The organism is Brevibacillus centrosporus, from assembly GCF_003710815.1.
Taxonomy (GTDB): domain Bacteria; phylum Bacillota; class Bacilli; order Brevibacillales; family Brevibacillaceae; genus Brevibacillus; species Brevibacillus centrosporus.
This window is the reverse complement of the sequence record NZ_RHHP01000007.1, coordinates 115,344-172,801: the sequence shown is the minus strand read 5'-3', so window position 1 is coordinate 172,801 and position 57,458 is coordinate 115,344. Positions and strand designations below refer to the sequence as shown.

The following is a 57,458-nucleotide window of genomic DNA, read 5'->3' as shown; positions in this document are numbered from 1 at the left end:
GCCGTAAGCTGGACCTGCAGTCGGCTGGCTGACTCTACAGAATCAGCAGGTGTGTAGCCAAGCACCAGGATAGGGGCATCGATCCCTGCCTCCCGCAAAACGATGGCTTCATCCAGCATGGCAACTGCCAGTGAGTTCGCGCCGCTTTCAAGCGCCTGTCTGCCTACCTCGACAGCACCATGTCCGTAGCCGTCAGCCTTCACCACCGCCATAATCCCGGTTTCTGCGGGCAGATGGCGGCGGAACGTCTGCACGTTGGCTGAAATCGCATCCAGATTTACTTCAACCCAAGTGTCACGACAAAACGGTTTCATGCTTATCTCCTCTTGTTCGCTTTATTATAGTAAAACAAACGCTCGTTCAAGTGCTTTAGAAATTCACGGGACACCATCAGAGACTCCCGCTTTCCTCCCACTCTGTAGAGATGGCGGCCTTCGTAAATCTGTTCGACCTCGGACAGTGGATAGCTGGTTTCTTTGCCTGACATCGTGATGATCAGGTGTGTTTTTGTCAGCTTGTACACAGGCCGAAGCATCGATCGGTAAAGAAAGGGAGCCAGACCTACAACTGCAATCGCAATTGCAAAGGCGAGCACCTTGAATGCCGTGTTGTTACTAGGAAGAATCTGCGCGAGAATCAGCATTCCCAAGACAAAAGCAACTGTCTCCATCACGCGCATTTTTACGCTTTTGCGCAGAAGCATGTCCTTGTACGTAGACTCTTCCTGGAACAAAACATCCGTAGCCGGTTTTTTCATGAAAAGCATGCCACCTCATTACGATAGAAGTTAATTTGACTGTATCGTGTTTTCCTGCCGGATGTCAATTCAGGGAATGCTTATTTCGCGTGGCGAAATCAAACGCCCGAGAGCAGAGTGAATTGTTGAACGTCGAATAATCCCTGATCAGTCAGCTTGAGGGAAGGGATAACCGGCAGCGCCAAAAAGGACAGCGTCAAAAACAGCTGGAAGGTAGCCGGTGCCCCTACCGTGCGCAAAGCGTGCTCCAGTTCGTCGAGCCCTTGGCAAACGACTTCTGCCTTCTGATTGGACATCAATCCCGCAATCGGCAAAGCGAGGGCTGCCAGTACCTTTCCATCCTCAACGACGACCAAGCCCCCCTGCATGCCTTCAATCGTTTTCACGGCAAACAGCATATCGTCATCGTTCGTTCCTGCGACGATCAGGTTATGCGAATCATGTGCAACAGTGGATGCGATCGCCCCTTTTTGCAGACCGAGACCTTTGACGATCCCCAGCCCAACGTTGCCTGTGAGGTGATGGCGCTCAATGACTGCCATTTTCAACAGGTCCCGCTCTACAGAAGGAACAAACTCTCCCTGAACAGTCGGCACTTCTATTACAAGATGCTCCGTTACGATTTTGTTGGGAATGATGCCGATGACATGCGCCTTTTCGTTTCGAACGGGTATGGCAAACCTTTCTTTGGTCAGTGGCTGGATCCGAACGCTTCCGGTCAGCTCCTCTGCTTTGGCAGCTACTTCAGCCGACTGCGGAGGAAGCATGTCTTCTACTACTCTTCCTCGATCCGCTACGAGTCTGCCGTTTTTAAAAACCTGATGGATCGCGACCTGCTCCAGATCGTCCAGCAGGAGAAAATCGGCTGCAAAACCTGGCGCAATCGCTCCCTTGTCATACAGCCTGAAGCATTCCGCCGCGTTCAGTGACGCCATCTGAATCGCAGTAATCGCCGACAAACCTCGCTCGATTACCATCCGCACATGATGATCGATGCTTCCTTCCCGGAGAAGCTCATCCAAATGCTTGTCATCCGTGACGAACAGGCATCTGCGCGAGTTGCGTTCGGTGACAGCCGGCAGCAATGCCTCCAGGTCCTTGGCAGCCGTTCCCTGACGCAGCATCACGTACATACCGCGCTGCAGCCGATCTTTCGCCTCCTGGACAGTGACGCACTCGTGATCCGTTTTGATTTGTGCGGTCCGGTATACATTGATCGCCTGCACATCAAGTCCCGCTGCATGCCCATCAATCTGCTTATTTTGTGCCATCGTCGCGGTCAGCTTATCCAGCATGCCCTCGTCCGCATTCATAACGGAAGGGTAGTCCATGACCTCTGCCAATCCCAGTACACGCGGATGGGACAGAAACGGGTCAAGATCTGCCTGCGTAAGTACCGCACCCGCATTCTCAAAGGAAGTCGCCGGAACACAAGAAGGAAGCATCACATGCACATCAAAGGGAAGGCCCTCCGAAGCTGCCAGCATAAACTCGATTCCACGCGCTCCCGCCACATTGGCGATTTCATGCGGATCCGTAATAACCGTTGTGACGCCGTGCGGCAATAGCACTCGCGCAAATTCAGCAGGAACCACCATCGAGGACTCGATATGCACATGTCCGTCAATAAAGGCAGGCGAGATGTACTTGCCTGCCGCGTCGATTACCGTATGTCCTTCGTACGCTCCGATCCCAACAAAGACACCGTCCGCAATCGCTACATCCCCTTGCAGCAGCTCCCCGTTGAAAACATCAATTATGGTTCCGTCTTTTATGACGATGTCGGCTTTTTCCCTGCCAGCCGCAACAGCAATACGTTTTCGAAGATGTTCCTTGGAGACAGTCACGGATGCCACACCCTCTTCCTCGCGATATTTTTAATCCACTACCCTGACGTAGTTTTTCCCATTAAACAATATCCGCTACCGAAAAGGAAGACATCATTTCTGCGAGGTTGCCGATTACCCGAGAATCACCATACCGCTTTTCCTTGCCTCTCCCCCTGGGAGCAAGGACTCATCGAAATCCGCGAGGTAAGGAATGCGCGCGCGGGCTTTCCCGATCAGCTCTGGTTGTATGTCGTGAAGAAGAATGCATGCTTCTTCACGCGATGCCTCGCACAAAACCTGACCATCCGGCGCAACCAGCTTGCTTTTGCCGCAGCTGCCCTCTCCCACCGTATTCACACCCAGGATAAACACCGTATTGTCCAAGGCCCGGGCGGGAAGCTGGATGTCCCACCGGGTTTCTGCCCCAAAGCTCCACACAGAAGGGACGATGATCAGCTCTGCCCCCTGCAGTGCCAGCAAACGGGCAGGCTCCGGGAATTCGATATCGTAGCAGATCAACACGCCAATTTTCCCCAGCGATGTGTGGATGACCCGGTACTGTCTTTCTCCATTCGTAAAGCTGTCTTTTTCCTTTCCCCAGACAAACGACTTTCGATACGTGGCGAGCAGTTCTCCCGTTCGTTCAATCACCGCCAGCGAAATATAGAGGTGATCCCCGTCTATTTCAGCGAAGGGGACGACGATAACCGTTCCCCATTTCCTCGCCAGGTCCCGAAAGAGGCTGACTGTCTTGCCATCTCGAGTCTCTGCCAATCGCAGGAATTCCTCCTTTTTCAAATGGTAGCCGGTCTTCCATAGCTCGGGAAAAACCAGAAGCTCGGCACCTTCTCCCACCGCCTGTTCTGCCATAAAAACGGCTTGCTGCAAATTCGCATCTGTCTGGCCAGAAGCCGGTTTCATCTGAATGGCTGCCACTTTGCACATGCTTGATCCCCCTCACCGATTTATCGACGCTTCGTTTTTCGTTCGAAAAAAAGGACCGGAACTTCCCCGGCCCATTCCATAACGTACTTTCCTATTTACCTGAAGAAGACGAGCATGACTGGTCGACTTCTTTTTGGAACCAGGCAGCGAGCTTTTGGAAGTAAGCACCTGGCTTTCCCGCTCCCACCTTTCGATCATTGACTTGAACCACGGGGACCGCCTCCTGCGTGGTACTCGTGATGATCACTTCATCGGCCACCTCGATGTCCTCCATCGTCAGACGGGTTTCGAGAACCGGCACATCCTGCTTCTTCAGAATCTCAATAATCTTTTGGCGCGTTATGCCATTGAGGATCGACTGGTCCGCGATCGGTGTCTTGAAGACCCCATCCTTTACAATGAACAGATTGGTGGAGGTCCCTTCCTTGACTTCGTTGTCACGGATAAAGATCGCTTCATGTCCGCCTCTTTGATGCGCTTTTTCTTTTGCCAAAACATTGGGCAAGAGGCAGATCGACTTGATGTAGCAGTTGTGCCAACGCTCATCGGGAAACGTGAACACCACTACGCCTTCCTCCTGTTGCTTCCCTAGGTCTGGCACCCCCTCTTTCCAAACGATAAACAGATTGGCAGCAACATCTTCGGGAAACAGATGATTGCGCGGCGCTGTTCCCCGGGTGACCTGAATGTAGACGGTTCCTTCGGCGATTTTGGTCTGAGCAATTCCGGCTCGGACAATCGCCGCAATCTCCTCCACCGTCTTCGGGAGGGTGAGCATAATGCTATGGGCAGATTGCTCCAGACGAGCCAAATGTTCCTGAAGCGTAAAAGGTACTCCGCGATACAGGCGAATCATCTCGTAAACACCGTCACCGAATTGCAAGCCTCTCTCTTCGACGGGCAGCACCCGTTCATTCGGATCCATGAACCGTTCGTTAAAGAAAGCAAGATTTTGCCCCAATGGAATCTCTCCTTATCCCCTGCTTTTCTCAAAAGTCACGTCAAATACCGCTTTCGGAATGGCAAACTTCGCCGTTTTCAAGGGATTTACCATCTGGGATACACGCAAGTCACCGCTGATCCCCATCAAGCAAACGATTTCATTCGCCTCATAGCTTTCAAGCCTTTCCCGCAAAAATTCAAACATGTACTCCGTTGCAAGCTGGCAGGCCTCATCCATCGTCGCAGCGGAAGCGACCACATACACTTGCTCACGATCCTCCACAACGGGCGTAACAAAACACTGCCCCTTTACCAATTCAACCTTTACCCGGACGCGACCGCCGATCTCCACGCCGCAAACAGTAGCTTCCCCGTCCCCCATGAGCGCGTGCAAATCTCCGATCGCCAAGTTGGCGCCATCGACGGATACCGGCAAGTAGACGACTGCACCTTCCGTAATTTCCTTGGTATCCATATTTCCGCCATGCATCCCAGGGAAGTAGGTGGTGATGTCCCCACTCTTCGGGGATACGCCAATGACGCCAATCATCGGTTTGATGGCGAGTGCGTGCTTTTCGTTAAAATGGACCTTGCCGCCTTCGACCCGAAACTTTTTTACCTCTGGTTCGGCTACGTACTTGTGCAAAATACCGGCACCCGGCCGCAGATACATCGTTCCTTCCTCATCCAGGTCGATTGAAATCACAGTGATTTTCAGCGTATCGCCCGGAACAGCGCCGTGAACGGCAACCGGTCCCGTAGCCGGATTCAATCCCTGCAGGGCAAACAGCTGATTTCTGGTGGGCACTTTCAACTGCTCCCGATAGCAATCGTACGTTTCAAACACGACTTCATCCCCGGAGGCAACCGTAAGCACTGGTTGGAGATCAGGGGCAAATGAATAGATATGATGCGTTTTCGCGACGACTTTCATGTCAAGCCTCCTTCCTTATCTGTGAGAGCTGCTCTGCCTTTCGCTTTCTTGTATACAGTGATACCAACAGACCCGCAAGACCGGTAGGCGAAAACCGCATAACGAGCACGAGAATCAGACCAAAGATCATCAAGTGATAGTTGCCAAACTCCTTTACGTACTCCGAGATCAGCTCCAGGGAAACGCCGCCCAGAATCGGCCCGATGAACGTTCCCAAGCCTCCGATGACCGACATGGAGATAACGATACCCATCTCTGTGATCGTCGCCATTTCCGGACTGACCAGCAGGGTGTAATGGGCCAAAAATGCACCTGCAAGTCCCGCGATCGCAGACGAGATGGCAAACACAATGACCTTGTGACGAACGACCTTTGCTCCCATCGCAGCCGCGGCCGTCTCATCTTCGCGAATCGCGCGTATCGTCAAACCGAAGTCCGACTGCACCAGCTTCTGAATGCCGACAAAGACGACAATCACAACTAAGGCAATCGCTGTGTAGTAGTATGTGATCTTACTTCCTGCCTCCCCGAACAGTCCCGGAACACTGAGACCGACTTGTCCATTGGTGATTTCGTATTCCAAACTGATGACAATCCGATAGATTTCCGAGAACGCGATCGTTGTCAGCGCGAGGTAGCTGCCACTCATGCGGAGCGTCAAAATCCCGATGATGATCCCGACAATCCCTGCTGCGATGGCACCAATCAGAATGGAGAAAACCGGGGGAATCCCCAGCTTCAGCGAGACCAGACCAGACGTGTACGCCCCCAGAGAGGACAGCGCCAGATGTGCAAAGGACACCTGCCCCGAATAGCCGGCCAACAGATTCCAGCTCGAGGATAAAATCACATAGAAGCACGCCAGGATGACGATGTGCAGCGTATACTCGTTAGCGAACAAAGGCAGTATCAACGCAATCAACAATAAGCCCAAGACGATTTTTTTGTCTAGTTGTTCCATTGTGCCCCTCCAAACAGCCCTTTCGGCTTAAAGAGCAAAATCAGGATCAAAATGAGGAAGCTGTATACATCCCGGTAAGCCGGGGACAGAAAGAAAACACCCAAGCTCTCGACTAGTCCGACCAACAGTGAGCCATAGATCGCTCCTTTAATCGATCCCATCGATCCAAGTACGATGATCACAAAGGATTTGATCGCAGGTACCGTTCCCATGATGGGATAGACCAGAAAGACAGGACCGAGCAAAGCTCCCGCCGCTCCCGCCATGCATGCTCCTAGACCAAAGGCGATGCTGCCCAGTCGCTTGGCATTGATCCCCATGATGGCACTCGTATCCCGGTCCTGGGAGATTGCCCGAAGCGCCGTTCCCAGCCAGGTTTTATTGATAATAAACAGCATGATAAGCAGCAGCGCAATCGCGATCAGGGCAGCCAGCACTTTTCCAGAGCTCAATGTGATTACCCCCAGATCAATCGTGCCGCCGGTGAGTGCAGGCGCGCTCTTTTGAAACGGTCCAAACACGGCGAGTGCCATATTGATCAAGAAGAGAGAAAGGCCAAAGGTAATGAGGAGTGCATACTCATCCTTTCGCTCAACCTTATTTTCATAGAGCGGAGTCAACAGCGCCTTTTCGATCAGCACGCCGAGAAAAAACGTCGCGAGAATCGCCACAAAGATTCCGGCAACCGGATGAAGCCCCATCGTCTGGCTTACAAAGTAGGAAGCATATGCACCCAGCATATAGAACTCACCATGCGAAAAGTTCACGATTTTGAGAACGCCAAAAATGACAGTCAAACCAAGCGCCATGAGACCGTAGATCGAGCCGATGATCAGCCCATTTACCAGCTGTGCCAAAAGCGGTGACAGTTCGTTCATATAGAATCTCCTTTCGTCAAAACTTGAGCCAGGATTCAACGACCTGCTTCAGATTCTTCTCGATTTCGTCCGCTGCGCTTTCCGATGATACCTGCCCCCGCTCCAGCACATACACATGGTCCGAGTAACCTATGGACTCCCGGATATTTTGGTCCACCATCAAGAGAGTAATCCCCTCATCCCTCAGCTCGTGTAGGACGCGGTACACTTCTTTGGCGATTTTGGGGGAAAGCCCCGCAGACGGTTCATCCACCAGAATCAGCCTGGGTCCTGGCATCAAGGTACGTGCGATTTCCAGCATGCGCTTCTGTCCGCCGCTCATCAAGCCGGCAGATTCGCTTCTTTTTTGCTTGAGGATCGGGAATTTTTCGTACATGCACTCGATCCGCTGAGCCACTCTCGCTGAGTCCTTCTTAAAAGACCAGGCGCCCAGCTTTAGATTTTCCTCAATCGTCAGGTCCGGAAAAACACTGACCCGCTGCAGCAGAAAGCCAATCCCCAAGTTCGCCAGCTTGTGGGAAGGCAGACCGCTGATTTCCTCCCCCTGAAAGCGAATCGAACCCTTGCTTGGCGTCACGAAGCCGAAGATGGTTTTCAAGAGCGTTGATTTTCCTGCACCGTTCGGCCCGATCAAGAGCGTCAGCTTGTTTTCCTTCGCGGATAGTGACAGGTTGTTCAAGATTTGGATTTTGCCGTACCCCGCTTCCACATTGGCTACTTCCAGCATCGTACTCCTCCTTAGCCCAGATAAGCTTCGACCACTTGCGGATTGGCGTGCACGGTCTTCGGGTCGCCATCCGCGATGACTTCCCCTGCCGCCACGGCAATCAACCTCGTGCTCACTTCCATAATGGCCGGAATGTTGTGCTCGATCATCACAAAGGTCTTGCCACGCGCGTGCAGCTTCTGCAGCGTATCGAGAAAGTTTTGAATCATATTCGGGTGGAACCCGGCAGTTGGCTCGTCGAGGAAAATCAGCTCCGAATTCAGCATCACCGCACGGATAAACTCCAGCAGCCACTGCTGCCCGATAGACAAGTTTTGCGCCTGCTCCGTGGCATGATTATGCAGCTTTACTAGCTCGAGCAGCTCCTGTGCTTCCTCTTCTGCCACCTTCCTGTCCTTTTTCAGCTGAATCGCGGGAATCATCAGGTTTTCCCAAACGGTGAGACGTTTGAATAAACGGAGATTTTGGAAGGTACGGCCGATCCCCATACGTGCCTTTTCCTCCAAGGGTGCGCGGGTTATGTCCCTGTTTCGGTATTCGATGGCGCCTTCATCGGGTTGATAGACCCCCGTGATCGTGTGGAGCAGCGTAGATTTCCCAGAGCCGTTGGGACCGATGATGCCCACGATCTCTCCTTTATTGACCTGCAGGTTGACCTGATTGACGGCAACCGTGCCACCAAAGCGTTTCGTCAAGTTGGTTACTTTTAGCACCTAATCCTTCCCTCCTTCTGCAAGCGTGCCTGTTTCGCATGGAAAAAGAGGCGAGGCTTTACGCTCGCCCCTTCCCCAGCTGCCTATTTGTCCGGTGTTGCGTACTTTGCGGTAGAGACATCTTTCGGGAATAGAATCTCCGCGTCATCCGGGCTTTGGTTGACCTGCGTGTACTGCATGAACAGCAGGGCAGGCAGCCAGTTATGGTAATCCACGCCCTTTTCAGAAGGGAAGGTAATGCCTAAAAGCTTCGCCTCCTCCAGCGCCTTCGTGATCTTGGCTGGTTCCGTGGAGCCAGCACGGGTAATCGCATCAGCCAAAAGCAGGACAGTGTCATAGGCATGCAGCGCTGCATAGGTCGGTTTCCGTCCGTTTTTCTCCTCGTACGCTTTCACCATTGGCTGCGTCAAATCCGTGAATTTGGCTTTTGGATGGTATGGTGCTTGCCAGACCAGGTACTTCGCAGCTTCTCCTGTCGTTTCCCAGATCTCCGGATATGCTGCATCTGCTCCTCCCATCAGCATCGCTGTTTTGGCCGATGGGGCGATTCCCAGTTCATGCGCTTGCTTCACAACGAGATAGCAGCCAACACCTGTCATAATATTCAAAATAATATCAGGTTGAAAATCCTTGGTCAGATCGAGCAGCTGCGGGACGAAATCCTTGGTGTTGCGGTCTACCACGATGCTTTTAAACGGAATGTTTTTATCCGTGAGCTGTTTTTTCAAAAGGTCGACGTTCCCGATTCCCCAGTCGCTGTCTTCTGCCAGAATCGCTACGTTTTTATAGCCAGCAAATTCTACATACTCCACCACGCGTTTGGAAAACATCGAGTTGTTCGGTGCTACCCGGAAAATATTCTCATAGCCCTTTTCCGTAATCGCGTCTGACCAGGCTTCCGCTACGATAAACGGGATATTGTCGCGCTTCGCCACCTCGATCTCTGCCAATGCCGCAGAGCTGTGGCCTTCCCCTGCAATCGCAACAACCTGCTCTTTCTTAATCAGCTTTTCCATAGCGGACTGCCCTTTTTCGGGAGAGCCCGCGCTATCCTCATAAAACAGCTGCAGCTGCTTGCCCAGCACGCCCCCCTTTTGATTGATGTCATCAACGGCGAGCTGCATCGATTTCTGAATTTCTTCTCCCAGCACTGGACTGCCCGGCGGCGTCAAAGGCCCGATCCCGCCAATCTTGATCACATCCGCCCCGCCTCCCCCAGCACTCGAGGCGCCGCTGGATTGCGTGGTGTTTGAAGCACATCCTGCCAACGAGAGCAGAGCTAACGAGAACGCCAGTGATAGAATCCCTACTTTTCGCAAGAGATAACCCCCTTCATCTATTTTTGCCGGCGTCTTATCGCATTTGCAAAATAGATGCCAATGCAAAAAACCTCTAAGCAAAGTCTGCTCAAGAATGAGCAACTCCGCATTAGAGGAAGGGTGGTTCAGCTGACTCCTGAAAAATCCGACTCATGCACAAGCTTAGATTATTCATCGGTGTATAATTCACGGATAAAAAGTAGTAAGATTGCCTATTTTCCAACTATTTATTTTTGACTAATCGTTATGCGTTATTGAATATTGTACTTTTTCAGCTTCCTGCTTACGCTCGGCTGACTGATTCCTAGTGCTTCTGCCATTTTCGTTGTCGTCTTGTACATATCCAGAGCGCGCTGGAGCAGCTGCTTTTCTACTTCCTCGACTGCCTCTGCAATGGGAAGAAGGTTAAACACCTTGATCCCCTCTTTGCTGCTCGTCACACTATTTGCGATACTGCTTGGAATCTGCTCACTAGTGATGATATCCCCCTTCGTCGTCACGACCAGTCGCTCAATAAGGTTTTCCAGCTCGCGGACATTTCCTGGCCACTCGTACTTCTCCAAAATGTGATAGCACTTGTCGCTCAGCTGCTTGTTCAGGCAGTATTTTCGCGAGTAGTATTCGAGAAAATAGCTGGTCAAAAGGGGAATTTCCTCGGGGCGCTCCCGAAGTGGCGGGATTTCCATGGGGATCACGTGAATCCGGTAATACAAATCTTCACGAAACTCTCCGTTCTCCACCATCTTCTTCAGATTTTTATTGGTTGCCGTAATCAGTTTGATATCGATCTTTTTGGGAGTCGAACCTCCCAGGCGGGTAATCGTTTTTTCGTGCAAGGTGGTCAATAGCTTTACTTGTAGCCGGAGCGGCAGCTCGCCGATCTCATCCAGAAACAAGGTTCCGCCATCTGCCTTTTCGATCAGACCGATCTTGCCCTCTTTGCCGGCCCCCGTGAACGCTCCCTTTTCATAGCCGAACAGCTCTGACTCGAGCAGCGTTTCCGGGATCGCCCCGCAATTGATCTGAACGAAATGCTTCTCCTTTCGCGGACTGTTCTGGTGAATGTACTTGGCCATCATCCCTTTCCCGACGCCCGACTCTCCCAGAAGGATGACGGTAGAATCGACCTGGGCCAGCCGTTGCGCCATCTCTACGATATTTTCCATACTGCTGCTTCGGTAGATAAAGGATGCGTCTTCCTTCTTTTCATTCGAGTACTTATCGAGCTCCTCAAAGTAAATCGTACTGAGGTTCTTCGCCTCGTTCAACTCGCTCTGCAGCTTTTCCTGGTGGGTGATGTCCGTCGAGATGTTGACGACCCCAAGAAAGGTTCCCTCCTTGTCGAATATGGGTGTCCCTACGACAAACAGCTTTCGGTTTTGAAAGGTGGTCTGAATCGTGTGGATTTTTTTCCGCTCGCGGATGACCCTCATCGTAATCGTCGGCTTGAAATAACCGAGGTTGTAAAAGTCTTCGATGTTTCTCCCCAGCATTTCATTGCGCGATACGCCGATGAAATGCTCATACGTTTCCGTACAATAGATCGTTCTTCCCTCGGCGTCGGTCACGTGCACGATGTCGAACAAGGAATTGAGCATGGCTTCCAAATCCATGTTGGTCATGCTGCTTTCACCTCCTAAGTAGATAAAAACCAGTGAAGCATCATTGCTTTTTCTCTTGAGATAAAATCCTGCATGTATGTCCTTCCATTTTGACTATAGCAAGAACGAAAAAGCCCCACCAGTAGATTTTGGGACTGACCCCATAAGGTCAGTCCCTCTCCTACTGCTGGAGCTTTTGCTGTATCAGGCTTATTATTCTGTGACGGTTGTTTTTTCAGCGTTATCCTGCTCTTTTTCTTTTCGGGGGAAGGCTACTTTTTCAAAGGTTCCTTCCACCACTTTTTGGGCGATCGTCGCAAATTCTTCGCTGCGCTTGTCCGCTTCTTCCTGTGTAAGCTTGCCCGCTTTCACTGCTTCTGCCAGCTGCTCTTTTTGTTTGCTCACGAGCAGGTCAATGACATCCTGCTTGTCAACGCCTTGAGCCTCTGCAATTTCCGCCAAGGATTTGCCTGCAGTCAGCTCTTCTTTGAATTTGGTTTCATCCAGTTTCAGCAGGGTGAGGAGCTCCTCATTTTTGCCGAGGCCAAATCCAAACATCATTTTCCCGTGACCGCGATCTTGATGTGTGTTTTCCACCATGGCTTTTACGCGCTCTGCGGAGTTCTCCGTCATTTTATCTGCTTGCTCCTGCGTCAGCTTGCCAGCTTTCACCGCTTCTGCCAGTTTCTCTGCCTGCTGCTTCACCAGAAGCGCGATCACATCGTCTTCCTCCACGCCCTGTGCCTCAGCGACTGCTGCCAGCGTTTTTCCTGCCTTCAGCTCTTCCGTAAGCTTCGTCGCATCCAGCTTCAGCAAGGCCAGGAGCTCTTCGTTTTTCTCATAGCCGAAACCTCCACCAAATCCGAAGCCGCCGCGATGCCCCATGCTGCCTTTGAATTTCACTTCTGCAGGTTTATTCAAATCTTTCGCTTGTGTTTGTGTTTGCGTTTGTGTCGTGTCGGCTGCCATTGCGCTTCCCAGACTTCCGATACTCAGCACAGCTGCCATTGCTCCCAAGAGCATTCCCATTTTTGCTTTGCTAAACATATATTCTCCATCCTTTCAACGCTTGGTTTCTTGTTTTGTGTACATTCTTCTCTTGTACAAGACCTAGTTTACTTGGGCTTTCTTAGATTCCCGTTTGAGAAAAATGGAAAACTGAAGGGAAAGTTAATTTTGTTTTTCCATATTTCCACCTTGGGCAAAGGTACCCTCTACCATGCTTTTCACTCTTGCTTCCAGATCGGCACCGCGTTTGTCTGCTTCCTCTTGAGACAGTTTGCCGGAAGCTACCTCAGCGGCCAGCTGGTCCTTTTGCTGCTTGGTCAGCAGTGCCACTACTTCTTCTTTTGCCACTCCCTGCGCACTCGCCACATCCGCCAGCGTTTTGCCCGACTTGAGCTGCTCCTGCAGCTTGTCTGCATCCAGCTTGAGCAGGCTGGCGAGCTCCGCGTTCGAGTGAAGATTCACCACGAAGCCCATGCCCCCTCGCGCCTGTGCGGTGCGTTCGATCTGCTCCTTGATCCTCTCGCTCCCGTTCCCTTTCATGCTGTCTACCTGCTCTTGTGTCAGCTTGCCCGCCGATATGGCTTCTTTCCATTTCGCTTCCTGCTGCTTTACAAGCAGATCGATCACGCTATTTTCATCCACGCCTTGTGCTTTGGCCACCTCTGCCAGCGTCAGTCCCGCTTTGAGCTGTTCATCCAGCTTGGCCCCGTCGAGCTTCAAATGGGTCTGCAAGTCGGCATTATCCTTGTAGGTGATGCCGCCTCCGAATCCGCCGCGCTCCATTCTGCCTGCTCCTGGTCCTCCTCCGCTCCTGTCTCCCCCGTGCTTGCCTGCTGCGGCAGCCTGATCATTCTGGCCTGTTTCGGTGCCGCTCGCACTGTTCGAGCAGCCGATTGTTCCTAACGTGCACATTGCCACCACTGTTCCGAGCAGCATTCCCTTTTTCACATGACTGAGCATACGTCGTCCATCCTTCCATTGCCTCATTTCATTTGATCTTCCCGGCATTCGATACGTTACCGCGATTTTTTTAGATTTTCGTTTGAGCCAGATGGAAATTTGGAGGAAAAACAGACAGAAAGAAAAAGCAGAAGCTGATTTGCTCCTGCCTTTTCGTATTTTTGATTATTCTGCTGTCGTCTTCTCAGCCTTTGGTTGATGCTTGCTTTCTACCATTTTTTTCGCGAATGCCTCCAGCTCTTCGCTGCGCTTGTCCGCGTTCTCCTGCGTCAGCTTGCCTGCCTCTACTGCCTGTGCCAATTTATCTTTTTGCTGTTTGACGAGAAGCGCGACTACCTCATCCTCCGAAACTCCTTGCGCTTGTGCTACTTCCGCCAGTGATTTCCCAGCTTTCAGCTCTTCTGTCAGCTTCGCTTCGTCTAGCTTCAGCAGCGCGAGCAGGTCTTCGTTTTTACCGATCCCGAAGCCCAACCCTTTGCCGTGTCCACGATCCTGATGGGTGCTTTCTACCATTGCTTTTACTCGCTCGGATGCTTTTTCGTTCATTTGATCCGCTTGCTCCTGTGTCAGCTTGCCCGCTTTCACAGCCTCTGCCAGCTTTTCTTCCTGCTGTTTGACCAAGAGAGCCACAACGTCATCCACAGCTACTCCCTGTGCTTCTGCTACGGCAGCCAGCGATTTATCTGCTTTCAGCTGTTCCGAAAGCTTATCTGCATCCAGCTTCAAAAGGGACAGCAGCTCTTCGTTTTTGTCATAGGCAAATCCGAAGCCTTTAGCAAATCCCCGTGCTGGATGCGTGCTTTCGATTTGCTTTTTCACACGGTCTGCTGTGTTTTCATTCAGTTTGTCCGCTTGCTCCTGCGTGAGCTTCCCTGCTTTCACTGCTTCGGCCAGGTTCTCCTCATGCTGTTTCAGCAAGAGAGCAATCACGTTGTCTTCATCCACGCCCTGCGCTTCTGCGATCGCTGCCAGTGTTTTGCCCGCTTTGAGCTCTTCCGAAAGCTTGGCTGCATCCAATTTCAAGATGGACAGCAGCTCTTCATTTTTGTCATAGCCGCCAAACCTAAATCCACCTTTGTCCTTTTGGGTGTTCTCGAGCTGTGCTTTCACACGATCCGCGGCGTTTTCATTCATTTTATCCGCTTGCTCCTGTGTCAGCTTCCCTGCTTTCACAGCCTCTGTGAGCTTCTCTTGCTGTTGTTTGACCAGCAGTGCGATGACATCGGCTTCGTCCACGCCCTGTGCTTCCGCGATCTGCGCCAGTGTTTTGCCTGCTTTCAGCTCTTCGGAAAGCTTATCTGCATCCAAATTCAAGAGAGACAACAGCTCCGTGTTTTCCTTGAAGGAAGTCCCGAAGCCAACGCGGTGGTGCCCCATTTTGTCTCCAAATTTCACATCTGCTGGTTTATTCAAATTTTGTGTTTGCGTTTGCGTTTGTGTCGCATCGGCTGCAAAAGCACTTCCGAAGCTTCCGATGCTAAGTACAGCTGCCATCGTTCCTAAAAGCATACCCATTTTCGCTTTGCTAAACATATCGTCAATCCACCCTTTCATCGCTCGGTAAGTTTCTTGCACCTCTTTCGGTACAAGGCTAGTTTACTTGGGCTTTTTTAGATTTCCGTTTGAGAAAAGTGGAAATGTAACCGGAAAGTCATGGCGGGTATGTAGAAACGAGATCCAAAAGAAAACCTCTATCGATGCCTGTTCAAGGAGGAGCGACCGCGTTTTAGCGGATAGTTATACCGAAGTAATGCCAGAAGCGGACGCTGAGGCACTTCGTCATGCGCTCCAGAATTCATATGCGTAAACACTTATAAATTCCTATGCGTTCAGAAAAAAGTAAAGAGGACGGCAGTGACCGTCCCCTCTCCCCAGCTTATTTGCCGCCGATGCCGTACGTGGACTGGGCGACTTTCACCATCTCTTCTTCTGGCAGGTCTCCCGCCATCATAAACTCTACGCCGTCCAGCTCCCATGTGAGGTAGCGGCGATTGTCGTTCGTCTGTGCCAGGACGCCGATCGTAAAGCCCAGATCAATCGGCATGCCCTGCTCATAGGATACAGAAGCTTCTGTCGGACGCGCCTCGGTCAGCTTGTAGTTATAGGCTCCTTGGTAGCTGAGAACAACCGTACGCACTCCGTCCCTCGTCACAGGCTCGATGTCGCCTTGCTGTACGCCATCTGGAACGTAGGTCGGTACGATGACACCGAACTGACTGGACGGCACCTGTGCGACTTGCCCATTCGGCTGTGCCATAGTCGGGATCGAAGGCAGCGAACTCGTCGTCATATTGCGATCTTTGTCAAACGCATCCTTATCGAAGGATGGATTGAATACAAACTCAGAAAAGTCAATCTTCACCAACGGATTCATGCTCGAGTCCATAATCTCTGCGTGCGTAGGTTTGAAATCTTCCGTCAGCCAAATTTTTTGCTTGGTCAGGGAGCGATTGCCGCTGTAGTTTGCTTTGACCTCAAACACATACTGCTTGTCATCCATTTTCATCTGACGCTCAGCATCGTCAATGATGCTGCGGATGAGCGTTTCGTACAGGTAGAGCGGTCCGTTGTTTTCAGGCCAGCCGCTTTGGAAACGGAAGCTCTTGTTCAGATGTGGCGTGAGAACGAATACCCCTTCACTGTTCCGCAGGATAACCTGGGTGATGCCACGCTGCTTGGAGGTCAGTGCTACCCGATAATTGGTCGGTTTCTCGTACCATACCTGAACATCGTACTCCATGGGAGTCGAGCCAGTTTGCATGGTCAGCACTGCTTGAGACTTGTAGCCAGCCATTTTGTCCAGCGTACCGCTCAAGTCACTCACCACATCTTCGGGTGTTTTTTGACCAAAGCAGCCGCCGAGCAGCAGGGTGAAGACCAACAATAACACCAGTGGAAAAGCTGCCCGTTTCATTCAATGAACTCCTCCTTGTCAACATTTTCGACAAAGAAGGGCATCCCTGTCTATTTCCTGGGAAATCTGTCAGTCTTTCGCCTCTTGGAGCGCACATCTTGTCATGGACAGGCACAATCTTCTAGGTGAGGATGTGATATCGCTTGGATCGGCATCAAGACTTACCCTTCCTGTGTAAGAGCAGGTAGTCCCTCCTGATCTACGCGATATAAATGTATGTCCATCCTCGTCCCAATATGCAGACAAGTTTACAGCTTTTCCAATACAACCTGTGCAACCGCATGTGACTGGCTGTGGGTAATACTCAAATGGACTCTCACCTGTGCTGCGTCCAATCCCACCCTGCTGTATACGGCTGCGTCAAACGTCATCTCAGGCTTGCCGCCCGGGGCTGGCAATACCTCCATATCGAGAAAGCTGACTCCCTCTCCGATCCCGGTACCCAATGCTTTTGCACCTGCTTCTTTCGCTGCATACCGTCCTGCGACGAATTCCGTTTGTCTCGTCAGCGATTTGCCCGCAAGCAGCTCTTGCTCGCGAGGGGTGAGAAAACGGTTTAACGCTTTCGGCTGTCTTTTTAGCAGCTTGTCTATACGTTCGATTTCAATCATATCCAGTCCGATTCCTATAATCATTGTTCCATAACGCTCCTGTCTTCTTCTACTGCAGTCAACGTACCACTCCCCATCATTGTTGGCAAGCCACTTTGATGCCAACCCTTATTTACCTGAGTAACGAAAACAACCCCCGCATATCGCGAGGGTTGATTGCCGTGAGCTACTACTCAGTAGCTTGGCCAGCTTGTTGACCAGATTTCGCAGCGGATTGTTGGTTCTGACGGCGAACCTCAGACACGTTAGTCTCGCTTGCGAATTCAGTAGCTGTATTTTGCGCTGCTTGCGCGTTTTTCGCTTGATTCATACCAGCTTGTTTGTTTTGTTTAGGCATCGTTCCATTCACCTCCTCGACGTCACTGAATATAATTTGTACCGCTCCCCCCTCAGGTATCCGCCCCTGTTTTTTCCAGCCTACAGGAAAAAAAAGAACGAATATGTGCAAGCTAAGTGTACAGGACATCTGTGGAAGTGCCGACGCAGGCAGGAATTGTCCCGTAAAAGGCGAAAGAATGTTTTCGATTTCGATTCTACACGTTGGAAAGGAGTGTCGTCCCATGGCGAACACCGTTATCATTTACACACAAACAACCTGCGGACCATGTCAGGAGGAAAAGATGTGGCTCACCAGCCAGCAGGTTGCCTTCGAAGACAGAGACATTCGGAAAAACGATGCCTATTTTCAAGAAGCCATTAGCCTCGGTGCCAGCATGACGCCTGTTACTCTGATAAAAAAAGAGGATGGTGAGGATATCATCATTCACGGCTTCGACAAGGAAGCACTGAAAGAAGCTTTATCGTTGTAATTTCTAAAGGGGAGCGACCACACTCGGTGGTTTGCTCCTCTTTTACGTTCGCCTGTAAATTCTTCCTCAGTCCTTTGTTGATAAATAAAAAAAGCGCAGGATCGGGTAGATCCAACGCTTTCCAAAAAAGACCGATCAGCCGAAAGAAGGCTCGTTCTCGACTGATTTTTGTTTGATGACAGGCGACATGTCCGGTAGATGAGAAAGAATCTGCTGAACTGCTGGAGCGCACTCCGTATTAACTGAGTAGAAAACCCACGGTCCTTTACGGCGTTCTTTTACCAAACCATGTGTTTTTAACTTCGCTAAGTGCTGAGAAACAGAGGGTTGGGAAGTTTGCAGAATCTCCACGAGATCACGGACACACAAGGACTGAACTTGCAGGAGAGCCATGATCGTCAGTCGCGTCTTGTCACCAAGCAGCTTATAAACCTCGGACAAAAACAGTACCTGCATTAAATCCATTTCCATACTAACCCACCTTTGCCTTGCTTATCTGTTTCCCAGTATACAATATGTTTTGTTCGGTGGGGAAGATATGAACGTAAAAGTTCCGTGAAAGCTCATGAAAGATCCTGCCTTTTCATGGCTTCAATCAGCTTGTCCGCAGTGCGTGCAGCCAGCGCCATTACTGTGTTTGTCGGGTTGCTTGCCCCTGATGTTACGAAGGTCGATGCCCCCGCTATGAAAAGGTTGGAAATGTCGTGAGCTTGTCCAAATTCGTTGACGACCGAGCTCGCCGGGTCATTCCCCATCCGGCACCCCCCCATTAGATGAGCCGTATCTGAGACGACATGCTCCGGGGTTCCCCCCATCGCTTCCACAATCTGTTTCATTTGCCCAATCGCATGTTGATAGAGCAGACGGTCATTTTCCTGGTAGCTGAATGTAACCTTGGGAATCGGCATGCCATACTCGTCTTTTTCCCCGCTTAGCGTAACCGCATTGCCTGGATGAGGCAGCACTTCCCCTACCAGTGTCACACGTGCGTACATATTGTAATCCAGCATGGTTTCCCGCAGCTGTTTCCCCCATAAAAACGATCCATCCTCGCGCTCCGCCGCAATCGCCCCAGCCATCCCCACTGGCCTCGCACCGTGTGCATTCAGTGTATAGCCACGGGCAAAGCCTCTGTCGCGATCTGTTTCATAGAAATGCTGGGTCAACGCTAGAACAGGTGTCCCTTTGTACAGCCGAACCTCTTCGGGCAATCTGCCATACACATCGTGACTGGAGTGAGGCATAATCGCTTTTCCTACCCAGCCGCTGGAATTAGCCAGCCCGTTTGGAAAACGCGAGGTCGCAGAGTTCAGCAGCAGCCGCGGCGTCTCGATCACGAACCCGGCCAAAATGACGACACGTGCCATTTGGCGGTGCGTCAAACCATCGTGGTTGAAAAGAACACCACTCACCCGGTCTCCAGCCATCAAAATTTCCGTCACCATACAGTCAGACAGAACCTCTGCCCCCTCTGCAATAGCTTTGGGAATATGGTGAACCAACCCGCTGTATTTGGCATTCGGCATACAGCCTTGGTTGCAGAAGCCGCGGTTAATGCAGGGCGGTCGCCCATCAAATGGGGCAGACAGGATCGCAAGCGGCGCCACTACGCTCTCGTACCCCAGCTTTTCACAGGCTTCCCGGAATAGCTGGGAGTTGGCACTGATCGGCTCGCGCACCGGGTACGGATACGGCCCCTGAAAAGCGCCCCACGGAAAATAGGACGGGCCGGATACCGCAATTTCCCGCTCGATTTTGTCGTAGTACGGAGCGAGGTCCTGGTACGTGATTGGCCAATCCTCTCCTACCCCGTCCACCGACTTGGTCTTAAAATCACTTTCATGAAAACGGAGGAACACACCGGTAAAATGCACGGTCCCCCCTCCCACTCCACGGCCTGAATTGTTATGCCCAAGCCTGAGAGGATCCTTTCCCGTTACGAGCCGGGTCTCTTGCCAAGCCAGCCTGCGCATGGAAAGCTCATCACTGGCAAAATCGCTCTGCGGGTCCCAGAATGGCCCAGCCTCGATGACGACGACGCGCAATCCTGCTTTCGCCAGCTCATGGGCAAGTACGCCTCCTGCCGCTCCTGCACCGACAATGCACACATCGCATTCCTCTCCATATTTGCGGTTATCCAAGCTGCTCGAGCGATATCCGTCGTAATGATCGCTGTGGTGCATGACCCGGTCGTCACTTGCCATTTGCCTTCGCCTCCCATGGATCAGTCAAACCTTTCTCCACCCGGACGTACCCGCGTGGATACGCTGGACCGCCATAGCCGATATCGGACCAGACCAACGGGTGAGAATAATAAGCGGATACCGTATCGTGCAGAAGTTGTTTGAAAAAATCAGAAGGGACTACTCCCGCCCACGCTTGTGGATCCTTGGCCTGTCCTTTGGAAACAGCCTGCAAAACAGCCTGCTGCTCCTCGGGCCCAGCTCCCATGAAGCCTTTCCCATACATCGCGTGACTCTCCGCATCTACCCCTGCCAAGCCGAGTCGATACAGCTGTTTTTTCGGCGGTACCCCGACTTTTCGTTGTGACTCGCCGATGGGACTCGCTGCCGAATCATCCAGATGCTGCGTCACGAAGGTCAACACTTCCAGCCGATGCTCGTTGACCAGTACGCCGACAAGGGTTTGCAGGAGGAACGCTTCCTCTTTGGTAAAAAACTGATGGGCCACCTGCGGCGTTTTTCGGGAGCCTACGATTTTCTTGGTGTGACCGTCCCATTCCGTGTGCTGATCCCACACGTCATATGTCGGGTAGCGACTTTCCTCAGCCATTTACTGTCACCCCCAATACAGGGCAATAAGCCCCAGTGCTGCAACTGCCGTCATCAAGAGCGGCAAGATAATCGGCGGACCCACCTGGAAATTCTGACCTTGCGAAAACCCGCCAACGCGCTGCCCGACACCGACCGTATGCAAATAGGCTCCAAAGACTCCCCCTGCCATCCCTACGACCATCATGAATGCAAACAGCCACCGCAGCCATCCGGCATTTTGGAATGATAGGATAATAGCTGTCACCGCAAACAGCGGCAGCTCAATGACGGGCAGCCACATGGCCCAATGGCGGAAATTTTGACGGGAGTGAAACAGCGTGACCTGAACAGCAATCATGGCAAAAGCAAGTCCTGTAAACAAAATGAGGACACGTTCAATTGGCCAACCATGCCACATGGAAACTTCCTCCTTTACTGAGTTGCGCCTATTTTTTCCTTGGGTTGTGTTTCCTATTCTTGGGGGCGGGGGAGGAAAAAGAAGAAAAAAGCTGCGGCTAGTACGGACACTGCTTGGAAGATTCACTGGCCGGTTCCGTTCAAAAGAGGAACCGCGTCCAAAAGCAGCCTGCTCTGGACGCGTTCGCACGTTGGACGCTGACTGTTCCTCTTTTTGGCACTTCACCTCCGACAAACAAAAACCCGCTGACTCGTTTCGCCAGCGGGTTTGCTCTAGTAAAACCATTTCAATGTCAAGTACAGCCCAAGCAGGGTGATCAATAGAGTCGGCACGGTGAGGACGACTCCTGTTTTGAAATACTGCCACCACGTGATTTTGACGTCTTTTCTGCCGAGGACGTGGAGCCAGAGCAGGGTGGCCAGCGAACCGATCGGGGTGATTTTGGGGCCGAGGTCGCTGCCGATCACATTTGCGTATATCATCGCTTCACGCATCACGCCTTCTGCTCCCGTAGATCCGATCGCGAGGGCATGAAACATGACCGTCGGCAGGTTGTTCATCACAGAGGATAGGATCGCTGAAATGAAGCCCGCCCCGACCGTTACAGCTAATAGACCATGATCCATAAGCACATCCAGCAAATCCTTGACCAGATCCGTCAGCTTCGCATTGTGCAATCCCCAGACAACCACGTACATGCCAATCGAGAAGATGACGACGACCCACGGCGCTTCTTTGACGATGCGGCGCATTTGGATCACCGGACTGTTTTTGGCAGCCAGACAAAAGATGAGCGCGGCTCCCGTGATAATAAAGGACACAGGTACGTGAATCGTCTCGCTGAAAAAAAATCCGACCAGCAGCATAGCGAGAATTGGCCAGGACAATCGAAACAGCTTGAAGTCGCGAATCGCTTCTCTCGGACTTTTTAGCAGGTTCAAATCCACCTGAGCGGGAATGCTCTTGCGAAAGAAAAGAAACAGAACAGCAAGACTCGCACCTGCTGAAAACAGCGTTGGCAAAACCATCCGTGACACGTATTCGGCAAAGCCGATCCCAAAATAATCGGCGGACACGATGTTGACCAGGTTGCTCACTACGAATGGCAGCGAGCTCGTATCCGCAATAAAGCCACTGGCCATCACAAAAGCCAGCACCATCTTCGGATCGAGCTGTAGAGCTCGCACCTGCGCCAGTACGATTGGCGTCAAAATCAGTGCCGTCCCATCATTGGTAAACAGGGCGGAGACGATCGTTCCCAGTAATATCACGTAGACGAACATCAGGCGTCCGCTGCCTTTTGCCAATCTGGCCATGTGCAGAGCCGCCCACTCGAAGAACCCGATCTCATCTAAGATAAGAGAAATGATGATGATTCCAACCAGGGCGAAGGTTGCGTTCCAGACAATCGAGGTAACTTCCCCGACATCCGCAAATGACACCACTCCCGTCGCAAGAGCCAGGATCGCTCCCCCGACAGCAGGATAACCAATCGACATTCCGCGCGGCTGCCAAATGACTAAAGTCAGCGTTGCTAAAAAGATAAGAATTGAGATCCAGACCACTTACTATTTCCCCTCTGTTTCACTCTCTCGTTTCATTTCGGCCGTACCATTAGAAAACTTGGCTACATCAAGCCTTCTGGCGGGTCCTTAGTTGCCCTTATACTGAAAAAGAGCAGGCCCCAAAGAGCCCACTCTTCCTACCTTACTACAATTCACATTTATCCGAAACGTCCAGTAATGTAATCCTCTGTACGTTTGTCGCACGGATTTTGGAAAATCACAGGCGTCGCGTCAAACTCGACCAGCTCTCCATTGAGGAAAAAGGCCGTCCTGTCAGAGATGCGTGCCGCCTGCTGCATATTGTGCGTCACGATGACGATCGTGTAGATGCTCTTCAGCTCTTCCAGCAGCTCTTCGATTTTCGCCGTCGAGATGGGGTCGAGTGCCGATGTCGGTTCGTCCATCAGCAAAATTTGCGGCTGCACAGCCAAAGCGCGTGCAATGCACAGACGCTGCTGCTGCCCACCTGAAAGACCTGTCGCAGGTTTTTTCAGCACGTCTTTGACTTCATCCCACAGAGCGGAGGCCCGCAGACTGTTTTCCACGATTTCATCAAGCTTATACCGATCGGTCAGCCCATGCAGCTTGGGACCGTACGTGATGTTGTCATAAATGCTTTTCGGGAACGGGTTTGGGTGCTGAAACACCATCCCGATGTTTTTACGCAAGCGTTCTACCTCGACACCCGAGCTGTAGATGTCCTCGTCAAACACTTTTACGCTACCTGTAATCTTTGTATTGGCAACCGAATCGTTCATCCGGTTCAACGTCCTCAGAAAAGTGGATTTCCCACAACCAGATGGACCAATCAAGGCAGTGATGGAGTTTGGTTCCACATCGAGATTTATATCGTAGAGGGCCTGCTTATTACCGTAGAAGAGGTTTAACTCTCGAACTGCAATCACACTCATACGGTCTTCGCTCCTTCGTCAATGGCGTCATTCGTTACTCATTCACTATAGCTTGCCTTTGTTATGGCTATGTAAGGTCTTCATTAAGTTTTCTTAAAGATTTCAGCCCAGGTAAAGATCTGGTAAATATTACTGCCAAACCATATACGCTCTACCCGGCAAATCCTACAATAAGGCTGAACGTTTTGTCATATAAGGGGAGAGCACGTGATGCTGAGAAAAAAACGTAACGGCAATTCGTCTATTCATTACCGCTCCATCTTCACTCGGCTGTTTTTCGGAACAATGGCAATGGTCGTCGGCATGATGGCCATCGCAGCATTTTTTATCAGTTCTCAATCCGAAGCCATGCTGAATGAAAAAACTCGCCAGCAGTTGCTAGACGCCACCAACACCGCCATGCAGAAAGCCAGCAGTCGCGTTCATACCATCGAATCTGCCCTGCAATCCTTTGGTTCCTCGTACAAAAACAGCAAGCTGTCAAACGGCCAGATGTTTGGTATCCTGACCGACATCGTCACGGCCAACCCAACAATATCAGAAATCCAGGTAGCCAAAACCGATGGAAGTTACTTAACGTTTCCCGGATCCCCACTGTCGAGTGATTACGACCCGCGCAAAACGGACTGGTTTGCGGGAGCACTAGAAAAGAAATCGACCTTTGTTTCAGACGTCTTTCAGTTTTCCCAAACGGAGTTTCCCAAGATCGCCGTCTCCCTCCCACTGCTTAACGAGAATGAAGAGTCTGTCGGTGTGATTGTCGCGTTCCTCTCCGTTCCCAAGCTAAGTGAGTTCATCGGGGAGATCAGACTAGGTGACACCGGCTATGCCATGATCGTGGATCGACTGGGCAAGCTCGTTGCCCATCCGGACAAGACTTACGCACTCAAGCGACCCGCGATGGACCAGCTCAGCATCGTCAAAGATATGCTTTCCGGTCAAGCGGGCTTCGAACAAGTGACCCTGCAAGGAGCCGAGTACTACGGCGCCTACCAATTCGACAGCTCCCTCAAATGGGGAATGATCGTCGTCCAATCCGTCGCAGAGATAAAGCGCGAGGTCCACACTCTGCAGCTGACGATACTCGCTGTCTCAATCGTCGGAATCGCGGCACTGGCTGCCCTCCTCTACGTATTCGTCCGCAAGATTGTCACACCGGTGAAAGAAGTTCAACAAAAAATGTCGTCTTTCAGTAAGGGAGAACTATTCCAAACGATGCAAGTGCAGACCAATGATGAGATCCGCCAGCTTGCCGACAGCTTTAACAGCATGAGCAGCCAGATCCGGTCGATCATCGGCAAAATCCAGCACGTCATCGTAGACGTCAAGCAGGTGGCTCATCATGTCGGCAACGGTTCTCGCCATTCCCACGCGATGCAGAGCGAAGTCGTGGCTGTCTCGGAGCGTCTTTCACAGGAAATGGATCAACAGCAGCTGCAGATAGAGGGTATCCATACGACCATGTCCGGCATCACAGCGGAAATATCCCGGATCACGGAATCGATGGAAGCGGCCGTCCTGCAAAACCACGAATCCCGCAAGCAAAGCGTCAAAGCCTCTGCTTCTATCGATGCTTTAAAGGAAAACATGCAGAAGATTTCAGACGACATGAAATCCTCGCTGCATGCGATGTCTGCCATGAAGGATAGCATGGTGGATATCCGAGACATTCTCCACTTGATTTCGCAAATCTCCAAAAGAACCAAGCTGCTGTCCTTCAATGCTCGGATTGAAGCATCGCGTGCGGGTCAAGCCGGTTTGGGCTTTGGAGTCGTAGCAGATGAAATCCGACAGCTGTCCGAGCAAACGGAAGAAGCAACCGCACGTATTGAGCAAGTCATCCAATCCGGAGAATCACGCATGGAGCGCGTCTCGGATTGCTTGGAAATAACGGATCAGGCAACGATCAGCGGCATTCACACACTCCACCAGGCGACAGACATCTTTCAGCAAACGGTTCGGATCAGCGAAGCCATCACCACCCAATTTGAAACGATCCGTGAGCTCTCTGCTTCCATACACGTACAGAGTCAATCCATCCAGGAGAGAGTAGACACTCTTTCCTTGTCGGCACAGGAAGTCGTCTCTGGCACACAGCAGGCCGTTGCCTCCAATCAGGAAAGCCTGTCACTGTCCGAGCAGTTCCTGCATGATTCGGAACGTCTGGCGGGCATCATCGAAGATCTGGAACAGGAAATCCGCTTCTTCCGCACAGAGGAAAAAGCAACTGCCTGAGTATAGGAAAAACAGTATAGAAAAAACAGCTCCATCCACGAGCAAAAGATCGCTTGGGATGGAGCTGTTTTTTTGCCATTTGTTTCTTATCCAAAACGTCCGCTGATGTACGCCTCCGTTTTTTCATTTTCAGGTGAAGTGAATATTTTCGAAGTCTCATTCATTTCTACGAGCTCCCCTAGCAGGAAGAAAGCCGTTTTCTCGGAGATACGAGCTGCCTGGTGCAGGTTGTGCGTCACGATCACGATCGTGTACTCTTCCTTCAGCTGCATGACCAGCTCCTCGATCTTCATGGTGGAAATCGGATCGAGTGCTGAGGCTGGCTCATCCAATAGCAGGATCGTTGGCTGCATCGCGATCGCACGTGCGATGCACAGTCGCTGCTGCTGCCCACCGGACAGGGAGAGTGCCGAGTCCTTCAGCCGGTCCTTCACTTCATCCCACAAGGCTGCCTTGCGAAGGCTGCTTTCTACCAGGTCATCCAGCTCGCGTTTGTCTCTCATGCCGTGAAAGCGAGGAGCAAAGGCAATGTTCTCATAGATGGATTTGAAAAAAGGATTGGCACGCTGGAAAACCATTCCAACCACCTGGCGCAGCCCTTCGATATTGACCTGCTCGCTATTTATGTCGATGCCGTCTACCACAATCGAGCCTGTCACACGGCAAGACGGTACGAGGTCGTTCATTCGGTTCAAGCTGCGCAAAAGCGTCGACTTCCCGCATCCGGACGGACCGATAAAAGCTGTCACCGAGTTGCGCTCAATATCCATGTTAATATTGTTTACCGCACGCTTTTCTCCATAATAAACGGAAACATCGCGAGTTTGAATAATCGTATCTTGCATGGTGAGTACGGACATAGCTTCACCCTCCTTAGTTGGATCCCGACGTCATCTTTTTGTACACCCACGTGCCAAACCAACGCGCGGACAGGTTAAAGAGCAGGACCGCAATAATCAGAACGGCAGCAGCACCATCAGCAACATCACGCGCATCTGGCGTCAAGCCCTCGCTGTTTACTTTCCAAATATGCACCGCCAAAGTTTCTGCCGGACGGAAAGGATTCAGCGGCGAGGTTGGGCTGTTCCACGAAAAGTCGGTGAAATTCAAGTTAGGTGAAGACATCCCCGCTGTAAAGAGCAGGGCAGCTGCTTCCCCGAACACGCGGCCGGAAGCAAGGATCGCACCGGTGAGGATTCCTGGAAGTGCTGCTGGTAAAATAACGGATACGATCGTGCGCCATTTGGTAATCCCTAAAGCCAGACTCGCTTCCTTTTGGCTGCGAGGTACGTTGCGCAGGGCGTCCTCTGTCACGCGAACCAATAGCGGCAAGTTAAACACCGTCAGCGCCAATGCGCCGGAAAACAGGGTGTAGCCCCAGCCCGTCATGTTTACGAAAACGAGCAAGCCAAACAAACCAACAACAATAGACGGAAGCGACGACAATACTTCTATGCTCATCCGGATAAACTGGGTAAACTTGTTATCCGGTGCGTATTCAGCCATATAGATACCTGCCCCGATCCCGATCGGCAATGCGATCAGCATCGTCAAAACCAGCAAGTACAAGGAATTGAACAACTGTGGTCCAATCCCGCCCCCTGCATTCACAATGTCAGGAGGAGACGTGAGGAAGTCCAGATTGAGCTTGTGCCAGCCCTGGGTCAAAATAAAACCGAGCAGGCCAATCAGCGTACCGATGATCAAGATCGCAATCAGGGTGAGAATGACAGTAGCAGCACGGTCCATGACTCTTGCTCTCATTTTATTTCACCGCCCTTTTTCTACCGAGAAGTCTGAGGATCATGATGAAGATAAAGGACATCGCGAGAAGCAGCAAAGCCATTGACCAGAGCGCGTTGTTGTAAGGAGTTCCTTGGATCGTGTTCCCCATGTTCAGCGTAATTCCACTTGTCAGTGTGCTGATTGGGTCCAGGAGACCTCCTGGGAGCTTTGTCGTGTTACCAATGACCATCTGTACGGCCAGCGCTTCCCCAAAAGCACGAGCCATCCCCAATACCACCGCAGTCAAGCAGCCAGGCAGGGAGGAATGCAAAACTACATTCCAAATCGTTTGCCAACGAGTAGCTCCCAAAGCCAAGGACGCATTCCGCAAATCCTGTGGTACTGCCTCGATCGCATCAGTCGCTACACTCGTAATCGTAGGAAGAATCATCAACGCCAGTACCAGTCCCCCCGCCAGAAGGCTGAAGCCCAGTACGTCAAACTGTTCTCGAATGAATGGGACAAGCAAGCTAAGTCCAACATAACCGTAGACAACGGAAGGAATACCTACCAGAAGCTCGATAACAGGCTTCAGCACCTTTTTACCGAAGTTCGGGAAAATCTCTGTCATGAAAATTGCGGCTCCGATACCCAGTGGAGCAGCGATAATCGCCGCAAGCGTAGTAACCAGGAACGAGCCTAAGATGAAAGGAAAAACTCCGAATATGGCCGGTTCGCCCTCTGGATCCCATTTTACTTTTGTCAAAAATTCACTGATGCTTACTCCATTCACAAAGAACGTGGAAAGTCCTTTGGAAGCAATGAAATAGGTGATCGACAAGACAACAATGACCAGCAAAGCCGCACATACCATAGCCACGGTCCTACCGGTTACATTCTCTGTAAGCTGGCGTTTGTTGTACGTCAGCATTTTTCTCGCTATCAGAGATTGACGCTCGCTGTCAGACTTTTTGCCATTCACGACCTTTTTATCTACGATGATCGTTGACCCTTCACTACGACGGTTCATAATCTCCCTCCCTAGAAAAACCACTTTAGAAAACTTGGCTCCTCCAAGCTTTGTGGTGGAGCCTTAGTTGCAGTTGAATTGTAAAAAATTTTACTGTACAAGCAAAATGAGGGGTAAGCGCCCCCCCCACCCCTCTATTTTGCTTTATCATGCGGTCATGAAGCTTATTTTTGTGTTACTTTACCTTCTGCATCACGTTCTACTTTCATGTCAGTGATTGGCAGGAAGCCCAGATCGGTAATGGTTTTCTTTTGAACTTCATCAGACAGGATGTACTCGAGGAAAGCTTTTGCATTGCCAGTTGGTTCGCCTTTCGTGTACATGTGCTCATAAGCCCATACTGGATACTTGTTTGTCGCAATGTTTTCTGCATTTGCCTCTACGCCATCGAGTTTCAAAGCTTTTACCGTGTCATTGAAGTAGGAGAGTGCCAGGTAGCCGATTGCGCCAGGTGTTTCCGCAATGATTTTGCGTACTGTACCCGAAGAATCCTCGGTAATGCCTTCTGCTTCTTCTTTTCCGTCCATAGCAAACTTGTTGAAGGTCGCACGAGTACCGGAGGATTTCGGACGATTTACCAGGGTGATTTTCATGTCATCCCCGCCAACTTCTTTCCAGTTGGTGATTTTGCCTGTGAAGATGTCGATCAACTGTTGCTTCGTCAAGTTGTCTACTTTCACTTTTGGGCTAACAGCTGCAGCCATACCTACAACTGCCACTTTATGGTCGACCAGCTCGTTTGCTGGAATTCCTGATTTTTCTTCCGCGAAGATGTCGGAGTTACCGATCGTTGCAGCACCGCTTGCCACTTGGCTCAGACCTGTACCGCTGCCTCCGCCTTGTACTTGAATTTGTACGCCTTGATTCTTCGCCATATAGTCCTTGGCCGTTTGCTCAACCAAAGGCTGCAAAGCGGTAGAACCGACAGCTGTTACCGGTTCACCGGGAGATGTTGTAGTAGAACCCGAGTTAGCATCCGGTGCTGGTGTAGCTGGTTGTTCTGCAGCCGGTTGTTGTGCTGGAGCTGGAGCTGGTGCAGCATTGTTACTTCCACAGCCTGCGAGCAGCGCGCCCACAAATGTGAATGCCATAAACATTTTGCTGAGTTTTTTCATTGGATGAAAATCCTCCTTAAAGGGATCGGTTTGTTTTTTTCTCTCTTACAAGTACAAACTATACAGGTCGAATGTTGTTGTTTTGTGTTGCGATTGTTAAGCTTTTTTAAAGATGAAGCCTTCTTGGACAAATGACATTTTTACTGGAGGTAGACCGAGTATGAACAAATTTGTCTTGCTGCTTGTCATAATCGGCGCACTCAATTGGGGGATCTTCGGTCTTTTTCAAATCGATCTGATAGCCACGCTCTTCGGCGGTGCAAGTACACTGCCGAGCCGTATCGTCTACACCCTCGTTGGACTGGCGGGGATCTACGCCATCAGGTACTTGGTCGGCGATCGCGAAACTATCTGATCGCCTGCTCGCATAACAAAAAGCGGCACAGCCCGATGAAAATGGCTGTGCCGCTTTACTATGCGTTTTCTATTTAGTGATCCCGAGTCAGCGGTTCGGTAACATCCACATGACCCATCAAGGAGTCCACCTTTTTTCCGTCTTCCAAAATCACGATGCGCTCGACTTCATCGAATTGAAACAAAGCTTGCTTCAAAGCATCGAGTGCCATGGATTCGCCGCTCGAGCCCAGATTGTACTGGTTCTTGCTGTCCGCATCGATCGTCAAGGTTCCCTTATCAAAGGTAACCGAGTGATAGTGGAAGTCAGACCAGAGCGAGACATGCTCGTCCGGTTTTTGAGGCTTTGCCAACAGCTCGATCGTTTTTTTATACTTCTCGATATCTTCGGCAAAGGTAATTTCCTGCTTCTCCTCTTGCAATTCCATCAAATTATTATCGGAATAGTAAGCGGAAATACTTTGTTTGGTCAGCTTCGGCTCGTTAGTCGTTGGCGTTTGATTCGAGCCGGAGGACTGTTCGGCGCCAGTTGGCTGTGGCGCTGGCTCCGCCTTTTGACCGCAACCTGCGACGAGCGCAGTGGCCAGAACTGCCACCCAAATCATATGACGACGTTTCATCGAAAGCCTCCCTTACTGGTAAGACAAATAATATTCTCGAATAGCTGCTACAAGTGCCTGCGCAATCTTATCCTGAAAGGCAGGGTTGGTCAGCTTCGCATTTTCTGTTGGGTTGGAGAGGAAGCCTGTCTCTGTCAAAACAGCGGGCATCTTCGTATTTTTAATCACGTAATAGCCTGATGCCTTGTACCCCCGGTCAGTAAACCCGGTTGCCCCCTGCAGATGCTTGTGCACGACTTGAGCAAAGGTCTTGCTGTTCGCATTATAGTAGAAAGTCTCCGTACCACCTGCCGTCGGTTTTGGGAAAGCATTAGCGTGGATCGACAGGAACAGGTCGGCATTTTGCTCGTTTGCGATAGCGACACGCTCAGACAGCTCGTAAAAAACATCTGTCGTACGAACGGGAACCACTTGAAATTCCTTATACTGCTTGAGAAGCTCTACGACCTTATTGGAGACGGACAATGTATAATCCTTCTCGTGGTTGCCGTATGTGCCCAATGAGCCGGGGTCTTTACCGCCGTGCCCCGCATCGACGACAATCAGGAAGCCCGTTTTTTGCGGCTTCGCTGTCAGCTTCACCTCAAGGCCGTCATCCGTATACGTTACATTATACTGACTCTTCTGGTTCAGCTCAATGACGACCCGAACGGTGTCAGGCGATTGGCTGTACTGACTGTACCGAACGGAGGCGATCAACGGCTTTTCTTCAGGCTCGTCCGAAGCGGCAGCTTGTTCTGACTCGGTAAACTGCTCGGAATCTTCATCCAATGCTTCATCCTGATCTTCATCCGCGTCTACATCTTCATCTACAGATGCAGCTGTGTCGCGGTCTTCCACTTTTCCTACTGTCACAACTCCATCATCACTTTGACGGCTCAAATCCTGCAAATCGTCATCGAGCGTCGTTTGTGGCAGGTCGAGTACGATCCGGTTCGGGCCTTCCAGCACTAAGGATTGTGCCCGAATAGGCTTTGACGTGCCGATTCGCACCAGGTCGCCATCCAGGGAGACTTCCGTCATCTGGTTTTGGCGTTTGATCTCCAGTGAATTTTTGTTCTCATTCCAGGTAAAAGAGCCTCCCAGCTCTTTCTCCAGCTGCTCTACAGGAAGGACTAGCTGGTCATCAACGGTTTTTCCGCGCTCAGGTCTTTCCCATTGAAAGCCTTTCAGCCCCAATTGATCAGCAACCGCTTGTGCAGACGCGTACAGCGTGCCGTCCATCTGGTACAGACTAATCGCTTGCTCTGGTTTGTTGCCGTTGATTTCGACTTGTGGGGTTTCATTGGCAATGACCGTGCGAGTGCTGTTGTCCCATCCTACGGTAACTCCCAGTGACTCGCCTACAAAACGCAAGGGCAAAAGCATGCGCTGCTTGGAAATGACGGGTGCCGTATCCAGCTTCACTTGTTTGCCGTTTACTTGCGCCGTTTTGGAGTCGAGAGTGAGGGTGAGTTTTTGGCTTCCCCTCGTAATCGTTGCCTTTCGAGCAGCTGCGTCCCAGTCTACATCCGCACCAAGCCCTTCAGCGATGACACGGACGGGAACGAGAGTCCGACCGTTTTTAATCTCAGGCGGAACCTCTGGGGAAACAGCTTGTCCACCGATCATGAGGTTGACGGTCTCCTCCCCGGCACTGCTTGCCGCAGCCCACCCTGGGATGCACAGCAAAAGCAGCAGTGAAAGCAGCAGAGGGTACAATCGTCTTTTCATCCTGACCTCCTCCGTGATGTCGTTTGGTTTCGTTGGCTTCAGGAATTGAGCAACGTTCACCATTCTATTAGACGCTACTTGATCTGTAAAGTTTATAGGCTAATGGAACCAAAATCGTCACAAAATGAGAAAGACCGTCTTCACTCGACAGCGAGACAGTCTTCCACGACTCTGTTTCTCCCTTTTCGACAAGGCTTTGGCTTACCAGAACAAACCGCGTCTTTCCCTTCTACTGACCGTTTCCACCTGCTTGTTGCCCGTCAGCATGCTCAGACCACCATTTTGCAGGAATTGCTGGATCATGGACATCACGGCAGGGTTGGAGAGCACCTTGATCGAATCCGCGACCTTCGGGTTTTTTAGTTGTGGGAATGTGCTGCTCAGATGCGGCAAAAGAGGAAGCAGATCTTCTAGAGCAAATACGGGCTTCGCTTTTTCCGCTGCCTTTGGAGTAGTGACCGTCCTGCGCGGTCCGAACAGGATACTCCCCCGTCTTTGGCCGCCGCTTGGGCGTGAACTCAGCTTTCCCAGCGTGCTCTTCATTTCCTGTAGCTCTTGTCGCACCTGATTCATCTCGCGCATCATTTGCTCGTTGGTGCTGCTGTGCTCACGAGCCAGCTTGTTCATCGTCTCTAGCAGATGGTTTTGGGAGACGCCGGGCTTCTGTCTCTTTTTCGACTTGACTGCGATAGTCCCACCTCCCTCCCAGTTTTCTAACCGTTACTTGAAGCGTTTTTTCAGGTTGTTCAGATCATTTGCGTCGAATCCCTTTTTGGACAGCTTGTTCATCAGGCTACCTACGTTTTCGGTCTTCGCCATCGAGCGGAATTGGGCAACGTAGCGGTTCAGCTCTTGGTCCGTAAAATTTTTGCCCGACTTCTTGCCCAGATCACGAATCACTTCCTTCAGGCCAGCATCCGTCTTCAGCTTATCCTTTGGGATGGACTTCACAAAACTGAGCAGTTTTCCAATATCCATAGCGAATCCCCCTTAAATGACAGTTTGTTCCCTTTCACTCTATGTCAGGAGCCTTCTAATGGATTGGTCATCTGTCCATGAATCTGTAAAAAAACCTATAAAAAAAACAAAGCCCCGCTTGTAGGCAGGGCTTTGTCCTTACGTTTCTTATTGAGTGATGTCAGCGTTTTTATAGTCGATAGAACCGAGACCATCGATAACAATACCGGTAACTTTATCGTTTTGTACCCAGGAATCTGTGTAGAAGTAGATTGGCATGATCGGCATATCATCCATCAGGATTTGTTCAGCCTGAGCCAGGATTGCTTTACGCTTTTCTGGATCTTGCTCCAGAGCGGATTGGTTCAAGAGCTCTTTGTACTTCGGATTTTCCCAGTTGGTGTCGTTGTTGCCACCTTTTTTGTCTTTGTACAGCTCCAGGAAGTTGATTGGGTCGTTGAAGTCACCCAACCAGCCCATACGACCGATTTGGAAGTTGCCTTGGTGCAGGTCTTCCAGGTAAACTTTCCACTCTTTGTTTTCGAGCTTCACGTCTACGCCGAGATTTTTCTTCCATTGGTCTTGGATGGCTTCTGCGATCTTTTTGTGCGCTTCGGAAGTGTTGTAGGACAGAGTGATCGTAGGCAGCTTGGTGATGCCTTCTTCTTTCATACCTTCTTCCAGCAGCTTTTTCGCTGTTTCCAGATCGTTGTCTTTGAAGTAGCCGTCTGCTTTCAGTGCCATGGATGGTGGTACAGCACCCGTTGCAGGGATTTGACCTGTTTGCAGTACGTTGTCGATCAGAGATTGACGGTTGATTGCAAAAGTAAACGCTTTACGGATTTTCACGTTGTTGAATGGAGCTTTTTCGGTGTTGAATTTGTACCAGTAAGTACCCGCGATCGGTTGGGTTTTCATCTTACCGGAATCTTTCAGAGCTGGGATCGCATCTGTTGGCAATGCGCTGGTAGGTGCACCTGCCCAGTCGAGTTCGCCGTTGTCAAACATGGAAAGCTCGGTATTCTCGTCCTCTACCATGGAGAATTCGATCTTGTCCATTTTTACATTGTCTTTATCCCAGTAGTTGTCGTTTTTCGCCAGAACCAGCTTGTTTTTGTGCTCCCAAGCTTCCAGTTTGAAAGGACCGTTACCTACGTGAGTAGCTGCTTCAGCTGCCCATTTTTCGTTGCCTTCCACTACTTTTTGGTTCACTGGGTAGTACGTATAGAAAGCAGTCAGCTCCGTGAAGAATGGAGTTGGGTTTTCCAGGGTAACTTCCAATGTTTTGTCGTCTACCGCTTTTACGCCAACATCTTCAATCTTCGCTTCGCCTTTGTTGAATTTCTCACCATTTTTGATGTAGTACAGCTGGTAAGCATAGTTGGAAGCTGTTTTTGGATCCAGAGCGCGTTTCCATGCGAATTCGAAATCTTTCGCTGTTACAGGATCGCCGTTGCTCCATTTTGCATCACGCAGCTTGAACGTATATGTTTTGCCGTCTTCGGAAACGGTGTAGCTTTCCGCAGCGGCTTCGTGTACTTTACCGTCTCCACCAGCACGAGTCAAACCTTCAAATGCAGCACGAACGATTGTACCGGAAGTGGAATCTTCCGCGATACCAGGGTCAGCTGTAGGCGGCTCAGAGTGCAGGTTGATTTTCAATACTTTAGGACCAGCTGCAGGTGCTTCTGCTGCAGGTGCGCTTCCTTGGTTAGCGTTGTCCGCTGGTTTTGCTTCGTTGCTGCTGCCGCAACCTGCGAGCGCTGCACCAAGTACGAGGATGGAACTCATTGCTACGAAAACATTCTTTTTCATGCCATTTATCCCCCTTTTCTAAATCTTTTATCAATATACATCCTTTTATATTATTTTTAAACATGTTTTAGATTGATTTAATAAATTTTTATTTATTTATAAAGATAGTTAATCGATTATAAAAAATAATTTATCGAAAAAATAAAACGGAAAGAAATTCCTACTGGATAAAAACCGTAATAAACGCTGATTTCATGCGGTTTTTCTGCTGTATTTGATTTTCGTCAGACCCCTTGCAACTATTTACCACGCTAAGTATTCTTTTATAAAGAATAATCAACAATATATTCTGTCTACTCTGACCATTTATTGATTGCAAATGGTCACGGCAGCAAAAAGTTGAATTATAAACAAAAAAGAGCGCTCATGGCCCTTTACGCCCCTTTATCACCCATGCTTCCGAGACCGTCCACACCGAAAAACGCACTGGCGGCAGCAAAAAGTGCATGGTGTATAATGGAAGCAAAAAGAGACGCGGCTTCCTGCTAAATCGGTTGCCGCTTTGTGGTACCCTATAACGAAAAATATGTGCTGCTCATGAAAGGTGATGGCTATGGCACGCGTATTATTTATTAACGGAGGTTCCGAGGGGCACATCAACCCAACCCTCGGTGTCGTCCAAGAGCTGATCCGACGCGGCGAAGAGGTGGTTTATTTTACAGCGGAACCCTTTCGCGATCTCGTGGAGCCAACTGGCGCAAAAGTGATCACGTTTGATGTGAGTAAATTCATAGAAGCGTTCGTTGCCGGAGGGCGAAGCTTTTGGGGTCGAATAGGTGGCCTGCTGCGTACCGCCGATCTCATCATCCCCAGTGTTCTGGAGCAAACGCGCGGGCAACAGTTTGATTACCTCATTCATGACTCGATGTTTGGATGTGGACGTCTGCTTGCACAAATCCTGAACCTGTCGGCAATCAATTCGTGTACAAGCTTTGCCATGCAGCCAGAGGTCTTTGACGGTATGCGAGAGTCCCTCTCACGCCATGTTTCGGCAGAAGAAAATGAACGTGCGAGACAAGAATTCCTCCAGCTGGTCGATGATGTGCAGACGAAGTACAACGTGCAAGTCGGTTCCCCGTTCGATATATTTTGCAATCCAGCCCCGATGACAATCGTCTACACGGCAAAAGATTTTCAGCCCTATGGCGAGAGCTTCAATGAGTCGTACAAATTTATTGGCCCTTCTCTTGCTTCTCGTCCGCACGAGCCCTTTGATTTCTCTCATGTGAACAGCGATCATCTGATTTACATATCACTCGGTACTGTGCTCAATCAAGCCGTAGACTTTTACAAGCTCTGTTTTGCAGCATTCAGCGATACCAAGTACACCGTCCTGCTATCTATCGGAAAACAAACGCAGCTGGAGCAATTAGGAGACATTCCTGCGAATTTTATCGTTCGGGACTACGTACCTCAGCTCGAGGTTCTGCAGCACGCCAAACTGTTTATTACACACGGCGGCATGAATAGCGCCAACGAAGGATTGTACTACGGCGTGCCGCTGATTGTCATTCCTCTTGGCTCCGACCAACCGATTGTGGCCGGGCGCGTGACTGAAGTAGGGGCAGGTATTCAGTTAAATATGGAGGACCTGACTGCGGAGAACCTCAGAGAAGCTGCGGATCGCGTGCTTCAGGATGCCTCCATTCGAAGAGCCAGTGCAGAAATAGGCAAGTCGTTCCGTGAAGCAGGCGGGTATGAGAGAGCCGTCGAGGAGATTTTTGCGTATAAGCGCAGTCTCGGGATCGAGTGAGAAATAACAGCAGAAAATGATCAGCGGCGCGTCTGGGGCTTGATTTTCCAAGTCTTGACGCGCCGTTTTTTCGCGTTAGAAAACTTGGCTCCGCCATGCTTTTGGTGGAGCCTTAGTTGCACTTATACTGGCTAAGAATCTTATAAGTTCTTACTGTACAAAAAAAGAGAAGAGCCTCTCAGCCCTTCTCTCGCTTGCGCCATGCGCCAGTATGCTCTTATTGAATGTCTGCCCATTTCCAGTCGATGAAGCCCAGACCGTCCACAACGACTCCTTTTACATTGTCGTTCTTCACAAAGGAGTGTGTATAGAAGTAGATTGGTGCAGCAGGCATTTCGTCCATGAACAGTGTTTCTGCTTCTGCCAGGATTTGCTTGCGTTTTTCTGGATCTTTTTCCAGAGCGGATTTGTTGAGCAGCTCCTGGTACTTTGGATTTTCCCAGTTGGTGTCGTTGTTTCCGCCTTTTTTGTATTTGAACAGCTCCAGGAAGTTGATCGGGTCATTGAAGTCACCCGTCCAGCTGGAACGTGCGATCTGGAAGTTACCTTGGTGCATGTCGTCCAGGAATACTTTCCACTCTTTGTTCTCCAGCTTCACATCAACACCGAATGCTTTTTTCCATTGGTCTTGGATCGCTTCTGCAATTTTCTTGTGGCCTTCAGAAGTATTGTAGGAAAGAGTCAGGGTAGGCAGCTTGGTGATGCCTTCTTCTTTCATACCTTCTTCCAGCAATTTTTTCGCAGCCTCTACATCGTTGTCTTTGAAGTAAGGCTTGTCTGTAACCGCCATGGTTGGAGGTACGATCCCCATCGCTGGCTGTTGGTTTGCTTGTGTTACGTTGTCAATGATGGTTTGACGGTTGATCGCATAAGCAAATGCTTTACGGATTTTAGCATTATTGAACGGTGCTTTTTCCGTATTGAATTTGTACATATACGTACCCGCAATCGGAACGGTTTGCATTTTACCGGAATCTTTCAGAGCCGGAATGGCATCAGTAGGAAGTGCGCTCAGTGGAGCACCTGCCCAATCCAGATCACCGTTGTCGAACATGGACAGCTCTGTATTTTCATCCTCTACCATAGAGAAATCGATTTTGTCCAGTTTTACTGTATCTTTATCCCAGTAGTTTTCGTTTTTCACGAGAACCACTTTGCTTTTATGCTCCCACGTTTCCATTTTGAAGGGTCCGTTGGCTACGTGTGTTTTTGCTTCGCCAGCCCAGTTTGGAGTGGACTCCACTACTTTTTGGTTCACTGGGTAGTATGTGTAGAACGCAGTCAGCTCGAGGAAAAATGGCGTTGGGTTTTTCAGCTTCACTTCCAACGTTTTTTCGTCTACTGCTTTTACGCCTACGTCTTCTGCTTTTGCTTTGCCCAGGTTGTATTCCTCAGCATTTTTCAGATAGTAGAGCTGGTACGCGTAGTTGGATGCTGTTTTCGGATCCAGAGCGCGTTTCCAGGCAAATTCAAAGTCTTTTGCAGTGACAGGATCGCCATTGCTCCATTTGGAATCACGCAGGTGGAAGGTGTAGGTCAGGCCATCTTCGGATACGTCGATTTTTTCAGCAACGGATTCGTGTGGTTTGCCATCTTCACCAATGCGAGTCAGACCGTCAAAAGTCGCGCGCAGCAGTGCGCCGGAAGTAGAATCCTCCGCCAGTGCTGGGTCCGCTGTAGGTGGTTCACTGTGCAGGTTCATACGGAGTACTTTTGGACCTGTTTTTTCTTCATTGGCAGCTTGTCCGCCTTGTTCGCCGGCTTTGTTATCTCCGCCGCCACAACCAGCCAAAGCTGCACTCAATACGAGAATCGAGCTCATTGCTGCGAATACACTTTTATTCATAGTTTTTTGACCCCCTCTAATGTACGTAAAAAAACCTCAACTGAGGCATGCTCAAAGGTGAGCGACCGCATCCTGCGTTTCGAAAGCGGTTTCGCTTTAGAGTTCCTACGCGGTAAAACCAGAAGAAAAATTCGGGCGACCGCAAGCTACAAAAACAATATACAATATTTTTAGTCATATTAAATTGAATTTAACTTTGTTTAATTATGTTTTATTCGATCATCAAATTATGTAAAGGGAAATAAATAATGTCTTTGCCATTTTCAGTATCCCTCCCAGCAAAAAATCTATGCAAACCGCTCTCCTTGCTCTAAACTAACAGCAATACATATGGAAAGTATTGGTTGCAGGGAAGGAGTGGCAGCATGGGCCATCGGCAAAAGCCAGAAATTTTCATCGGTTCCTCCGTAGAAGGTCTCCCCGTCGCTTACGAAATTCAAAACGCACTGGAGCACGATGCCGACTGTATCGTATGGCCGCAGGGAGTATTCGAGCCAGGCAGTGTCACGTTGCACGATCTCATCGGCATGACCAGACAAGTGGATTTCGCCATCTTTGCCTTTACACCCGACGACCTGACACGCTATTGAAGCTTTTCCCTGCGAAAATCGGTTCTGCGTGCCATCTCATTCGCCGTCAGCTGCAAAAGCTGGGGCCGATCCAGCAGGGTGTGTTTTGGAATACAATGGTAGTAACCCACAAGATCGCAGTTATGTTGTAGACTCATTCTTAAGCAATCAAAAAGTGATTTCGTACACCGGAAAAAAGTACGGACATGAAAAAGAGCTGATTCTCAGCTTTACGGTTGCGAAAATTTTCGTCTTTACGATTCATCTGCTGGCCAAAGACATCTCGCTTGCGCTGCCTGAAATCGCAGACGAGCTGATTCGCATCAATGAAGATCTCTTTTATTACTTTGAAACCATTCTCGAAAGGGGAACCCTGCCATGAACTCTCGAAAAGCGCATGCACACATGACAGTAGCCGGCCGAGTCAGACCCGTTTCCAGACACGTCTCTCGCCAAGTATGGCGTTCGCTTTTGGCACAGCGCGCGAGAAAAGTTCACGGACAAATTCCTCCTCTCCAAGGTGTGATTTATCACAATGGACCTTCTGTGCTGGATCCGGAGGAAGGCATCGTGGTCATCGCGACGAAGGAAGCTGGTTTCAAGCGCCCCCGCTACATCGGTTAATGATTTTGCTCGCAAAAAAATAAAGCAAGGCCTTCCCCAGGAGATTTGCTCCTTCAGGAAAGCCCTGCTTTTTTTGTTTTTCTCTGCCTCGCCTATGTGCTTGGCGTAGTAAGATTTTCTCGTTGTTGTCTATACTCCTCAGGCGACATTCCAACGACGGACTTGAAGTCGCGGATGAAATGCGAGTGATCGTAATACCCCAGCTCCATTGAAAGATCCAGCCAATCGGCAAGTTCCCCCTTATCAATGCGCAGTGCTGCTTCGTGCAGCCGATATCGTTTGATGACAGATTTAGGACTCACCCCTACGTATCGATCAAACAGTCGTTGCAAAGCACGCTTATTCATTCCCGTTACCCGAACGGCATCCTCTACCCTGATCACGCTCCGGTCATCTCGAAAGGCCATGACCATCTCGTGAACGAGGGAGACATTCGGATCTTTTTCTGGCAGGCGTTCCGACAAAAATGCTTCTGTCCGGCTCAACATAGACTGATCATCGGGCGCGGATAAAATAGATCGCTCCCAGCTCCTTCTTTCGCTCCCAAAGACATCCTCCAATGAGGCAGAACGATCAGTCAGGCTCGACACCGGGGCACCCAGAAACGGATAAAAGCCGCCGGGCTTGAATTTGATGCCGATCACCCATCCATGATCCTGCACCACACGTACCGACGTAGACTTTCCTACGCCATAGATGCGTGTATTGCTCTCCTCGAATACCAAATTGACGTTCGGGTGTGCAATAACCGTCTGGTGATACGGCTCCTTCCCCCGTAAATCCCAACGGACAATCCAATAATGCTGAACGAAATACTCCGTCTCCGCCGAAGGAGCGTACCTCATGAGAGAAAATTTAGAGTCATTACCAGCCAAATGAAGGACACCTTTTGGCAGTTCATTCACGGCTTCATTCACTGGGAGCACCTCCTGGCGACGTCTTTTCTTTTCCAAAACATTCTGCCTTCCTTAAGAATAGTCGTTGGCAGAAATGATGACAATTCTGTTTTGGAAACCGCACAAGAGGTGCTCCGTTCAGTGTCCCGTAATCATGTCTTTACGGCAGCATTTCTGCCCACTTCAAATCGATGAAGCCGAGGCCATCTACCTGCACGCCTTTCACTTTCTCGCTCTGTACCCATACGTCCACGTCTGTGAAAAGAGGAATCAATGGCATCTCATCCATGAAAATCTGCTCTGCCTCAGCGAACAGCTTGGTGCGCTCTGCCGGATCTTTTGCGACCGCCGATTGCTGCAGCAGTTGTTTGTATTTCTCGTTTTCCCAGCCGGTATCGTTGTTGCCTGTATTTTGGTCGCGGAACATTTCCATGTAGTTGATTGGGTCGTTAAAGTCCGCATTCCAACCGATTCGCCCGATATCGTAGTTCAGCTCGTGCATATCCTGCAGGTGTACCTTGAACTCTTTGTTTGCCAGCTTCACATCAATTCCCAAGCCCTTTTTCCACTGATCCTGCAAAGCCTCCGCGATCTTCTTGTGGCGATCTGTCGTGTTGTACGAAAGTGTGATCGGAGGGAGCGAGGTCATCCCCAGCTCTTGCAGTCCCTCTGCCAGCAGTTGTTTTGCTGTCGCGACGTCATTGTCCTTGAAGTAGCCGTCTTTTTTGATGATCATCGATTGCGGCAGCATGCCCATCGTCGGCACTTGCCCGACCTGCGTGATGTTATCGACGATCTCTTGACGGTTCACTGCATAGGATAGCGCCTTGCGAATCTTGGCGTTGTTCAGTGGCGGCTTCGTCGTATTCAGCTTAAACCAGTACATGGTCGCTTTTGGATGTACCACCAGCTTGCCGGATTCCTTCAAAGACGGAATGGCATCGGTAGGCAGTCCCCCGAGCGGTTGACCCGCCCAATCGAGCTCTCCATTTTCAAACATGGACAGGGCCGTGCTGTCGTCCTCGATCATCGCGAATTCAATCTTGCTCAGCTTCACGACGTCCTTTTCCCAGTAATTTTCGTTTTTCTCCAGGACGATCTTGCTCTTGTGCTCCCAGCTCGTCATTTTGAAAGGTCCATTCCCCACATGCGTCGCCGCTTCATTCGCCCAGTTCGGATTGGCTTCCACTACCTTTTTGTCAACCGGATAGTAGGTGTAGAATGCCGTCAGCTCGAGGAAAAAGGGAGTCGGATTCTCGAGGGTGACCTCCAGCGTCTTGTCATCCAGTGCCTTCACGCCCAATTCCTCAGGCTTCGCTTTTGCGGTATGCACTTTTTCTGCATTCTTGATGTAGTACAGCTGATAGGCGTATTCCGCCCCCAGCTTCGGATCCAGCACGCGCTTCCAGGCGAATTCAAAATCGTGCGCCGTCACCGGGTCGCCATTGCTCCATTTCGCATCCCGGATGGTGAACGTATAGACGCGGTTGTCGTCGGATACCTTGATGTCAGACGCCATGGATTTCATCGGCTTTGAATCTTTGTCCAGACGCGTCAGTCCGTCAAATGTGGCACGCACGACCGCACCTGAAGTCGCATCCTTTGCCAAACCGGGGTCAGCAGTGGAAGGCTCACTCGTCAAATTCGCGCGGAAAACTTGCGATGCCGGATCTGCTGCCGGTGTCGCGGGTGCCCCCGACTCCTGCTGGGATGGTTGCACAGCAGACGGCTGCGCTCCTCCAGAACAGCCAGCTACCAACGTCCCGACAAGCAAAAGCAGACCAGCCAGCTTATTCATTTTCTTTTTCATGTGAATGTTCCCCCTTCTCTAACAATTTCCTAATTCCACCAAAATATACTTTACTGACGGAGGATTTGAGAATGGGGTTTGGATAGATTTCATTTAATTTTATGAATATTTATACAATTATTTAAAAAAATAAACCCAACCAGTCACTAGGGACCAATTGGGCTTTTGTTTAACGTGTAGGAAATTATAAGCGTTTACGCTTTTAATTTTCCGGAGCGCATGACGAAGTGCCTCAGCGTCCGCTTCTGGCATTACTTCGGTAAAACTGTCCGCTAAAACGCGGTCGCTCCTCCATGAAATGGCCTCGATAGAGGTTTTCTTATCCTTCAATTAAAGCATTCTTTAAAATGCTGGTACGATCGCACCTTTGTACTTCTCTTCGATGAACTGCTTCACTTCAGGAGAGTTCAGTTCTTTTGCCAGCTTTTGCATCGCTTCGGAATCCTTGTTGTCAGGACGAGCTACCAGGTAGTTCGCGTATGGAGATTCTTTATCTTCCAGAATCAGAGCGTCAGTCGTTGGAACCAGTTTTGCTTCCAACGCGTAGTTGGTGTTGATCAGCGCCAGGTCTACTTCTTCCAGTACACGTGGCAGCATAGCAGCTTCTACTTCTTTGAACTTCAGGTTTTTCTTGTTTTCTACGATGTCTTTTACGGTACCGCTGATCCCTACGCCCTCTTTCAGCTTGATCACGCCGTTTTTCTCCAGAAGAGCCAGCGCGCGGCCGTTATTGGTTGGGTCGTTTGGCAGAGCGATTGTTGCGCCATCAGCCAATTCTTCGATTTTCTTGATCTTTTTGGAGTAGCCGCCGAATGGCTCGATGTGAACCGCTACTACCGGCTGGAGATCCATTCCTTGGTCTTTATTGAACTGTTCCAGGTACGGCTTATGCTGGAAGAAGTTTGCATCCAGTTGTTTTTCGTTTACTTGCACGTTTGGTTGCACGTAATCGGTGAATTCCTTGATTTCCAGGTTTACACCTTGGTCTTTCAGTTTTGGTTGGATGTATTTCAGGATTTCCGCATGTGGAACTGGAGTTGCTCCGATGTTCAAGGTTACTTCTTGTCCACCTTGGGAACCTTGTGCGCCACCTTCAGCCGGTGCTGGAGTTGCTTCTGGTTTGCTTCCGCAAGCTGCCAGAGAGAAAGCCAATACAGTAGACAGTACGGATACTACTAATTTCTTCACGGAAAAATCCCCCTTTTTTTGTCTGTGCTTTTTCAAAATGTATATGGAAAGATCTTACTTGCGGCTGAATTTCAAAACCAACCGATCCCCAAAGGACTGCAAGATCTGAACCAACACGAGCAGGATAACAACGGTGACGATCATGACGTCAGTCTGGAAGCGTTGGTAGCCGTAGCGGATCGCCAGGTCACCCAGACCGCCCCCACCGATAACACCCGACATCGCCGTGTAGGATACGAGAGTTACTGTCGTAATGGTAATAGCTGCGATCAAGCCGGAGCGTGCTTCTGGAAGCAATACATTCCAGACGATTTGCCAGTTGGAAGCTCCCATCGACTGAGCAGCCTCGATCACTCCACGATCCACCTCACGCAGCGACGTCTCCACCAGTCTGGCAAAGAAAGGCGCTGCCCCGATGACCAGTGGCGGGATCGCGCCAAGGACACCAAGGGAGGTTCCTACGATCGCCTTTGTTACTGGAATCAACAGGATCATCAAAATGATAAAGGGCACGGAGCGCAGGATGTTGACCACAATCGATGCGAACGAGTAAAACGCCCGATTCTCCAGAAGCTGGCCTCGCGATGTGAGAAACAGGATCACACCAATCGGCAAACCGATTAATACGGCGAACAGCGTCGAGAAGCCCAGCATGGTTAGTGTTGCCCCGGTTCCTTCCGCTATTTCAGACCAATCCACATTTTCCAGTGTCAATCCCATTTAAATCACCTCCACTTCAAGACCACGCTTGCGCAGGGTTTCAATCGCATGCATGCTTTGCTTTTCGTCGCCTTCCAGCTCGACAACAAGCTGGCCATACGGCGTATCCTTCATCCGTGAAATCGTTCCTTGCAGGATGCTGAAGACTGTCCCCGTTTCCTGCATGGTTTGGAACAGGATCGGCTGATACGTCTGCTCTCCGAGGAAAGTCACGCGGGCAATCGTCCGGCTTCCGGTTGCTTTTTCGTGAGCAACGGCTTCACGCAGCTCGGTGGAATCGGCCACCTGCTCTACAAATTCCTGCGTAGTCGGATGCTTCGGCTTGAGGAAGACCTCCAGCACTTTTCCCGACTCCACGATGCGGCCTCCGTCGATGACGCCTACGCGGTCGCAAATCGAACGGATCACGTGCATTTCATGGGTGATCAAGACGATGGTCAAGCCCAGCTTGCGATTGATATCCAGCAGCAAAGCCAGAATGGAGTTGGTTGTCTGCGGATCAAGTGCAGAGGTAGCCTCGTCGCACAGAAGCACCTTCGGATCATTCGCCAAGGCACGGGCAATCCCGACGCGCTGCTTTTGACCGCCAGACAGCTGAGACGGAAATTTGTCTCGATGAGCTTCCAGGCCCACCAGCTTCAAGAGCTCGTCCACTTTTTTGCGGATTTCCGCTTTAGGACGCTTCGCCAGCTTCAGTGGAAACGCTACATTATCGCCAACGGTTGCAGAGGACAGCAGATTGAAGTGCTGAAAGATCATTCCTACCTGACGTCGCTGCTCCTGCAGCTTCTGATCATCCAGCTTGGTCAGCTCTACACCATCAACAATGACTTCTCCGGATGTCGGACGCTCCAACAGGTTGATACAACGAATCAGCGTACTTTTCCCCGCACCGGAGTGTCCGATGATCCCGTAAATTTCTCCCTTTTCTATCTTCAAATCAATCCCGTGCAGTGCAGGAATCGTCTTTCCCTGTACTAGATAGTTTTTTTTCAGATCGCGCAATTGAATCAACGAATCCACCTCCCTCTTCCTTACTCCTTACTTCTATTACGGAAAAATAAACGACCCCTTTTTCACAAACGAAAAAGGGGCTGCAACGTCTATCACGTTCGCATCCACCCTTCTCATCTATCAAGATCCATGCAATCTTGTAGGAATTGGCACCGCGACTTCCATGTACGACATGGGCCGGTTGCCGGGCTTCATAGGGCCTGTCCCTCCGCCTCTCTTGATAAGAAAGATTTCCACGTATATTATGTTCATATTTTGCATTTCAATGATTTGCGAATACAAATCGGATTATATCCCTTTTGAAAAACTTACGTCAATAGAAATAGGAGGAAAAAGGTTTTTTTATAACACAACGCCGTTGCAGACTAGTTCATTACACCGTTACGGATGATGGTAGCGTCTACCTGAAAGCGAAAAGTGGCCTGCTTGATCATCTTGCGCCATTCCTCCACGGTCATTTCCTCCATCCCACGGCGGTTCGCACGATAGATGATCCCAAATCCAGCCGTGTCTACATTCATATCCTGCATTTTTTTCACGACCTGAAGTAGCTTCTCCTCCAGCTCTTTTTCCAGTTCTCGTTCCATGATCTGCAACACGTCACTTTTATCTACTTTCAACGGCATGGTCAGTTCTAAAATCCGTGTATCCAATTTAATGCTGACATCAAAATGAGCGGGTGATGCATTCGTTAATTTGATCGTGGATTTAGAAGAAATCGTGTCAAAAACAAGATGTACCTCTTTTTTTCTGTCCTTTTCGTGCAGGGTGTACTTCCCGAACACTTTAGCAGGCACTGCCGTGTCGTAGCTTCCGATTCTAAAGTTGCCGTGGATCAACTTGATCAGGAATGCTTCCTTGGGCGTGATCCAGCCCACGTAGCGATCACCCTGAAACAGCGCTACTCCTTTGATTTCAATCTCGTTTCCTTTTCGTACAACGTAAGGGAGCTGCGGGTCAATCCCGTGGTCATAGTAAGCACGAAAAAATTCATGCATCGTGGTCGAGGGGATTTTCTCGCCTTTTACATTTTGTTCGATCATACGGTACATGTAGATACCGATGTCCCCCAGTTCCTTGTATGGATACGTTAACAAATCGTAGGTCGAGCCTTCGTACACACATAGGTACAGCCTACTGGAGATGGACGGGTCCCGATAGAGAGTGTCGACGATGTTTCCCAATCCCTGTTTCGCCAGGGCTTCATTATAGAGTGCCACACGCAGCTGTCCACCTAGCACCCGCTTATCCGACTGTAAATTTGCTTTGTCTCGAATCCCTTTGCTCGTCTTCCCTACCGTGGAAATCAACTGGATTTTTTCCTTTGCCTCCGGATTGATGGAGGGCATGACGATCGTCCCACGGATATTTCCATCTTTCTCTAGATCATAGCCTACTACTGTCACCAAGCCTGTCTCGTCGAAAATTTGTCTGTCGGAACAGCCCGTGACCAGCAGGATTACGGAACAGCATAGCTTCAGAAGCCTTCTCCTGCTTGCCCCGGTCGGACTATTTTGGAACGTTCGCATCTGTAGCCCCCTCCTTGATGCGCCTTCTTCGCTGCTTCCATTTGACAAGTACAAACAGAACGAGTGGGTACACATAGGCTGCGTACAAGCCTATCTTGGAATAGAGGTCATTGAGTTGATTAATCTGATTCCGGCTTACCAGGAGCAAGCATATGACGTAAATGACTGGCAGGATCATTACCACCGTTTTCCTCAGACTCCAGCCAAAGAGACGCTTGAAGCCGCGTGCCGATGACCAGATATACACCATAATGTTAGGGAGAATCACGAGCAGCCAAATAGAGATGGCGATCAGCTCAAACCTCTCCAGAATAGGAAAATAGACCATTTTCTTCAAATTGAGGGTTGCCCAGATCGTCCTCATGAGCTGCCCTTGGCTAAAAAACACCAGGGATACGATCATCACGAACGTATAGATAAGATTGGTGACGAGTACTCCCGTCTGGACACTTCGAGATAGCCTCTCCTTATTCTGAACATACGGATAGATGACGTACAGAATCTCAAAACCGATGCTGCTCAATGTCATACCGAGCATACCCCTGAATAATTGCTCTGCATTCACCTCCAGAATCGGGAACAAATACTCCCACTGTGCATACTGCAACGGATAATACAAGTCACAGACGAGCCAGATGGTCGCACTTACAGAAAAGAAGGTGTACCCTGCCACCACCCTGATTCCACCCATGATCGTGTAGATCGCGAGGAACAAAATAATCGCAGTCAACACCCAGGTCGGCAGATTAGGGAACATCCAGGTTTGGACGACCTCAACATAGGTCCGAAGTATGAGCGTAGCGGACAAGAAAAAATAAATCGCGTACATCACTCCCAAAGCGGTACCTAGCCACTTTCCAAATATATCGACCTGAATGCCATAAATATCTGCATTTGGGTAACTCTTCAGCGTATGGGTCATCGCCAAAACGATCAAATGGGTAGCGAGTCCTGCCAGCACGACAGCAATCCAGGCATCGTGTCCGGCTTCCTTAGCAATGATCCGTTGATAACCTAATACGCCAACACCGATCTGCGTCGCATGAACGAGAAATCCCGCCAAGTACGCCGATATGGTATTCGTCGGTTTTATCGTTTCGTTTATGTTCATGTAGACCTCGCTCACTCGTCGATGTCTTTCTTCATTTGGCCCTGCTCCCGATTAAAGCGTTTTTTCTGCTGCGGATTGAAAAACTTGAAGCGCAGCCATAGAGAAGACAGTGGGGCTCGAATAAATCCATCCTTCCAATCTTCAAAGCGAACCGGATAAAGGGGATACATGTAAGGACGCCCCAAACTGGTCTGACGGAGCAAATGACTGGCAAGAAAGCTGAAGCCAGCCACAATTCCCATCGCACCAAGCAGCCCGGCCAATAAAATCATCGGGAAGCGAATCACCCGAATCGTTGAGCCAATCATGTAGCTGGGCGCAATAAAGGAAGATAGAGCCCCAAGCGCTACAATGATAATGAGAATGTTGCTGGTAAACCCTGCTTGAACGATCGCCTGGCCTATTACGATACCTCCCACGATACCAATCGTCTGGCCGACCTTCGTTGGCAGCCTCGCTCCGGCTTCGCGCAGCAGTTCAATAATGATTTCCATCAAGAGCGCCTCCCAAAGAGGGGGAAATGGTACGCGCGATCGGGACTGTGCCAGCGAGAGGAGCAGGTCGGCAGGTATCATTTCGTAATGATAGGTGAGAGTAGCTACATAGACGGGCGTAAGCAATAAGGAAAGGATCATAGCAAACATCCGCATGATCCGGTTAAAGGTAGCCAGAACCCAACGCAGGTAGTAATCATCCGGGGACTGAAAAAACTGTAACAAGGTAGTCGGCCCCAGCAGGACAAACGGGCTTCCCTCTACCAAAATCGCTACCTGGCCTTGACGCAAGCCATGGATAACCCGGTCTGGCCGTTCTGTCTGCTGCAGCGTGGGAAAAAGAGAGCGCTCATTATCTGTAATATATTGTGCCAGGATACTGGAATCCAGGTGACTGTCAACGTTCAACTCCTGTATGCGCTGGCGTACGGTATTCACATTTTCCGGATCTACAATGTTCTCGAGGTACAGGACAGAAATATCGACCGGTATTTCCGTCCCTGCCACCAACCGCTCATGAAACAGATGTGTAGTCGGCATGTACTTTCGAATGATGCATAGATTGACATTGAGCTCTTCGACAAATGCAATCTGGGGACCCAGGACGACAGATTCCACCTCGGGAGCCTGGATGCTCCGCCCGACCGTGCCGTCACTCGGTATGGCAAGCCCGAATGCTGCCCCCTCTACGTGTACATAGATAGCGTTATGGATCATCCGGCTAACGGCTTCCTGGACTTCGTAAACCCGGTTGCTGCTTGCCACTCCCAGCTGTTTCTCCACTTCGTCTATCCCGACTGTTTCCAGCGGAAGTAGACGGAGCTTCGGGATCAACTCGTTGTATACAATACTCGCATCTGCCAAGGTGGACAGATAGTACAGACGCACACGGCCATTCGGCTTATCGATGTGCTCTACGACCAGGTCTCCTGTATTGGACAACCACTTGCGCGCCATTTCCTGATCCATCCATGTTCACCCCCATGCCTAGCAAATCATGGTTAGTCTTCCCCCCAAAAATCCATTTTGGTTCAAAAAAAACAGCACGCTCATTGTGGCGTGCTGCTCGTAGTGGAATCTTCCACAGTTGTATTGGTTTGGGTGGATGGTGGCTGAAGCGTTTCTTGGATGAAGGCTTGGACCTGATCTACATCCGGTACGAGGACAGAGCCTGCTCGGTGGGATTCTCGAAACATCCCCATCGGTGGCAGCTGGTACTGCCCTGGACTTTGCGTATTCAGATTGAGTCCCAGCGCAGATAGCTTCAACATATCCATCGTGCTGATATTCGTTTGGACGTAAGGTGTCACTTCTTTTAAGATCGAAGGCAATTGCAGCAGCGTAGTCCCTTTTTTCATCTGATCAGCTACTGCGGCCAGCAATTTACGCTGACGTTCGGTACGGGTATAATCGGAAGTGGCATCATGACGGAAACGGACGTATTGCAACGCCTTGTTTCCATCCAGCTGTTGGAGGCCCTTCTTCAGATTGATGTCATAGACACCTTTGTCCGTTGGATCATGGTAATACATGTTTTTCTCTACATCCAGCTCGACACCGCCTACCGCATCGATCAAAGCTTTAAATCCTTCAAAGTCGGTAATGACATAGCGATCCACTGGCAGGCCTGTGAATTGACTGACCGTTTTCATGGCCAGCTCCGGCCCCCCATCCACGATGGCAGCATTGATCCGGGAACTGCCGTTTCCCGGGATGTCTACATACGTATCACGCAAAATCGAGAACAAATCAAACCGCTTCGTGACAGGATCGACGCTGACTAGCATCATGGAGTCCGAGCGTGGCAACCCATTGTTCTTCATCCCTCGGCGGTCTACACCCATCAAGAGAATATTGACGCGGTCGTTGCCGTCCCACTGCGGAATCTCGGCTGCCTGCGTCGCCGCTCCACCGTCTGGCGGCGGCGGTGTAATGACATTCGGCTCTTGGATATCTTGTGCAAACTGATAAAAGGAATACCCGTAGTATCCTGCCGATACGGCAACTACTACAAGCACGATTAACAACATTCGTTTCCATATTCGCATATAGAATAACTCCACCTTTAATCTCTGTATCGATAGTAATTCGACTCTCCGCTTTGTTTAGTATACTCGAAACCACGGAAAGTGGAGCAGCCTTTATTTGGTTTGATAGGCAAGGTTATTTACTAAACATTTTTATTTACAATGTATTTTAAAATAGATATACTATTCCATATCTTACCGTAAAGGATGAGTCCCATGTTCTCTCCTCCCTCACTCTTACAACGCTACCCGCGAGAAGCTTTGCTGTTTTTGGTGGCTAGTTTTATCAACGCTTCCGGAAGCGCTTTCATGTGGCCGTTGAATACGCTGTATGTACATACGGTCCTGCAGCGCTCCATGACAGAAGCAGGCTTTGCTCTCATGCTGCAGTCACTTGCCGGAATCATCGGTCAATTTATAGGAGGCTCCCTATTTCATCGACTCGGTGCCAAGCGACTCATCGTAGGCGCTTTGCTATTGCAGGGCTGTATTCAGCTGGCAATTCCCTTTTCCCAAAGCTGGACAATCTACTTGGCTCTGATGATCGGCCTGGGCTTTACCTTTAACCTCTCCTCTCCGGCGATTCAAGCCTTTATCGGATTTCGCTGGAAAGAGCAGCGCCGTGAGTTGTTCAATATTGTGTATGTGAGCAACAACTTGGGAATGGCCATTGGTACATCGCTTGCTGGCGTAGTGGCTGCCTTCTCCTTTCAGCTGACATTTCTGTTGAACAGTGCCAGTACCTTGCTGTTTGCCCTTTTCTTTTTCATTTTCATGAAGCATATTTCGCATAAGGAACTGGTTGGCGATTCGGCAGCACAAGCAGAAAAGCGAAGTGGGAAAGAAACGCTGCAGCTCTTGTACCGGTACCAGCTGTACCTGTTCATGGCGCTGGGTGCTGGCTTTATCTTCTTTTCTACCACTGTTTGGAATACGGGGGTAGCTCCGTACTTGACGGGCTTGGGTATGCCTCTTGCCGCCTACAGCTGGCTGTGGACGATCAACGGGATCATCATTTTCGCCGGTCAGCCAGTAACTACCCAAATCAAACGGCTGCTGAAACAAAGTCTGTCCGCCCAGTTGGTGACGAGCGCCGTGCTTTATGGTACAGGATTTGGTTTCATGCTGCTCTTCCATAATAGTTACGTCGCGTTTATTTTCGGTATGATTATTACTACCTTTGGCGAGATGCTGATTTCTCCGACAATCCCTACCTTTATCACGGAGAAAACTGGGGAAACAGCTCCGTTTTACCTGGGAGTGGTGGGTGGGATCACAGCCCTCGGGCGACTGCTCGGCCCACTCGCGATGGGGTACATGTACGATCACGGTGGTGTAGGGCCAACACTGCTGCTCGCCACAGTCGTATCCTTTACATCGGTACTGCTTTGCTTGATGCATGCTTCCCTACATCGGGCGAAACGTGGGTCTGCGTCGCATTAGCGGTGAGATGGTTTTTCTGGGATTGAAAAGAACTGTGCATTTTTAAGTTCCAGATCAGACGAAGCTTTTCAAACGGGGGCGGAAAAGCATGTTTCCGGGCGGAGCGACTGTGGAGTCCTACCTAGCGGAGCCATGAAGACCAAGGCATCAGAATCGCTACCCATGAATACTCTGCTAAGCGACTCCACGTTTAGCGATTCCCTCGGGATCATGGCGCAGCGGTCAGTCTTCGCTTCCCCGTGGACGTAGCCCGGAGCGCAGCATGGAAACAGGCTTTTCCCCACCGCAGCCACATCCTAAAAAAGCAAAAAAGCCCATCAAAATCGATGGGCTTTTCCACTTTGTATCTACCACTTCAACTCAGGCAGCTGATACCATTCGCCTGCCATCCACTCGCGGGCTTTCCAGCGGAGGACATCCGGTCGGACAAGCGGCATGATTTCCTGAAATAGCTCTACCCGTTCGATGTCGTTCATCGGAACAAAACGCTCAGCTGCGGCGAGATCAGCCTCCAGCTCGTCCATTTTGCTCACACCCAATATCGAGGTCGTCACTGGCAGACTCCAAGTGTAGCGCAGAGCTTGTTCAGTCCATGGAGCCAGCTTGCCAAGCCCCATCACCTTCATTCCGATTACGGCGACACCCTGTTCGACGGCTTGCGGAACGAAATCGTGCGCGAAGCTGTAGATGAAGTGATCCAGTGCAGACAAGGCGACAAGCGCGCTGTCAAAGGGGTAGCGGCGAATGGCCTGCGCCAAGAGGCGTGGATCCGTATGGCCGCTGATGCTGATTTTGCGGATCAGTCCTTGTTCCTTTGCTTCGATCATTGCCTCGAGTGCACCACCCTTGGCAAAGATCGATTCCAGGTCGTGGGGCTGCATGATGTTGTGCATTCGCCATTCGTTGACATAGTCGGTCTGGAGACGCTTAAGGCTACCTTCCAGATCCTTGAGGGCCAAATCGCGGGTACGCCCGCCCGTTTTAGTCGCGATCCACACCTTGTCGCGCAGTCCTTTCAGCCCTAGACCGACGCGTGTTTCAGACTGCCCATCGCTATAGCTGGGAGCTGTATCGAAATAGTTGACCCCTGCCTCCACTGCGCGGCGAATGATCGCGATGGCTTCCTCTTCCGTGCAGTCATGCTCATCCACAATGCGTTGTGCCCCAAAGCCCAGCAGCGATACCTGGTGTGGGTCTCGTCCAAACGAACGGGTCTGCATCCTACAATTTCCCCTTTCCACTAATTCAAAACAAGACGCCCGTTAGCGAGCGTCTTGGGTATCTAGCATTTGTTTTTGCCTTCGCTTAGTTGCCGTAGGTTTCGTACGCGTTTGTCAGCAAGTTTGCGATGGTTTGCAGATCGTTGTTTTCGATCTGATGACGCTCGATCATGGTCATGATTTTACCGTCTTTCAGGATTGCAAAGGACGGGGAAGATGGCGGATAGCCTTCGAAGTATTCGCGAGCTTTCGCAGTCGCTTCCTTATCTTGGCCCGCAAATACAGTGAAGATGTTGTCTGGCTTAGTAGAGTGCTTCAACGAATGAACAACTGCCGGGCGCGCCAGTCCAGCCGCACAACCGCAAACAGAATTAACGGCTACGAGTGTCAGACCTTTTGCGTTTGGCAGTGCCTGTTCTACTTCTTCCGGTGTGCGGAGCTCTTGAAAACCATTGCGAGTCAGCTCATCGCGCATAGGTTGGATTACTTGGCTCATATATGCTTCATAAGACATCATGGGGCAACCTCTCCTTTACATATCATGTTATTCCCTTACTTACTATTATACCCGGTTCATCACCGTTGGAGAATCAAGAAGTGCAGGCGAGCTACACTTCCATCAAAATGGTAAGAATCATCGGGTTGCGGCCCGTTTTTTCGTAAATGAACGGCTTGATTACTTCGTTGATTTGCGCCTTCAGCTCTGACCACTCTTTGATTTTCTTTTCCAATGCTTCCTGCAGACGTTGGCGTACGAGCATCGTCGCTTCCTGGATGAGCGATTCGGAACCGCGAACGTACACAAAGCCGCGGCTCACGATGTCAGGACCAGTCAGGATTTTGAAGTTCTTCATATCCAGGCTGACGACGACAACCATCAGACCATCCTCGGCCAAATGCTTGCGGTCGCGCAGAACGATGTTGCCCACATCTCCAACGCCGCTGCCATCAATCAGGACGATTCCTGCATGCACCTTGCTCAGCCATGCTTTTTCACGCGAGCAATTCAGCACATCGCCGTTGTCCATGATAAAGATGTTGCTGTCCTCAATCCCCACCTGCTGTGCAAGCTTAGAGTGAGTTTTCAGCATCCGATACTCCCCGTGAATCGGGATAAAGTACTTCGGACGAATGAAGTTCAGCATGAGCTTCAGTTCTTCGCTGCTGCCGTGACCGGAGGCGTGGATGTCGAAATCCTGATTGAGCACGACAATCGCTCCTGCGCGGTACAGTTTGTCGATCGTGCGACTCACATTGATCGTGTTGCCAGGAATCGGAGAAGCCGAGATGATCACCGTGTCTTCCGGATAAATGGAGACTGTACGGTGTGAGCCGGAAGCGATGCGCGTCAAAGCCGCCATCGGTTCCCCTTGGCTGCCGGTACAAATGATCAGCACCTGATTGTCCGCATAGTTGTCGATGTGCTTGATATCAATCAGCATACCCTCTGGCATTTGGATATAGCCCAGTTCTTGTCCAATCAAAAATACTTTCTCCATGCTGCGGCCAATCACCGCTACTTTGCGGTTGCATTGTTCGGCAGCATCGACTACTTGCTGCAAACGGTGCACGTTGGAAGCAAACGTCGCCAGGATAATCCGTCCACGCGCTTTACGGACGACATCCAGAATCCCTTCGCCAACTGTACGCTCCGACATGGTAAAGCCATAGCGCTCACTGTTGGTACTATCAGACAGCAATGCCAACACATCACCACTCGCACCGATGCGGGCAATTTTGCCGTATTCCGTCGTTTGTCCAACAGGAGTCATGTCAAACTTGAAGTCGCCTGTATGAATGACCATTCCTTCTGGCGTGTGGATTACGACCCCAAAGGAATCTGGGATACTGTGGTTGGTACGGAAAAATGTCGCCTTCAACCGGTCGAAGGGAATCTCCGTATCTTCGGAAATAGGAATCAGTTTGACATCGTTTTGCATGCGGTGCTCTTCCAGCTTCGCCTTGACCAAGCCCAGGGTCAGACGACCACCGTAAATCGGCACCTTGATTTGCCTCATAATATAAGGAATCGCCCCGATGTGGTCTTCGTGTCCGTGCGTCAGCAAAAGTGCCTTGATTTTGTGCTGGTTGTCCACCAGATAAGAAACATCAGGGATGACCAGATCGATCCCGAACATCTCGTTTTCAGGGAATTTCACCCCGCAGTCAATCATAATGATTTCATCTTCATACTCGACGCAGTACATATTTTTTCCGATCTCGCCGAGGCCGCCCATTGCGAAAATCTTAACGTCGCTCAATATCTTTCCTCCTAACTTCATCGTGCATGATTTTGGGAACCCGAACCAAGCATGCCATTCTTATTGTAACACAACGCGAGGCGTTCGTTTCATCCAGTCTGTTAACCGTGCAATAGAAAACACATTTGCCTACTCATTCGCTCATTGGAAAATTGTACAAAATCCATAGGGTAGAAAGCAAGGAAACCGGCTGTCCAGTCAAGAAATTGGACAAAATACCGCACATAAAGATCTATTTTCCCATAAAGGGGGCGTTATCTATGCGAGCCAAGGCTATCTCCATTTTCTCTGCCCTGTTGCTTTCGCTCTCTCTGACCTGGACGATGCCCGCTGCCGCCGAGCCGCCTTACGCCAAGTGGGGACGACTCGCGATGCAGCAAACCATGCAGACCTACCCGCAAGCCAAGATTGTCGATTACCTTCATGTCGGCCGAAAAACGAAAACGCCCACCACGTCAGAAGAGACGTTTAAGCTTTTGCTCCAGGAGGGCAATCGCGTGTGGGCGTTACTGGTTCATATTGAATTTGAAACGAAAACCGAAAAGGTCATCGCCATCCGATTCGAAGAGACACGCTAAGCTAGTCAGCCAGTTGTACCATCTCTTTCATCATTTGGTCCATATCCATCTCGGCTGCCATCCCGTACGCGCGACGCATGTTTCCGTCCTCATCCACGAGGAACATGCGTGCCGTATGGGCAAAGGAACCGTCCGGCTGCTTCATCACAGCGATTCCGAAGTCTTTTGTCACTTTTTCGATCGCCTGGGCATCGCCTCGCAGGAATTTCCAGCCGCTTTGATCAGCCTTGAATTTCTCAGCATACGCCTTCAGGACTTCCGGGGTGTCAAAATCAGGGTCAAACGTGATGCTCACGAACTCGACCTTATCCCCAAACAGCCCCTTTTCCTTCAACTGATCCTGCAGCTTGGACATGTTGTACGTAGTCGCAGGGCAAATATCCGGGCAGTTGGTAAACATGAATTCAACCAAGCGGACTTTCCCCTTCCCCTCAGAGAAAGTGTAGGTCGAACCGTTGATGTTATCCAAGGAAAAGTCGTTTAATGCTTTCATGACAGGAATCTGCTCTTTGGTCATGTAGTTGTAGCCAAACACACCGACAATCGCCAAAATCAAAACGCCTGCAAGCACGGTAAACCAATGACGCTGCAGAGCCCCTCCCTGCTGCTGTTGCGCATCTCCACTCACGATTTCTTTCCTCCCCTAGAAACCTTACAGTTCTTTCTCTCCTGGCCAGGCGAGCATGCCGCCCACCATGTTTGCTACATCAAAGCCTTGCGCTGCCAAATATTCCGTAGCCATGTTGCTGCGAGCACCACTGCGGCAAACCATCACAAGAGGAATGTCTTTGTCCAGCTCATCGATGCGATGCGGCAAAAATCCGAGCGGGATCAGCTTCGCCTGCTTAATGTGACCAGCGTTCCACTCATCGACCTCACGTACGTCAATCACTTGGACCTGCTCATTTGCCTCCAGTTTTGCCAGCAATTCTTCCGGTGTTATTTCCTTTACGCCGTTACTCATCGTACAAATACCCCCTGCTATGTAAGTGAAATTATCCGCATGTATTCTATCAAATCATATCATACGAACTACTGCATTTCTAACGCCCCTGCTATGTCTAAATAGCGACAGTTATGAAAACGAATCCTGCCCAAATCAGCATAAGCTTATTACTATTCGTAATCAAGTTGTATTTAATCAGTGTATTTTCTATAATAAATATTAAGAATACCAAAGGAGGGGAAGAGAATGGGAACCTGTAGATGCGGTCAAACCAAAAATGCAGAAGGAA

General features: G+C 50.3%; 57 protein-coding genes and 1 riboswitch (1 of these 58 only partly in view). Of the genes, 9 read left to right on the top strand and 48 right to left on the bottom strand.

Translation table 11 applies throughout. The annotated features are described in order from the left end of the window. The 18 genes from alr to EDM55_RS08875 form a co-directional block, all read right to left on the bottom strand. On the bottom strand, window positions 1-314 hold the start of the coding sequence (gene alr, locus EDM55_RS08960; RefSeq protein WP_122960125.1) for an alanine racemase. It extends 892 nt beyond the left edge of the window; 314 of the gene's 1,206 nt are visible here — the first part of the coding sequence; it begins with the start codon at window positions 312-314; the stop codon falls past the left edge of the window. A gap of 2 nt (window positions 315-316) precedes the next feature. After that, the gene (locus EDM55_RS08955) at window positions 317-757 is read right to left on the bottom strand and encodes a hypothetical protein (RefSeq protein WP_092270949.1); all 441 of its coding nucleotides are present in this window, start codon (window positions 755-757) and stop codon (window positions 317-319) included. 98 nt (window positions 758-855) lie between these two features. Further along, window positions 856-2,604 (bottom strand): adenine deaminase, encoded by a 1,749-nt coding sequence (ade, locus tag EDM55_RS08950; RefSeq protein WP_122960140.1) that lies wholly within the window; start codon window positions 2,602-2,604, stop codon window positions 856-858. Between the two features lie 114 nt (window positions 2,605-2,718). Further along, window positions 2,719-3,531, bottom strand: coding sequence for a nitrilase-related carbon-nitrogen hydrolase (locus tag EDM55_RS08945; protein WP_092270946.1), 813 nt, complete (start codon window positions 3,529-3,531; stop codon window positions 2,719-2,721). Window positions 3,532-3,622: 91 nt separating this feature from the next. Next, entirely contained in the window at window positions 3,623-4,492 is an 870-nt protein-coding gene (dat, locus tag EDM55_RS08940) for a D-amino-acid transaminase (protein WP_092270943.1), read from the bottom strand. 12 nt (window positions 4,493-4,504) lie between these two features. Continuing rightward, on the bottom strand, window positions 4,505-5,407 hold the full coding sequence (locus EDM55_RS08935) for an acetamidase/formamidase family protein (RefSeq protein WP_122960124.1): 903 nt from the start codon (window positions 5,405-5,407) through the stop codon (window positions 4,505-4,507). A gap of 1 nt (window position 5,408) precedes the next feature. Then, window positions 5,409-6,368: a branched-chain amino acid ABC transporter permease gene (locus EDM55_RS08930; protein ID WP_092270937.1), complete on the bottom strand. Its 960-nt coding sequence runs from the start codon at window positions 6,366-6,368 to the stop codon at window positions 5,409-5,411. Continuing rightward, window positions 6,356-7,246 (bottom strand): branched-chain amino acid ABC transporter permease, encoded by an 891-nt coding sequence (locus EDM55_RS08925; RefSeq protein WP_092270934.1) that lies wholly within the window; start codon window positions 7,244-7,246, stop codon window positions 6,356-6,358. Before EDM55_RS08925 ends, EDM55_RS08930 begins: the two co-directional genes overlap by 13 nt. A 16-nt stretch (window positions 7,247-7,262) precedes the next feature. Continuing rightward, on the bottom strand, window positions 7,263-7,973 hold the full coding sequence (locus tag EDM55_RS08920; protein ID WP_092270931.1) for an ABC transporter ATP-binding protein: 711 nt from the start codon (window positions 7,971-7,973) through the stop codon (window positions 7,263-7,265). Between the two features lie 11 nt (window positions 7,974-7,984). Continuing rightward, window positions 7,985-8,686: an ABC transporter ATP-binding protein gene (locus EDM55_RS08915; RefSeq protein WP_122960123.1), complete on the bottom strand. Its 702-nt coding sequence runs from the start codon at window positions 8,684-8,686 to the stop codon at window positions 7,985-7,987. Between the two features lie 83 nt (window positions 8,687-8,769). Beyond that, window positions 8,770-10,005, bottom strand: a complete 1,236-nt coding sequence (locus EDM55_RS08910; protein WP_170184344.1) for an ABC transporter substrate-binding protein — start codon at window positions 10,003-10,005, stop codon at window positions 8,770-8,772. Window positions 10,006-10,256: 251 nt separating this feature from the next. Further along, a complete protein-coding gene (locus EDM55_RS08905) occupies window positions 10,257-11,627 on the bottom strand; it encodes a sigma-54 interaction domain-containing protein (protein ID WP_092270925.1) in 1,371 nt (456 codons plus the stop codon). A 192-nt stretch (window positions 11,628-11,819) separates the two neighbouring features. Then, window positions 11,820-12,653 (bottom strand): hypothetical protein, encoded by an 834-nt coding sequence (locus EDM55_RS08900; protein ID WP_122960121.1) that lies wholly within the window; start codon window positions 12,651-12,653, stop codon window positions 11,820-11,822. A 123-nt stretch (window positions 12,654-12,776) separates the two neighbouring features. Next, the gene (locus EDM55_RS08895; RefSeq protein WP_141295175.1) at window positions 12,777-13,601 is read right to left on the bottom strand and encodes a hypothetical protein; all 825 of its coding nucleotides are present in this window, start codon (window positions 13,599-13,601) and stop codon (window positions 12,777-12,779) included. Between the two features lie 138 nt (window positions 13,602-13,739). Further along, window positions 13,740-15,107, bottom strand: coding sequence for a hypothetical protein (locus EDM55_RS08890; RefSeq protein WP_246070864.1), 1,368 nt, complete (start codon window positions 15,105-15,107; stop codon window positions 13,740-13,742). A gap of 343 nt (window positions 15,108-15,450) precedes the next feature. Further along, complete coding sequence (locus EDM55_RS08885) at window positions 15,451-16,488, bottom strand: DUF4367 domain-containing protein (protein ID WP_122960119.1); 1,038 nt, start codon at window positions 16,486-16,488, stop codon at window positions 15,451-15,453. A gap of 248 nt (window positions 16,489-16,736) precedes the next feature. Further along, entirely contained in the window at window positions 16,737-17,123 is a 387-nt protein-coding gene (acpS, locus tag EDM55_RS08880) for a holo-ACP synthase (RefSeq protein WP_122960118.1), read from the bottom strand. A gap of 145 nt (window positions 17,124-17,268) precedes the next feature. Continuing rightward, entirely contained in the window at window positions 17,269-17,436 is a 168-nt protein-coding gene (locus EDM55_RS08875; protein ID WP_092270910.1) for a gamma-type small acid-soluble spore protein, read from the bottom strand. A 223-nt stretch (window positions 17,437-17,659) separates the two neighbouring features. Here EDM55_RS08875 and EDM55_RS08870 point away from each other — a divergent pair, with 223 nt between their 5' ends. Continuing rightward, window positions 17,660-17,908 (top strand): glutaredoxin family protein, encoded by a 249-nt coding sequence (locus tag EDM55_RS08870; protein ID WP_092270907.1) that lies wholly within the window; start codon window positions 17,660-17,662, stop codon window positions 17,906-17,908. 135 nt (window positions 17,909-18,043) lie between these two features. On the opposite strand, the gene EDM55_RS08865 is transcribed toward EDM55_RS08870, so the two are convergent. The 6 genes from EDM55_RS08865 to pstB (EDM55_RS08840) form a co-directional block, all read right to left on the bottom strand. Continuing rightward, window positions 18,044-18,379 carry an ArsR/SmtB family transcription factor gene (locus EDM55_RS08865; RefSeq protein WP_092270904.1) on the bottom strand — a complete coding sequence of 112 codons (336 nt, stop codon included), beginning with the start codon at window positions 18,377-18,379 and terminating at the stop codon, window positions 18,044-18,046. 92 nt (window positions 18,380-18,471) lie between these two features. Continuing rightward, on the bottom strand, window positions 18,472-20,091 hold the full coding sequence (locus EDM55_RS08860; protein WP_092271061.1) for a GMC family oxidoreductase: 1,620 nt from the start codon (window positions 20,089-20,091) through the stop codon (window positions 18,472-18,474). A gap of 10 nt (window positions 20,092-20,101) precedes the next feature. Then, window positions 20,102-20,701, bottom strand: a complete 600-nt coding sequence (locus tag EDM55_RS08855) for a gluconate 2-dehydrogenase subunit 3 family protein (protein ID WP_122960117.1) — start codon at window positions 20,699-20,701, stop codon at window positions 20,102-20,104. 6 nt (window positions 20,702-20,707) lie between these two features. After that, window positions 20,708-21,100, bottom strand: a complete 393-nt coding sequence (locus tag EDM55_RS08850; RefSeq protein ID WP_092270898.1) for a hypothetical protein — start codon at window positions 21,098-21,100, stop codon at window positions 20,708-20,710. A gap of 272 nt (window positions 21,101-21,372) precedes the next feature. After that, window positions 21,373-22,665: an arsenic transporter gene (locus EDM55_RS08845; protein ID WP_122960116.1), complete on the bottom strand. Its 1,293-nt coding sequence runs from the start codon at window positions 22,663-22,665 to the stop codon at window positions 21,373-21,375. 158 nt (window positions 22,666-22,823) lie between these two features. Beyond that, complete coding sequence (gene pstB / locus EDM55_RS08840) at window positions 22,824-23,576, bottom strand: phosphate ABC transporter ATP-binding protein PstB (protein ID WP_122925711.1); 753 nt, start codon at window positions 23,574-23,576, stop codon at window positions 22,824-22,826. A 210-nt stretch (window positions 23,577-23,786) separates the two neighbouring features. Here pstB (EDM55_RS08840) and EDM55_RS08835 point away from each other — a divergent pair, with 210 nt between their 5' ends. Further along, window positions 23,787-25,811 (top strand): methyl-accepting chemotaxis protein, encoded by a 2,025-nt coding sequence (locus tag EDM55_RS08835; RefSeq protein WP_092270889.1) that lies wholly within the window; start codon window positions 23,787-23,789, stop codon window positions 25,809-25,811. 86 nt (window positions 25,812-25,897) lie between these two features. Here the strand turns inward: EDM55_RS08835 and pstB (EDM55_RS08830) are convergent, their stop codons facing one another. The 4 genes from pstB (EDM55_RS08830) to EDM55_RS08815 form a co-directional block, all read right to left on the bottom strand. Then, window positions 25,898-26,671 carry a phosphate ABC transporter ATP-binding protein PstB gene (gene pstB, locus EDM55_RS08830; RefSeq protein ID WP_092270886.1) on the bottom strand — a complete coding sequence of 258 codons (774 nt, stop codon included), beginning with the start codon at window positions 26,669-26,671 and terminating at the stop codon, window positions 25,898-25,900. Window positions 26,672-26,684: 13 nt separating this feature from the next. Continuing rightward, window positions 26,685-27,575, bottom strand: a complete 891-nt coding sequence (gene pstA / locus EDM55_RS08825; protein ID WP_092270883.1) for a phosphate ABC transporter permease PstA — start codon at window positions 27,573-27,575, stop codon at window positions 26,685-26,687. Between the two features lies 1 nt (window position 27,576). After that, window positions 27,577-28,467 carry a phosphate ABC transporter permease subunit PstC gene (pstC, locus tag EDM55_RS08820; RefSeq protein WP_092271058.1) on the bottom strand — a complete coding sequence of 297 codons (891 nt, stop codon included), beginning with the start codon at window positions 28,465-28,467 and terminating at the stop codon, window positions 27,577-27,579. A gap of 263 nt (window positions 28,468-28,730) precedes the next feature. Next, window positions 28,731-29,681 (bottom strand): phosphate ABC transporter substrate-binding protein, encoded by a 951-nt coding sequence (locus EDM55_RS08815; protein WP_092270880.1) that lies wholly within the window; start codon window positions 29,679-29,681, stop codon window positions 28,731-28,733. A gap of 160 nt (window positions 29,682-29,841) precedes the next feature. Between EDM55_RS08815 and EDM55_RS08810 the strand changes: the two genes are divergently transcribed. Then, entirely contained in the window at window positions 29,842-30,036 is a 195-nt protein-coding gene (locus EDM55_RS08810; RefSeq protein WP_092270875.1) for a DUF378 domain-containing protein, read from the top strand. Window positions 30,037-30,109: 73 nt separating this feature from the next. Here the strand turns inward: EDM55_RS08810 and EDM55_RS08805 are convergent, their stop codons facing one another. The 5 genes from EDM55_RS08805 to EDM55_RS08785 form a co-directional block, all read right to left on the bottom strand. Further along, window positions 30,110-30,655 (bottom strand): GerMN domain-containing protein, encoded by a 546-nt coding sequence (locus EDM55_RS08805; protein ID WP_092270872.1) that lies wholly within the window; start codon window positions 30,653-30,655, stop codon window positions 30,110-30,112. A gap of 12 nt (window positions 30,656-30,667) precedes the next feature. Further along, window positions 30,668-32,368, bottom strand: coding sequence for an N-acetylmuramoyl-L-alanine amidase family protein (locus EDM55_RS08800; protein WP_122960115.1), 1,701 nt, complete (start codon window positions 32,366-32,368; stop codon window positions 30,668-30,670). A gap of 201 nt (window positions 32,369-32,569) precedes the next feature. After that, entirely contained in the window at window positions 32,570-32,995 is a 426-nt protein-coding gene (locus EDM55_RS08795; RefSeq protein ID WP_092270867.1) for a hypothetical protein, read from the bottom strand. Window positions 32,996-33,088: 93 nt separating this feature from the next. After that, a complete protein-coding gene (locus EDM55_RS08790) occupies window positions 33,089-33,346 on the bottom strand; it encodes a hypothetical protein (protein ID WP_122960114.1) in 258 nt (85 codons plus the stop codon). A 147-nt stretch (window positions 33,347-33,493) separates the two neighbouring features. After that, complete coding sequence (locus EDM55_RS08785) at window positions 33,494-35,140, bottom strand: peptide ABC transporter substrate-binding protein (RefSeq protein ID WP_122960113.1); 1,647 nt, start codon at window positions 35,138-35,140, stop codon at window positions 33,494-33,496. A 553-nt stretch (window positions 35,141-35,693) separates the two neighbouring features. Between EDM55_RS08785 and EDM55_RS08780 the strand changes: the two genes are divergently transcribed. Further along, on the top strand, window positions 35,694-36,893 hold the full coding sequence (locus tag EDM55_RS08780) for a macrolide family glycosyltransferase (protein ID WP_122960112.1): 1,200 nt from the start codon (window positions 35,694-35,696) through the stop codon (window positions 36,891-36,893). Window positions 36,894-37,110: 217 nt separating this feature from the next. On the opposite strand, the gene EDM55_RS08775 is transcribed toward EDM55_RS08780, so the two are convergent. Further along, window positions 37,111-38,739, bottom strand: coding sequence for a peptide ABC transporter substrate-binding protein (locus EDM55_RS08775; RefSeq protein ID WP_122960111.1), 1,629 nt, complete (start codon window positions 38,737-38,739; stop codon window positions 37,111-37,113). A gap of 365 nt (window positions 38,740-39,104) precedes the next feature. On the opposite strand from EDM55_RS08775, the gene EDM55_RS08770 reads away from it, so the two are divergent. From EDM55_RS08770 to EDM55_RS08760, 3 genes are all read left to right on the top strand, one after another. Beyond that, window positions 39,105-39,329: a TIR domain-containing protein gene (locus EDM55_RS08770; protein WP_092270853.1), complete on the top strand. Its 225-nt coding sequence runs from the start codon at window positions 39,105-39,107 to the stop codon at window positions 39,327-39,329. A gap of 85 nt (window positions 39,330-39,414) precedes the next feature. Next, entirely contained in the window at window positions 39,415-39,690 is a 276-nt protein-coding gene (locus EDM55_RS08765) for a hypothetical protein (protein ID WP_092270850.1), read from the top strand. Next, on the top strand, window positions 39,687-39,932 hold the full coding sequence (locus EDM55_RS08760; RefSeq protein WP_092270847.1) for a hypothetical protein: 246 nt from the start codon (window positions 39,687-39,689) through the stop codon (window positions 39,930-39,932). The genes EDM55_RS08765 and EDM55_RS08760 overlap by 4 nt, the downstream gene beginning before the upstream one ends. Window positions 39,933-40,024: 92 nt before the next feature. Here the strand turns inward: EDM55_RS08760 and EDM55_RS08755 are convergent, their stop codons facing one another. From EDM55_RS08755 to EDM55_RS08710, 9 genes are all read right to left on the bottom strand, one after another. Continuing rightward, the gene (locus tag EDM55_RS08755; RefSeq protein ID WP_092270844.1) at window positions 40,025-40,849 is read right to left on the bottom strand and encodes a helix-turn-helix domain-containing protein; all 825 of its coding nucleotides are present in this window, start codon (window positions 40,847-40,849) and stop codon (window positions 40,025-40,027) included. A 139-nt stretch (window positions 40,850-40,988) separates the two neighbouring features. Beyond that, entirely contained in the window at window positions 40,989-42,638 is a 1,650-nt protein-coding gene (locus EDM55_RS08750) for a peptide ABC transporter substrate-binding protein (protein ID WP_122960110.1), read from the bottom strand. 342 nt (window positions 42,639-42,980) lie between these two features. Beyond that, the gene (locus tag EDM55_RS08740) at window positions 42,981-43,826 is read right to left on the bottom strand and encodes a MetQ/NlpA family ABC transporter substrate-binding protein (protein ID WP_122960109.1); all 846 of its coding nucleotides are present in this window, start codon (window positions 43,824-43,826) and stop codon (window positions 42,981-42,983) included. Window positions 43,827-43,880: 54 nt separating this feature from the next. Further along, a complete protein-coding gene (locus tag EDM55_RS08735) occupies window positions 43,881-44,546 on the bottom strand; it encodes a methionine ABC transporter permease (RefSeq protein WP_092270833.1) in 666 nt (221 codons plus the stop codon). Next, window positions 44,547-45,560, bottom strand: coding sequence for a methionine ABC transporter ATP-binding protein (locus EDM55_RS08730; protein WP_122960108.1), 1,014 nt, complete (start codon window positions 45,558-45,560; stop codon window positions 44,547-44,549). Window positions 45,561-45,670: 110 nt separating this feature from the next. Further along, window positions 45,671-45,787: riboswitch (SAM riboswitch) on the bottom strand. A 138-nt stretch (window positions 45,788-45,925) separates the two neighbouring features. Beyond that, window positions 45,926-47,089, bottom strand: a complete 1,164-nt coding sequence (locus EDM55_RS08725) for a Ger(x)C family spore germination protein (protein WP_122960107.1) — start codon at window positions 47,087-47,089, stop codon at window positions 45,926-45,928. Continuing rightward, complete coding sequence (locus tag EDM55_RS08720; RefSeq protein ID WP_122960139.1) at window positions 47,070-48,200, bottom strand: GerAB/ArcD/ProY family transporter; 1,131 nt, start codon at window positions 48,198-48,200, stop codon at window positions 47,070-47,072. Before EDM55_RS08720 ends, EDM55_RS08725 begins: the two co-directional genes overlap by 20 nt. 11 nt (window positions 48,201-48,211) lie before the next feature. Continuing rightward, a complete protein-coding gene (locus EDM55_RS08715) occupies window positions 48,212-49,663 on the bottom strand; it encodes a spore germination protein (protein ID WP_092270823.1) in 1,452 nt (483 codons plus the stop codon). Between the two features lie 80 nt (window positions 49,664-49,743). Beyond that, the gene (locus tag EDM55_RS08710; RefSeq protein ID WP_122960106.1) at window positions 49,744-50,742 is read right to left on the bottom strand and encodes an LCP family protein; all 999 of its coding nucleotides are present in this window, start codon (window positions 50,740-50,742) and stop codon (window positions 49,744-49,746) included. A 186-nt stretch (window positions 50,743-50,928) separates the two neighbouring features. Between EDM55_RS08710 and EDM55_RS08705 the strand changes: the two genes are divergently transcribed. After that, window positions 50,929-52,164, top strand: coding sequence for an MFS transporter (locus tag EDM55_RS08705; protein ID WP_311133297.1), 1,236 nt, complete (start codon window positions 50,929-50,931; stop codon window positions 52,162-52,164). 347 nt (window positions 52,165-52,511) lie between these two features. Here the strand turns inward: EDM55_RS08705 and EDM55_RS08700 are convergent, their stop codons facing one another. The 3 genes from EDM55_RS08700 to rnjA all read right to left on the bottom strand — a co-directional run bounded on the left by EDM55_RS08700 (window position 52,512) and on the right by rnjA (window position 55,666). Further along, entirely contained in the window at window positions 52,512-53,384 is an 873-nt protein-coding gene (locus tag EDM55_RS08700; RefSeq protein ID WP_092270814.1) for an aldo/keto reductase, read from the bottom strand. Between the two features lie 85 nt (window positions 53,385-53,469). Beyond that, complete coding sequence (locus EDM55_RS08695; protein ID WP_092270811.1) at window positions 53,470-53,901, bottom strand: BrxA/BrxB family bacilliredoxin; 432 nt, start codon at window positions 53,899-53,901, stop codon at window positions 53,470-53,472. 91 nt (window positions 53,902-53,992) lie between these two features. Further along, window positions 53,993-55,666, bottom strand: a complete 1,674-nt coding sequence (gene rnjA / locus EDM55_RS08690; protein WP_170184345.1) for a ribonuclease J1 — start codon at window positions 55,664-55,666, stop codon at window positions 53,993-53,995. A gap of 239 nt (window positions 55,667-55,905) precedes the next feature. Here rnjA and EDM55_RS08685 point away from each other — a divergent pair, with 239 nt between their 5' ends. Beyond that, on the top strand, window positions 55,906-56,223 hold the full coding sequence (locus EDM55_RS08685) for a YqzG/YhdC family protein (protein ID WP_092270806.1): 318 nt from the start codon (window positions 55,906-55,908) through the stop codon (window positions 56,221-56,223). Window position 56,224: 1 nt separating this feature from the next. On the opposite strand, the gene EDM55_RS08680 is transcribed toward EDM55_RS08685, so the two are convergent. After that, entirely contained in the window at window positions 56,225-56,851 is a 627-nt protein-coding gene (locus EDM55_RS08680; RefSeq protein ID WP_092270803.1) for an SCO family protein, read from the bottom strand. A 24-nt stretch (window positions 56,852-56,875) separates the two neighbouring features. Next, entirely contained in the window at window positions 56,876-57,187 is a 312-nt protein-coding gene (locus EDM55_RS08675) for a rhodanese-like domain-containing protein (RefSeq protein WP_092270800.1), read from the bottom strand. Window positions 57,188-57,458: the final 271 nt, after the last annotated feature.

Excerpts from the sequence above, each read along its gene's own strand:
- EDM55_RS08955 (WP_092270949.1), bottom strand. The coding sequence starts at position 757 with ATGAAAAAACCGGCTACGGATGTTTTGTTCCAGGAAGAGTCTACGTAC.
- EDM55_RS08945 (WP_092270946.1), bottom strand. The coding sequence starts at position 3,531 with ATGTGCAAAGTGGCAGCCATTCAGATGAAACCGGCTTCTGGCCAGACA.
- EDM55_RS08935 (WP_122960124.1), bottom strand. The coding sequence starts at position 5,407 with ATGAAAGTCGTCGCGAAAACGCATCATATCTATTCATTTGCCCCTGAT.
- EDM55_RS08930 (WP_092270937.1), bottom strand. The coding sequence starts at position 6,368 with ATGGAACAACTAGACAAAAAAATCGTCTTGGGCTTATTGTTGATTGCG.
- EDM55_RS08925 (WP_092270934.1), bottom strand. The coding sequence starts at position 7,246 with ATGAACGAACTGTCACCGCTTTTGGCACAGCTGGTAAATGGGCTGATC.
- EDM55_RS08920 (WP_092270931.1), bottom strand. The coding sequence starts at position 7,973 with ATGCTGGAAGTAGCCAATGTGGAAGCGGGGTACGGCAAAATCCAAATC.
- EDM55_RS08905 (WP_092270925.1), bottom strand. The coding sequence starts at position 11,627 with ATGACCAACATGGATTTGGAAGCCATGCTCAATTCCTTGTTCGACATC.
- EDM55_RS08900 (WP_122960121.1), bottom strand. The coding sequence starts at position 12,653 with ATGTTTAGCAAAGCAAAAATGGGAATGCTCTTGGGAGCAATGGCAGCT.
- EDM55_RS08895 (WP_141295175.1), bottom strand. The coding sequence starts at position 13,601 with ATGAGGCAATGGAAGGATGGACGACGTATGCTCAGTCATGTGAAAAAG.
- EDM55_RS08890 (WP_246070864.1), bottom strand. The coding sequence starts at position 15,107 with ATGTTTAGCAAAGCGAAAATGGGTATGCTTTTAGGAACGATGGCAGCT.
- EDM55_RS08885 (WP_122960119.1), bottom strand. The coding sequence starts at position 16,488 with ATGAAACGGGCAGCTTTTCCACTGGTGTTATTGTTGGTCTTCACCCTG.
- acpS (WP_122960118.1), bottom strand. The coding sequence starts at position 17,123 with ATGATTATAGGAATCGGACTGGATATGATTGAAATCGAACGTATAGAC.
- EDM55_RS08875 (WP_092270910.1), bottom strand. The coding sequence starts at position 17,436 with ATGCCTAAACAAAACAAACAAGCTGGTATGAATCAAGCGAAAAACGCG.
- EDM55_RS08870 (WP_092270907.1), top strand. The coding sequence starts at position 17,660 with ATGGCGAACACCGTTATCATTTACACACAAACAACCTGCGGACCATGT.
- EDM55_RS08865 (WP_092270904.1), bottom strand. The coding sequence starts at position 18,379 with ATGGAAATGGATTTAATGCAGGTACTGTTTTTGTCCGAGGTTTATAAG.
- EDM55_RS08860 (WP_092271061.1), bottom strand. The coding sequence starts at position 20,091 with ATGCACCACAGCGATCATTACGACGGATATCGCTCGAGCAGCTTGGAT.
- EDM55_RS08855 (WP_122960117.1), bottom strand. The coding sequence starts at position 20,701 with ATGGCTGAGGAAAGTCGCTACCCGACATATGACGTGTGGGATCAGCAC.
- EDM55_RS08850 (WP_092270898.1), bottom strand. The coding sequence starts at position 21,100 with ATGTGGCATGGTTGGCCAATTGAACGTGTCCTCATTTTGTTTACAGGA.
- pstB (WP_122925711.1), bottom strand. The coding sequence starts at position 23,576 with ATGAGTGTGATTGCAGTTCGAGAGTTAAACCTCTTCTACGGTAATAAG.
- EDM55_RS08835 (WP_092270889.1), top strand. The coding sequence starts at position 23,787 with ATGCTGAGAAAAAAACGTAACGGCAATTCGTCTATTCATTACCGCTCC.
- pstB (WP_092270886.1), bottom strand. The coding sequence starts at position 26,671 with ATGTCCGTACTCACCATGCAAGATACGATTATTCAAACTCGCGATGTT.
- pstA (WP_092270883.1), bottom strand. The coding sequence starts at position 27,575 with ATGAGAGCAAGAGTCATGGACCGTGCTGCTACTGTCATTCTCACCCTG.
- pstC (WP_092271058.1), bottom strand. The coding sequence starts at position 28,467 with ATGCTGACGTACAACAAACGCCAGCTTACAGAGAATGTAACCGGTAGG.
- EDM55_RS08815 (WP_092270880.1), bottom strand. The coding sequence starts at position 29,681 with ATGAAAAAACTCAGCAAAATGTTTATGGCATTCACATTTGTGGGCGCG.
- EDM55_RS08810 (WP_092270875.1), top strand. The coding sequence starts at position 29,842 with ATGAACAAATTTGTCTTGCTGCTTGTCATAATCGGCGCACTCAATTGG.
- EDM55_RS08805 (WP_092270872.1), bottom strand. The coding sequence starts at position 30,655 with ATGAAACGTCGTCATATGATTTGGGTGGCAGTTCTGGCCACTGCGCTC.
- EDM55_RS08800 (WP_122960115.1), bottom strand. The coding sequence starts at position 32,368 with ATGAAAAGACGATTGTACCCTCTGCTGCTTTCACTGCTGCTTTTGCTG.
- EDM55_RS08795 (WP_092270867.1), bottom strand. The coding sequence starts at position 32,995 with ATGAACAAGCTGGCTCGTGAGCACAGCAGCACCAACGAGCAAATGATG.
- EDM55_RS08790 (WP_122960114.1), bottom strand. The coding sequence starts at position 33,346 with ATGGATATTGGAAAACTGCTCAGTTTTGTGAAGTCCATCCCAAAGGAT.
- EDM55_RS08785 (WP_122960113.1), bottom strand. The coding sequence starts at position 35,140 with ATGAAAAAGAATGTTTTCGTAGCAATGAGTTCCATCCTCGTACTTGGT.
- EDM55_RS08780 (WP_122960112.1), top strand. The coding sequence starts at position 35,694 with ATGGCACGCGTATTATTTATTAACGGAGGTTCCGAGGGGCACATCAAC.
- EDM55_RS08775 (WP_122960111.1), bottom strand. The coding sequence starts at position 38,739 with ATGAATAAAAGTGTATTCGCAGCAATGAGCTCGATTCTCGTATTGAGT.
- EDM55_RS08770 (WP_092270853.1), top strand. The coding sequence starts at position 39,105 with ATGGGCCATCGGCAAAAGCCAGAAATTTTCATCGGTTCCTCCGTAGAA.
- EDM55_RS08760 (WP_092270847.1), top strand. The coding sequence starts at position 39,687 with ATGAACTCTCGAAAAGCGCATGCACACATGACAGTAGCCGGCCGAGTC.
- EDM55_RS08750 (WP_122960110.1), bottom strand. The coding sequence starts at position 42,638 with ATGAAAAAGAAAATGAATAAGCTGGCTGGTCTGCTTTTGCTTGTCGGG.
- EDM55_RS08735 (WP_092270833.1), bottom strand. The coding sequence starts at position 44,546 with ATGGGATTGACACTGGAAAATGTGGATTGGTCTGAAATAGCGGAAGGA.
- EDM55_RS08725 (WP_122960107.1), bottom strand. The coding sequence starts at position 47,089 with ATGCGAACGTTCCAAAATAGTCCGACCGGGGCAAGCAGGAGAAGGCTT.
- EDM55_RS08720 (WP_122960139.1), bottom strand. The coding sequence starts at position 48,200 with ATGAACATAAACGAAACGATAAAACCGACGAATACCATATCGGCGTAC.
- EDM55_RS08715 (WP_092270823.1), bottom strand. The coding sequence starts at position 49,663 with ATGGATCAGGAAATGGCGCGCAAGTGGTTGTCCAATACAGGAGACCTG.
- EDM55_RS08710 (WP_122960106.1), bottom strand. The coding sequence starts at position 50,742 with ATGCGAATATGGAAACGAATGTTGTTAATCGTGCTTGTAGTAGTTGCC.
- EDM55_RS08705 (WP_311133297.1), top strand. The coding sequence starts at position 50,929 with ATGAGTCCCATGTTCTCTCCTCCCTCACTCTTACAACGCTACCCGCGA.
- EDM55_RS08700 (WP_092270814.1), bottom strand. The coding sequence starts at position 53,384 with ATGCAGACCCGTTCGTTTGGACGAGACCCACACCAGGTATCGCTGCTG.
- EDM55_RS08695 (WP_092270811.1), bottom strand. The coding sequence starts at position 53,901 with ATGATGTCTTATGAAGCATATATGAGCCAAGTAATCCAACCTATGCGC.
- rnjA (WP_170184345.1), bottom strand. The coding sequence starts at position 55,666 with ATGAAGTTAGGAGGAAAGATATTGAGCGACGTTAAGATTTTCGCAATG.
- EDM55_RS08685 (WP_092270806.1), top strand. The coding sequence starts at position 55,906 with ATGCGAGCCAAGGCTATCTCCATTTTCTCTGCCCTGTTGCTTTCGCTC.
- EDM55_RS08675 (WP_092270800.1), bottom strand. The coding sequence starts at position 57,187 with ATGAGTAACGGCGTAAAGGAAATAACACCGGAAGAATTGCTGGCAAAA.